This window comes from Rhodococcus sp. 06-221-2 (assembly GCF_002258365.1).
GTDB classification, from domain to species: Bacteria; Actinomycetota; Actinomycetes; order Mycobacteriales; family Mycobacteriaceae; genus Rhodococcoides; species Rhodococcoides fascians.
Genome location: NZ_NOYJ01000004.1, coordinates 55,970 through 112,908, shown reverse-complemented (window position 1 = coordinate 112,908; position 56,939 = coordinate 55,970). Strand labels below are relative to the sequence as shown.

Annotated in this window: 58 protein-coding genes (2 of these 58 running past the window's edge); 13 read left to right on the top strand and 45 right to left on the bottom strand. The window is 65.2% G+C overall.

Translation table 11 applies throughout. The features are described 5' to 3' along the window. From hemC to CH281_RS01590, 4 genes are all read right to left on the bottom strand, one after another. Positions 1–350: the 5' end (the start) of a hydroxymethylbilane synthase gene (hemC, locus tag CH281_RS01605; protein ID WP_027498348.1), read on the bottom strand. The gene continues 610 nt to the left of window position 1, outside the view; the window shows 350 of its 960 coding nt (coding positions 1–350); its start codon is at positions 348–350; its stop codon lies off the left edge, out of view. After that, on the bottom strand, positions 347–1,744 hold the full coding sequence (locus CH281_RS01600) for a glutamyl-tRNA reductase (RefSeq protein ID WP_032365215.1): 1,398 nt from the start codon (positions 1,742–1,744) through the stop codon (positions 347–349). The genes hemC and CH281_RS01600 overlap by 4 nt, the downstream gene beginning before the upstream one ends. Next, positions 1,741–2,553: a redox-sensing transcriptional repressor Rex gene (locus CH281_RS01595; RefSeq protein WP_027498350.1), complete on the bottom strand. Its 813-nt coding sequence runs from the start codon at positions 2,551–2,553 to the stop codon at positions 1,741–1,743. Before CH281_RS01595 ends, CH281_RS01600 begins: the two co-directional genes overlap by 4 nt. A gap of 155 nt (positions 2,554–2,708) precedes the next feature. Next, on the bottom strand, positions 2,709–2,990 hold the full coding sequence (locus CH281_RS01590) for a glutaredoxin family protein (RefSeq protein WP_094692664.1): 282 nt from the start codon (positions 2,988–2,990) through the stop codon (positions 2,709–2,711). 204 nt (positions 2,991–3,194) lie between these two features. On the opposite strand from CH281_RS01590, the gene CH281_RS01585 reads away from it, so the two are divergent. Next, positions 3,195–4,130 (top strand): HAD family hydrolase, encoded by a 936-nt coding sequence (locus tag CH281_RS01585; RefSeq protein ID WP_045840673.1) that lies wholly within the window; start codon positions 3,195–3,197, stop codon positions 4,128–4,130. A gap of 18 nt (positions 4,131–4,148) precedes the next feature. Here the strand turns inward: CH281_RS01585 and CH281_RS01580 are convergent, their stop codons facing one another. The 10 genes from CH281_RS01580 to CH281_RS01535 all read right to left on the bottom strand — a co-directional run bounded on the left by CH281_RS01580 (position 4,149) and on the right by CH281_RS01535 (position 12,442). Beyond that, positions 4,149–4,637 carry a GNAT family N-acetyltransferase gene (locus CH281_RS01580; RefSeq protein WP_032365213.1) on the bottom strand — a complete coding sequence of 163 codons (489 nt, stop codon included), beginning with the start codon at positions 4,635–4,637 and terminating at the stop codon, positions 4,149–4,151. A 19-nt stretch (positions 4,638–4,656) separates the two neighbouring features. Then, positions 4,657–5,706, bottom strand: a complete 1,050-nt coding sequence (locus CH281_RS01575; RefSeq protein ID WP_027498354.1) for a lysophospholipid acyltransferase family protein — start codon at positions 5,704–5,706, stop codon at positions 4,657–4,659. Next, positions 5,703–6,830, bottom strand: a complete 1,128-nt coding sequence (locus CH281_RS01570; protein WP_256983312.1) for an NAD-dependent epimerase/dehydratase family protein — start codon at positions 6,828–6,830, stop codon at positions 5,703–5,705. The genes CH281_RS01575 and CH281_RS01570 overlap by 4 nt, the downstream gene beginning before the upstream one ends. Before the next feature lie 183 nt (positions 6,831–7,013). Beyond that, positions 7,014–7,115 (bottom strand): 30S ribosomal protein bS22, encoded by a 102-nt coding sequence (locus tag CH281_RS01565; protein WP_003402602.1) that lies wholly within the window; start codon positions 7,113–7,115, stop codon positions 7,014–7,016. A 231-nt stretch (positions 7,116–7,346) separates the two neighbouring features. Beyond that, positions 7,347–7,583, bottom strand: a complete 237-nt coding sequence (locus CH281_RS01560) for a helix-turn-helix domain-containing protein (protein WP_008713658.1) — start codon at positions 7,581–7,583, stop codon at positions 7,347–7,349. A 127-nt stretch (positions 7,584–7,710) separates the two neighbouring features. Further along, positions 7,711–8,526, bottom strand: a complete 816-nt coding sequence (gene proC, locus CH281_RS01555) for a pyrroline-5-carboxylate reductase (RefSeq protein WP_027498355.1) — start codon at positions 8,524–8,526, stop codon at positions 7,711–7,713. Positions 8,527–8,544: 18 nt separating this feature from the next. Continuing rightward, entirely contained in the window at positions 8,545–9,402 is an 858-nt protein-coding gene (locus CH281_RS01550) for a thioesterase family protein (protein WP_032369773.1), read from the bottom strand. 20 nt (positions 9,403–9,422) lie between these two features. After that, positions 9,423–10,265, bottom strand: a complete 843-nt coding sequence (locus tag CH281_RS01545; protein ID WP_094692662.1) for a sugar phosphate isomerase/epimerase family protein — start codon at positions 10,263–10,265, stop codon at positions 9,423–9,425. Positions 10,266–10,277: 12 nt separating this feature from the next. After that, the gene (locus tag CH281_RS01540; RefSeq protein WP_094692660.1) at positions 10,278–11,492 is read right to left on the bottom strand and encodes a hypothetical protein; all 1,215 of its coding nucleotides are present in this window, start codon (positions 11,490–11,492) and stop codon (positions 10,278–10,280) included. Beyond that, positions 11,489–12,442: a Ppx/GppA phosphatase family protein gene (locus tag CH281_RS01535; protein WP_032365208.1), complete on the bottom strand. Its 954-nt coding sequence runs from the start codon at positions 12,440–12,442 to the stop codon at positions 11,489–11,491. The genes CH281_RS01540 and CH281_RS01535 overlap by 4 nt, the downstream gene beginning before the upstream one ends. Before the next feature lie 33 nt (positions 12,443–12,475). Here CH281_RS01535 and CH281_RS01530 point away from each other — a divergent pair, with 33 nt between their 5' ends. Next, positions 12,476–13,273 carry a hypothetical protein gene (locus CH281_RS01530; RefSeq protein ID WP_032365207.1) on the top strand — a complete coding sequence of 266 codons (798 nt, stop codon included), beginning with the start codon at positions 12,476–12,478 and terminating at the stop codon, positions 13,271–13,273. Between the two features lie 69 nt (positions 13,274–13,342). On the opposite strand, the gene CH281_RS01525 is transcribed toward CH281_RS01530, so the two are convergent. The 11 genes from CH281_RS01525 to CH281_RS01475 form a co-directional block, all read right to left on the bottom strand. Continuing rightward, entirely contained in the window at positions 13,343–14,032 is a 690-nt protein-coding gene (locus tag CH281_RS01525) for a response regulator transcription factor (RefSeq protein ID WP_027498361.1), read from the bottom strand. Then, positions 14,029–15,201, bottom strand: coding sequence for a sensor histidine kinase (locus tag CH281_RS01520; RefSeq protein ID WP_027498362.1), 1,173 nt, complete (start codon positions 15,199–15,201; stop codon positions 14,029–14,031). Before CH281_RS01520 ends, CH281_RS01525 begins: the two co-directional genes overlap by 4 nt. Positions 15,202–15,338: 137 nt before the next feature. Continuing rightward, complete coding sequence (locus CH281_RS01515; RefSeq protein WP_032365206.1) at positions 15,339–16,094, bottom strand: phosphoglyceromutase; 756 nt, start codon at positions 16,092–16,094, stop codon at positions 15,339–15,341. Between the two features lie 12 nt (positions 16,095–16,106). Further along, positions 16,107–17,270, bottom strand: coding sequence for a low temperature requirement protein A (locus CH281_RS01510; RefSeq protein ID WP_051365418.1), 1,164 nt, complete (start codon positions 17,268–17,270; stop codon positions 16,107–16,109). 227 nt (positions 17,271–17,497) lie between these two features. Continuing rightward, positions 17,498–17,899 (bottom strand): hypothetical protein, encoded by a 402-nt coding sequence (locus CH281_RS01505; protein WP_094692658.1) that lies wholly within the window; start codon positions 17,897–17,899, stop codon positions 17,498–17,500. Between the two features lie 21 nt (positions 17,900–17,920). Continuing rightward, a complete protein-coding gene (locus tag CH281_RS01500) occupies positions 17,921–18,460 on the bottom strand; it encodes a DUF3558 domain-containing protein (RefSeq protein WP_094692656.1) in 540 nt (179 codons plus the stop codon). A 158-nt stretch (positions 18,461–18,618) separates the two neighbouring features. Next, positions 18,619–19,818: a lipase family protein gene (locus CH281_RS01495; protein WP_371828524.1), complete on the bottom strand. Its 1,200-nt coding sequence runs from the start codon at positions 19,816–19,818 to the stop codon at positions 18,619–18,621. Between the two features lie 34 nt (positions 19,819–19,852). Continuing rightward, positions 19,853–21,604 carry a CocE/NonD family hydrolase gene (locus CH281_RS01490; protein ID WP_094692654.1) on the bottom strand — a complete coding sequence of 584 codons (1,752 nt, stop codon included), beginning with the start codon at positions 21,602–21,604 and terminating at the stop codon, positions 19,853–19,855. Continuing rightward, entirely contained in the window at positions 21,601–22,809 is a 1,209-nt protein-coding gene (locus CH281_RS01485; protein WP_027498368.1) for a lipase family protein, read from the bottom strand. Before CH281_RS01485 ends, CH281_RS01490 begins: the two co-directional genes overlap by 4 nt. 91 nt (positions 22,810–22,900) lie before the next feature. Continuing rightward, a complete protein-coding gene (locus CH281_RS01480) occupies positions 22,901–24,343 on the bottom strand; it encodes an MFS transporter (RefSeq protein ID WP_051365275.1) in 1,443 nt (480 codons plus the stop codon). Next, the gene (locus tag CH281_RS01475; protein WP_094692652.1) at positions 24,340–25,794 is read right to left on the bottom strand and encodes a condensation domain-containing protein; all 1,455 of its coding nucleotides are present in this window, start codon (positions 25,792–25,794) and stop codon (positions 24,340–24,342) included. The genes CH281_RS01480 and CH281_RS01475 overlap by 4 nt, the downstream gene beginning before the upstream one ends. Positions 25,795–26,054: 260 nt before the next feature. Here CH281_RS01475 and CH281_RS01470 point away from each other — a divergent pair, with 260 nt between their 5' ends. Continuing rightward, complete coding sequence (locus CH281_RS01470; protein ID WP_027498369.1) at positions 26,055–27,077, top strand: alpha/beta hydrolase; 1,023 nt, start codon at positions 26,055–26,057, stop codon at positions 27,075–27,077. A 36-nt stretch (positions 27,078–27,113) separates the two neighbouring features. Next, on the top strand, positions 27,114–28,079 hold the full coding sequence (locus tag CH281_RS01465; RefSeq protein ID WP_094692650.1) for a glucosyl-3-phosphoglycerate synthase: 966 nt from the start codon (positions 27,114–27,116) through the stop codon (positions 28,077–28,079). Positions 28,080–28,255: 176 nt separating this feature from the next. Here CH281_RS01465 and CH281_RS01460 read toward each other — a convergent pair whose 3' ends face one another. The 10 genes from CH281_RS01460 to CH281_RS01415 form a co-directional block, all read right to left on the bottom strand. After that, complete coding sequence (locus CH281_RS01460) at positions 28,256–29,845, bottom strand: AMP-binding protein (protein WP_094692648.1); 1,590 nt, start codon at positions 29,843–29,845, stop codon at positions 28,256–28,258. A 100-nt stretch (positions 29,846–29,945) separates the two neighbouring features. Beyond that, positions 29,946–31,214 (bottom strand): ABC transporter permease, encoded by a 1,269-nt coding sequence (locus CH281_RS01455; protein ID WP_094692646.1) that lies wholly within the window; start codon positions 31,212–31,214, stop codon positions 29,946–29,948. Continuing rightward, entirely contained in the window at positions 31,211–32,431 is a 1,221-nt protein-coding gene (locus tag CH281_RS01450; RefSeq protein WP_032365197.1) for an ABC transporter permease, read from the bottom strand. Before CH281_RS01450 ends, CH281_RS01455 begins: the two co-directional genes overlap by 4 nt. Then, a complete protein-coding gene (locus tag CH281_RS01445) occupies positions 32,424–33,926 on the bottom strand; it encodes an ABC transporter ATP-binding protein (RefSeq protein ID WP_032390616.1) in 1,503 nt (500 codons plus the stop codon). Before CH281_RS01445 ends, CH281_RS01450 begins: the two co-directional genes overlap by 8 nt. A gap of 18 nt (positions 33,927–33,944) precedes the next feature. Then, entirely contained in the window at positions 33,945–35,036 is a 1,092-nt protein-coding gene (locus CH281_RS01440) for a BMP family lipoprotein (protein ID WP_228139285.1), read from the bottom strand. Positions 35,037–35,113: 77 nt separating this feature from the next. Then, positions 35,114–36,544, bottom strand: a complete 1,431-nt coding sequence (locus tag CH281_RS01435) for a nucleobase:cation symporter-2 family protein (RefSeq protein WP_052053128.1) — start codon at positions 36,542–36,544, stop codon at positions 35,114–35,116. A 57-nt stretch (positions 36,545–36,601) separates the two neighbouring features. Then, entirely contained in the window at positions 36,602–37,108 is a 507-nt protein-coding gene (locus CH281_RS01430) for a YbjN domain-containing protein (protein ID WP_032365194.1), read from the bottom strand. Beyond that, positions 37,105–38,433: a D-inositol-3-phosphate glycosyltransferase gene (gene mshA / locus CH281_RS01425; RefSeq protein WP_032369922.1), complete on the bottom strand. Its 1,329-nt coding sequence runs from the start codon at positions 38,431–38,433 to the stop codon at positions 37,105–37,107. The genes CH281_RS01430 and mshA overlap by 4 nt, the downstream gene beginning before the upstream one ends. Before the next feature lie 67 nt (positions 38,434–38,500). Then, positions 38,501–39,349: an alpha/beta fold hydrolase gene (locus CH281_RS01420; protein WP_032369783.1), complete on the bottom strand. Its 849-nt coding sequence runs from the start codon at positions 39,347–39,349 to the stop codon at positions 38,501–38,503. A gap of 11 nt (positions 39,350–39,360) precedes the next feature. Beyond that, positions 39,361–40,662 carry an ROK family transcriptional regulator gene (locus tag CH281_RS01415; RefSeq protein WP_094692644.1) on the bottom strand — a complete coding sequence of 434 codons (1,302 nt, stop codon included), beginning with the start codon at positions 40,660–40,662 and terminating at the stop codon, positions 39,361–39,363. 333 nt (positions 40,663–40,995) lie between these two features. Here CH281_RS01415 and CH281_RS01410 point away from each other — a divergent pair, with 333 nt between their 5' ends. Then, a complete protein-coding gene (locus tag CH281_RS01410; protein WP_094692642.1) occupies positions 40,996–41,751 on the top strand; it encodes an SDR family NAD(P)-dependent oxidoreductase in 756 nt (251 codons plus the stop codon). A gap of 59 nt (positions 41,752–41,810) precedes the next feature. Here CH281_RS01410 and CH281_RS01405 read toward each other — a convergent pair whose 3' ends face one another. The 3 genes from CH281_RS01405 to CH281_RS01395 form a co-directional block, all read right to left on the bottom strand. Beyond that, positions 41,811–43,049, bottom strand: coding sequence for a L,D-transpeptidase (locus tag CH281_RS01405; RefSeq protein ID WP_179274076.1), 1,239 nt, complete (start codon positions 43,047–43,049; stop codon positions 41,811–41,813). A 122-nt stretch (positions 43,050–43,171) separates the two neighbouring features. Next, positions 43,172–44,722 (bottom strand): MBL fold metallo-hydrolase, encoded by a 1,551-nt coding sequence (locus tag CH281_RS01400; RefSeq protein ID WP_094692638.1) that lies wholly within the window; start codon positions 44,720–44,722, stop codon positions 43,172–43,174. 61 nt (positions 44,723–44,783) lie between these two features. Beyond that, positions 44,784–45,800, bottom strand: coding sequence for a UDP-N-acetylmuramate dehydrogenase (locus CH281_RS01395; RefSeq protein ID WP_032369786.1), 1,017 nt, complete (start codon positions 45,798–45,800; stop codon positions 44,784–44,786). 58 nt (positions 45,801–45,858) lie between these two features. Here CH281_RS01395 and CH281_RS01390 point away from each other — a divergent pair, with 58 nt between their 5' ends. From CH281_RS01390 to CH281_RS01375, 4 genes are all read left to right on the top strand, one after another. After that, positions 45,859–46,368, top strand: a complete 510-nt coding sequence (locus CH281_RS01390; protein WP_032365188.1) for a DUF2505 domain-containing protein — start codon at positions 45,859–45,861, stop codon at positions 46,366–46,368. A 45-nt stretch (positions 46,369–46,413) separates the two neighbouring features. Next, positions 46,414–46,917, top strand: coding sequence for a DUF2505 domain-containing protein (locus tag CH281_RS01385; protein WP_032381240.1), 504 nt, complete (start codon positions 46,414–46,416; stop codon positions 46,915–46,917). A gap of 77 nt (positions 46,918–46,994) precedes the next feature. Continuing rightward, positions 46,995–47,690 carry a methylase gene (locus CH281_RS01380; protein ID WP_032386176.1) on the top strand — a complete coding sequence of 232 codons (696 nt, stop codon included), beginning with the start codon at positions 46,995–46,997 and terminating at the stop codon, positions 47,688–47,690. A gap of 26 nt (positions 47,691–47,716) precedes the next feature. Further along, positions 47,717–48,658, top strand: coding sequence for a GNAT family N-acetyltransferase (locus tag CH281_RS01375; protein WP_179274075.1), 942 nt, complete (start codon positions 47,717–47,719; stop codon positions 48,656–48,658). A 3-nt stretch (positions 48,659–48,661) separates the two neighbouring features. On the opposite strand, the gene CH281_RS01370 is transcribed toward CH281_RS01375, so the two are convergent. Then, complete coding sequence (locus CH281_RS01370; protein WP_032365186.1) at positions 48,662–49,249, bottom strand: type IV toxin-antitoxin system AbiEi family antitoxin domain-containing protein; 588 nt, start codon at positions 49,247–49,249, stop codon at positions 48,662–48,664. Positions 49,250–49,359: 110 nt separating this feature from the next. Between CH281_RS01370 and CH281_RS01365 the strand changes: the two genes are divergently transcribed. Then, the gene (locus CH281_RS01365; protein WP_027498387.1) at positions 49,360–50,106 is read left to right on the top strand and encodes an LmeA family phospholipid-binding protein; all 747 of its coding nucleotides are present in this window, start codon (positions 49,360–49,362) and stop codon (positions 50,104–50,106) included. A gap of 61 nt (positions 50,107–50,167) precedes the next feature. On the opposite strand, the gene deoC is transcribed toward CH281_RS01365, so the two are convergent. After that, complete coding sequence (gene deoC, locus CH281_RS01360) at positions 50,168–50,818, bottom strand: deoxyribose-phosphate aldolase (protein ID WP_027498388.1); 651 nt, start codon at positions 50,816–50,818, stop codon at positions 50,168–50,170. 58 nt (positions 50,819–50,876) lie between these two features. On the opposite strand from deoC, the gene CH281_RS01355 reads away from it, so the two are divergent. Both CH281_RS01355 and purU read left to right on the top strand, forming a co-directional pair. Further along, a complete protein-coding gene (locus CH281_RS01355) occupies positions 50,877–51,719 on the top strand; it encodes a class I SAM-dependent methyltransferase (protein WP_094692634.1) in 843 nt (280 codons plus the stop codon). A gap of 13 nt (positions 51,720–51,732) precedes the next feature. Next, a complete protein-coding gene (gene purU / locus CH281_RS01350; protein WP_094692632.1) occupies positions 51,733–52,617 on the top strand; it encodes a formyltetrahydrofolate deformylase in 885 nt (294 codons plus the stop codon). Between the two features lie 10 nt (positions 52,618–52,627). On the opposite strand, the gene CH281_RS01345 is transcribed toward purU, so the two are convergent. The 5 genes from CH281_RS01345 to CH281_RS01325 all read right to left on the bottom strand — a co-directional run bounded on the left by CH281_RS01345 (position 52,628) and on the right by CH281_RS01325 (position 56,694). Continuing rightward, complete coding sequence (locus CH281_RS01345) at positions 52,628–53,659, bottom strand: alpha/beta fold hydrolase (RefSeq protein ID WP_032365182.1); 1,032 nt, start codon at positions 53,657–53,659, stop codon at positions 52,628–52,630. A gap of 74 nt (positions 53,660–53,733) precedes the next feature. Continuing rightward, the gene (locus tag CH281_RS01340) at positions 53,734–54,024 is read right to left on the bottom strand and encodes a DUF2516 family protein (RefSeq protein ID WP_027498392.1); all 291 of its coding nucleotides are present in this window, start codon (positions 54,022–54,024) and stop codon (positions 53,734–53,736) included. A 67-nt stretch (positions 54,025–54,091) separates the two neighbouring features. Continuing rightward, positions 54,092–54,886, bottom strand: a complete 795-nt coding sequence (locus tag CH281_RS01335) for a heparin-binding hemagglutinin (RefSeq protein WP_094692630.1) — start codon at positions 54,884–54,886, stop codon at positions 54,092–54,094. Further along, complete coding sequence (locus CH281_RS01330; RefSeq protein ID WP_027498394.1) at positions 54,879–55,346, bottom strand: helix-turn-helix domain-containing protein; 468 nt, start codon at positions 55,344–55,346, stop codon at positions 54,879–54,881. Before CH281_RS01330 ends, CH281_RS01335 begins: the two co-directional genes overlap by 8 nt. A 73-nt stretch (positions 55,347–55,419) precedes the next feature. Further along, entirely contained in the window at positions 55,420–56,694 is a 1,275-nt protein-coding gene (locus tag CH281_RS01325; protein ID WP_027498395.1) for a DUF445 domain-containing protein, read from the bottom strand. 140 nt (positions 56,695–56,834) lie between these two features. Here CH281_RS01325 and CH281_RS01320 point away from each other — a divergent pair, with 140 nt between their 5' ends. After that, positions 56,835–56,939, top strand: partial view of a TetR/AcrR family transcriptional regulator gene (locus CH281_RS01320; RefSeq protein ID WP_228139367.1) — the start only. It continues 573 nt past the right edge of the window; 105 of the gene's 678 nt are visible here — the first part of the coding sequence; its start codon is at positions 56,835–56,837; its stop codon lies off the right edge, out of view.

Genomic DNA, 56,939 nt, shown 5'->3' with positions numbered 1-56,939 from the left:
TCGGCGGGCAGCTCACCGAGCACGAGCCCGTCGCGGGCCACCAGTGCATCGCGGGGATCTTCACGCGCCGGAATGGCAGCGATGGTGAAGCGCTCGTCGGCGGCGGTCGGCAGATCCTTGTACGAGTGCACGGCGATGTCGACGGTGCCGTCGGCCAGGGCCTCACGCAACGCCGCGGTGAACACCCCGACGCCGATGGTCTGCACCGGTGCTGCCGACAGGTCGCCCGCGGTCTTGACGATCACCAGTTCGGCTTCGACTCCCGCCGCTGCGAGAGCCACCCGAACCGTATCGGCCTGAGTGGTCGCGAGAAGGCTTCCGCGAGTACCGATCTTGACGACGCCGGTCATTCCTGATCCCCCTCGGCGGTGGTTCCGGGGCGAAGATCGGTACGGCTCGCCGTGAAGTCGTCGACCAACTCCAGGGAACCGATTTCCATCGGAGTCGCCACGGCCTCGACCGAACCGGGGCTGAGCTCGAACAATTCGCGCAACGCCGCAGCATAGGAATCTCCGCCGGGAGTGCTGGCGAGCTGCTTGACGCGCACCGTCGGTGAATGCAGCAACTTGTCGACGACGCGGCGCACGGTGCGGGCCACTTCGTCACGCTGCGGGGAGTCGAGCCCGGGCAGCCGCGACTCGAGCCGCAGCAGTTCCCCCTCGACCACCTCGGCGGCGCGCTGGCGCAGCGCTGTGACGGTGGGGGTGACCTCGGCAAGTCGTTGTCCCGCAAGGTAACCCGAGAGCTCGTTGGAAACGATCTCGCGTGCGGCCGACGCGTCGTTCGCGGCAGCTCCGGCAGCGGGGTCGCGCTGCAGGGATTCCATGTCGAAGACGGTGATGCCCGGCAGGCCGGAGACGGCCGGGTCGACGTCGCGCGGTAGCCCCAGGTCGCAGATCACGAGCGGCCGGTCTGCGTCGCGGCGGGCGAGTGCGAGGTGGGCGTCGGCGATGGAGACGACGGCCCCCACCGCACCGGTACAGGTGACGAGGATGTCGGCGGCGGCCACTGCGTCGGCCAGGTTCTCGAGCGCGACCGAGGAGGCGGTGATTCCGTTCGAGACGGCGTTCTCGGCCAGGTGGTCGGCTCGTTCGCGGGTGCGGTTGACGACGGTCAGCGAGTCGATTCCGGCGCGGCCCAGGTGTGCGACGGCGAGTCCGCCCATCGCTCCTGCGCCGAGGACCACCGCGGTGCGGCCGCGGAGCGAGCCGCCGAACACGTCTGCGGCGCGGTCGAGAGCGACGGACACCACCGAGGCTCCGGCGGCGTCGATGCCGGTTTCGCTGTGCACGCGCTTGCCGACTCGCAGAGCCTGCTGCGCGAGTTCGTGCATGACGCGGCCCGATGCCTGCTGACCGTCCGAGGCGGCGTAGGCCGATCGAATCTGGCCGAGGATCTGCTGTTCTCCGATGACCATCGAGTCCAGGCCACTGGCCACGGCGAACAGGTGCTCGACGGCGGCCTCGCTGTACCGAACGTAGGCGTGCTTGGTCAGGTCGGCGATTTCGAGGCCGGAGTGCTCACCGAGAACTTCGCCGACGGCGGTCAGTGCGCCGTGGAACGCGTCGACGACCGCGTAGATCTCGACGCGGTTGCACGTGGAGACCACCATGACCTCGGAGATGTTTCCGCTGGCCATCAGTTTGTCGGTCAGTTTCGGGCGATCGGTGTCCGTGATGGCGACACGCTCGAGGACTGCGACGGGAGCGCTACGGTGCGATATCCCGACGAGAAGGACACTCACGGTGCAATCACCGATCCGTTTCTTGTCGAACTGTTGACTGGGCTTGGATTACCGGCGATGCGCGGGCCGTGACTGCGGCCCAGACGCGAGGTGGAAGGCAGTGGCGACGCCGACACGGGCGTCGGCACCGGGGCCGTCACGATCGTCGGCCCGGACACGTTGCGGGAGCTGTTGAAGGACAGAACCTGCATCTCGACGGCCAGGTCGACTCGGCGTACCTCGACGTGGTCGGGGACGTCGAGAACCATCGGCGAGAAGCTCAGGATGCACTCGACTCCGCCCGAAACGAACCGGCCCGCCACCTGGTGGACGGCCTCGTCGGGAGTGGCGATGACGCCGATGGTCGCCTCGAGTTCGCGGCAGGCGTCTTCGAGCTCGTCGATATGCCGAACGGTGAGTCCCTCGACCTCGGTGCCGACTCGCGCGGGGTCGTTGTCGAACAGGCCGACCATGGTGAATCCGCGACGTGCGAAGCCGCCGTATCCGGCGAGGGCCTGACCGAGGTTGCCCACTCCGGCCAGTACGACGCGGTGGCCACGGTCGAGTCCGAGAGCACTGTCGATCTTGGCGCGCAGGCGCGCGACGTCGTAACCGACTCCGCGCACACCGTTGGGTCCGAGGAACGAGAGATCTTTGCGCAATTTCGCTGATCCGACGCCTGCTGCGGTGGCAAGCTCTTCACTCGAGACGATGAGAACACCTTCGTCTGCAAGGATCGAGAGGACCCGCAGGTATGTCGCCAGACGAGTGACCGTAGCCTGAGGGATGACCCGCTCTACGCCGCTGGGCGACGGGCGCTCTTCGGTCACGTCTGGGGCTCCTCGTCCGAACGGCGTCGATGCCGGTCTTCACGCTGATCCTGCGTTCGTGTCTATTTCACGAATGCTGTTCACACCACGGTAACTGCTTGTGAACGAATGAACAAAGTTGCGCATACCGGCCCTCACCTGCACACGGAGAGCAATCACACGTTCTTAGGGTGCCCTGCCCGGCCCAGATCGGCCCGCAATCGGGGCACGTCGACCTCCCAGTAACTGTGCTCGACACCGTCGAGTAGCACCACGGGCACTCGGTCGCCGTACTCCGCGCGCAGGTCAGGCGATTCGGCCGCGGCCTCGTCCACGTCGATGACTGTCACGGAGACGCCGAATTCGGCGCACACCTCGTGCAGCACCGCGGACGCGTGGGTGCAGGAATGGCAGCCTGCGCGGGTGAGAAGTGCCACGCCGGACGGAGTCGTTTCCATCCGTCCACTCTGACATGCCGGCAACAGAGACGAAGGTCACAGCTGCGCGGTGCGTCGGGAACTGTTCATCGTCGGTAGGTGCCGTCGTGCGACGCTCGTGTCGGACGCACGCATTAGGCTGCGAGTGACGTACTGGCGAGGGAGGTGGACGTGGTGACTGACGGGGGCACAGACCTGCCGATCGAGGACACGCCCGATGTCGACATGGTCGACACGAACGATCCGGACGGGGACAAGCAGCGCAAGCGGCGTATTCGCCGGATTCGCAATCCGTTCGGCCCGTCCGATGCGGAGGTCCGCGCCAACGTCGCGGGTGAAGCGAGCGCCGATGCCGCTCTCGCCCTGCAGGTCGAGTCCGAGGGAGCGGTTCCCCGCGATCTGACCGCAGCCGCCTTCTTCGACGTGGACAACACCATGGTGCAGGGCGCATCGATCATCCATTTCGCGCGCGGACTCGCCGCCCGAAAGTACTTCACCACGGGCGACGTCGCCCAATTCGCTTGGCAGCAAGTCAAATTCAGGGTCAGCGGCAAGGAGAACAGCGAGGACGTGGCCAGTGGCCGCGAGAAGGCGCTTTCGTTCATAACTGGTCGCCCCACTGCCGAGCTGAGCCGGCTCGGCGAGGAAATCTACGACGAGATGATCGCCGACAAGATCTGGGCGGGCACCCGTGCCCTCGCCCAGATGCACCTCGACGCAGGTCAGCAGGTGTGGTTGGTCACCGCCACTCCCCTCGAACTGGCGCAGATCATCGCGAAGCGGCTGGGCCTGACGGGCGCGCTGGGAACTGTCGCCGAGAGTAAGGACGGCGTCTTCACCGGCCGTCTCGTCGGCGACATCCTGCACGGCATCGGCAAAGCTCATGCGGTGCGGTCGTTGGCCGTACGAGAAGGCCTCAACCTCAAGCGGTGCACCGCGTATTCGGACAGCCACAACGACGTGCCGATGCTCTCGCTCGTCGGTACCGCGGTCGCGATCAACCCCGATCCGGACCTGCGTGAGCTGGCGAAGAACCGCGGCTGGGAAATTCGCGACTATCGCACCGGACGCAAGGCCGCCAAGATCGGCGTTCCCACTGCGCTGGCCCTGGGCGCGGTGGGCGGCGGTCTCGCTGCGGTGATCGGTCGCCGCAAGGCCTGACCTCGTCCGTCCGTCGGGTCAGAGCGTCAGTTGCATCAGGGTCAGGTCCAGCCAGCGCCCGAACTTGACCCCCACCTCCGGCATCTGTCCGACGCGCACGAATCCGAACTTCTCGTGCAGTGCGATGGACGTGGTGTTCTCGGATTCGATGAACCCCACCAACACGTGGATGTCGCCGCCTCGGGCCCGGTCGATCAATTCGCTCAGCAGGGCACTGGCCAGGCCGCGGCGATAGAAGTCGCGGTGGATGTACACCGAATGTTCCACCGAGTGCCGATAGCCGCTCTTGACTCGCCACTGTCCGTACGACGCGTAGCCGGCGACCCGGCCGTCGACCTCCGCGGTGAGTACCGGGTACCCGGCAGCGATCCGTCCCTCGAACCACGCTGTGCGATCGGCGAGGTCCACCTGTTCCTCGTCCCAGATGGCGGTGGTGTTGGCGACCGCATCGTTGTGGATGTCGAGAATGTCGGGGAGGTCTTCTACCGTGGTGTCGCGAATATGCACTGGCAGAGGATAACCCGAGCTATCCGAGAAAGACGTTGCGTCTCTTGGCAAGCAGTCGGTACAGCGTGTGCTGAATGGTTTCGCGCACGTGGTCGGTCAGCTCGAAGAGCACCATCGGATCCTCGAACGCGGTGGCGTCGTAGGAGTCGGTGTGGATGGGCTTGCCGAACTCGATGTACCACTTCGACGGCAACGGAATCAGGCCCAGCGGCCCGAGATGCGGGAAGAACGGTGTCACCGGGAAGTACGGCATCCCCATCAGTCGTGCCAGCGGGGCGATGTCGCCGATCTTCGGGTAGATCTCCTCTGACCCGACGATGGAGCACGGAATGATCGGCGCACCCGTTCGCAGCGCAGCCGAGACGAAGCCGCCGCGGCCGAACCGCTGCAACTTGTACCGCTCACTGAACGGTTTGCCGATGCCCTTGAAGCCCTCCGGGAACACGGCGGCAACTTCCCCGGTGCGCAGCAGCCGCTCCGCGTCGGGATTGCACGCCAGCGTATGCCCGGCCTTGCGGGCGATCGTGCCGACGCCGGGCATCTCGAATGCCATGTCGGCAGCCAACATTCGCAACGGCCGGTGGGCAGGGTGATGATCGCGCACGGCAACCGACGTCATCAGCGCATCGACCGGTACGACTCCGGCGTGGTTGGCCACGACGAGCGCACCTCCCTCGGCGGGGATGTTCTCGATGCCCTTGACCTCGACGCGGAACCATTTGTCGAACAGCGGACGCAGCAGCGGCAGCCACACGGCATCGGCGAAGTGCGGGTCGTAGCCGAACTCGTCGACGCTGTAGTCGCCGGCCAGGCGTCGACGCACGAACTCGGCGACCGAGGAGATCTGGTCGACGATCGCGGTCTTGGTGTCGTCGATCATCGACAGCACGGGTGCCGCTTCTGCGGCGATCGTGGCCGCAGAAGCGGCGGGGGTCGGGTCCACCAGCGGCGTCGGCTCACGTGGATCGGCGTAGGCCGATGGGTGCCGCTCGCGTGAACCCTGCGCTGCGCGGGCGGACCGGGCGGACGCGCCGCCGTGCAAGGGAATGACTTTGGCCACGTCGCTCACCTGTCCGCTCCGGATTCTCGCGCCGTGTCGGCACTGCCGAGCGCGGCCAGTACGCGCGCCGCGGACGCCCCCGTGTCGACGGCCCCGAGCAGCCGATTCTCGATCGCGTCGACCCATTCGGTTCGGACGACCGGCCGCAGCGCTGCGCCCCGGACGAAGTCGTCGAACGCCTGGACTGTGGTCCACCGAGGCTCGAACCCGAGGACGGACCGCATCCGTGTGGTGTCCAGCCCGCAACCGAAATGGAAGTAATCGAGTTGCTCGGTGGTGAATTCGCGCATCATTCCGCCCATGAGTGCCCGCCCCACGCTCTTGAACAGTGGAAACGGCACCGGAACCTGCACTCGACCGGCACGTCGAATGGCCTGCGAGAGCATGATGGTGCCGTCGGCACCGATGTTGAACGTGCCTGCAGGCCCGCCGATGGTCGCGCGTTCGAGGGCCGCAAGGGCGTCTTCCTCGTGCAACAGCTGCATGCGCGCGTCGCGTCCGACGATGCTCGGGATCAGCGGTGACGTCATGTACCGCGAGATGGTGCCGTTGAGCCGCGGGCCGATCAGTGGGGCCATACGCAGGATCGATACCGCGATGTCCGGGCGACGACGACCGAGTCCGCGAATGTAGCCCTCGATGTCGATGGTGTCCTTGGCGTACGCGCCGCTCGGTGGGCGTCGGGCACTCATCTCCTCGGTGAATTTCACCGGATCCTTGGCGCTGCATCCGTATACCGAGGACGACGACCGCAGGACCACCTTCTCCACGGTCGGCGACTTCTGACACACCGCGAACAGCTGCATGGCTCCGATGACGTTGAGGTCTTTCATCGTCGCGCGGCCGCCGGATTTCGGAGGCTTGGCGACCGTGGCCGCATGCACGACGGTATCGACGCCGGCGTTACGAATCACCTTGCCGATCAACGGGTTTCGAATATCGGCACGAACGAATTCCGCGCGACCCATACGTCGCAGCAGATCTTTGCTCGGAGATTTCTCGTCGACAGCGATGACACGTTCGATGCGAGGGTTCTGAGCGAGCCGGGTGACGAGGTATCCGCCGAGGAATCGACTGGCACCGGTCACGAGCACCACTCGGGGCGCGGCAACACCACGATCGCTCGGACTCACTGCGCCTCCCCAACTTCGGCTCCCGTGCCGAGCCTACTGGATCGACAGGTTTCCGCGAGGTCTGAAAGGAAAGGAGGTCCGAAAGGAAAGGAGGCCTGGAAGGAAAGATGCAACTCGCCTTCGAACGAGCAGAGCCCGCCACCGATGGTGACGGGCTCGGCCGTGAAGCAGATGACGGCAGGCTTATTTGCCGAGTTTCCTGCGCTGCACGCGGGTACGACGAAGCAGCTTGCGGTGCTTCTTCTTCGACATGCGCTTGCGACGCTTCTTGATCACTGAACCCATGCGGGTGTCCTCACGTTCTTCTCTAGCGTTTTCGCGCACGCCGTTTGCGTACGCCTACCTGACAACCAAGCCCGAAGGCTTCGAGCCAACAACCTTGGTCACCGAGCTGGCGCTGGGGCCACGTACTCGCCCACGGCTGCACACCGGCTGGCTGGCACGACGAACGCCAATCCTACCGGTGTGAGCCGTGACTTACGAAACCGGCCCGGTCTTACGACCTAGCTACGTGCACTAGCCTGCGTCGAAATACGAGGTCTCGAGATAGTCGTGTACCGCCTTGGCGTGCACACGAAAAGATCGACCCACCCGTACTGCGGGCAGCTCTCCGCCGTGCACCAGTCGGTACACGGTCATTTTCGAAACTCTCATCAGAGTCGCCACCTCGGCGACAGTGAGGAACTGTGTTCCGGCCAAAGCCGGTTGACCGTCCGGGGACGAACCCTTGGACGGCTTGTTTATAGACGCCATCAATCCACTTACCTCCGGCACGTCTCATGCGGCAGGCTTCCCCTCCTGCCGAACAGACACGCACGTGCTGCCCCCGAGCCTATAGGGACAGATGGGGTTACTGCGACGGGTGTGGGGAAAAGATTTTTTATTCTGCTGTGATGCCCATCTCAATCGATCGGGCGTTGGCTGCACCGAGAGCATCGAAAAACGCAGCTCGGAGGCCGTTTCGCTCCAATTCGCGTACCGCCGCGGCGGTCGTTCCGCCCGGGGAGGTCACGGCATACCGAAGCTCGCTGGCGGACTCGTCCGAGCGATCCAGCATCGCTCCCGACCCCACCATCGTCTGTGCGACGAGTGCAGACGCGACATCCCGGCTCAATCCCAGGCCCACTCCCGCGTCGATCATGGCCTCGGCGACCAGGAAGAAATAGGCCGGACCGGACCCGGACACGGCCGTCACCGCGTCGAGCTGATGTTCCTTGACGACGACGACCTTGCCGACGGCCGAGAGGATGGAGCGGACGAGCTCGAGGTGCTCGGCGCGGGCGTACTTCCCCGGGGCCAGCACACTGACGCCCTCCCCTACCAGCATGGGGGTGTTGGGCATGACCCGTACGACCGGGAATCCGGCGGGGAGCTTGGGCTCGAACTTGGCGGTGGGCACGCCTGCGGCGAGCGAGACGATGAGTTGTTCGCGGTCACCGTCGAGCTCGATCTTGGTGATCTGATTCAGGGCGCCCTCGACGTCTGCCGGCTTGACCGCCAGCACGATGACGTCGGCTCCCTCGGCCGCGTCGGCGACACTGGCGGTCAGCACTCCGAAGTCCTTCGCGATCTCTTTGGCGCGCGGCTCGGACTTCTCGGCGACCACGAGGTCGCGCACGGCATGACCGGCCTCGAGGAGTCCCGCAATCAATGCCTCGCCGATCCGTCCGCCACCGATCACTGCAATTCTCGTCATACGGCCAAGCCTGCCATGTCAGTTCGAGCGCGGCACCATCGCCAACTGTCGGCTCTGCACCACCACGGCACCGGTCGAGTCGAGTATCAGGTGGTCCTCCTCGAACCAGGTGCTGCCGATGACGGAGCTGGTCGCTGCCACTCGCAGCCACCCCGGAGCCGGGCGGCGACGCAGATATGTCGTCAGCTGGACCGTCGGTGCCCAGCCGAACATTCCGCGGTTCATCGTCACCGGGGCCGAGATGTCGCCTGCCATCAACGCGAAGAGCACCGACGTGTCGGCGTCGGCTTCGTCGCCCGCGAAGGGGCGCACCCACAGTCGAATTTCGGCCTCACCCTGCTGACCGGTGAGAAACGATGCCGACGACGGTTCGATCCGCATCTCGCAGCCCTTGGCGACGTGCACGATCGACGCCATGGGGTGATCGCCTGCCACCGCGAGGGTGTCCGCAGGAGGCTCCGCGGCCATCGACGTCAGCGACAACGGGGTTTCGTGGTTCGGTTCCTCCGAGTCGGGCCGACCGAGGGTGACCACCGCCCGCACTGCGACACGTCCGGCCTGAGTCAGCTCGACGTCGACGTGCGAGACCTGCCTGCCGCGCTTGCGCACGATCGTCGTGAGCGCTACTTCGCCGGGATCGGGCGCGGCCAGATAACTGACGCTGACGGCCAACGGCTGGATCTCGACCTGGGCCGGGTCGATCAGCACGATCTGCTGACGCGCCGCGGCCGCGCAGATGGCGAGCATCGCCCCGCCGTGCACTTTGGGGCCGATGGTCCAGGTGGAATCGATCGCACCGGCGAAGGACGCGGTGTCTGCGGAGACGTCGAGCGGGACCAGTGTGGTTGCTGCCCGGAACGGGCTGGTGGAACTCATTCCGGACAACTTACCGGCAGTCAGGACAGGTGTGCGCGGGCGAACTGCAGCGCCTGGTCCAGCATCGACGAACGCTCGGGCACCGTGCGCGCATTCTGAGTGTTGATCTCGATGACGGCTTGACCGTCGAATCCACGCCGCACCAGTTCGGTGCAGACCTGGGCGCAGGGCTGGCTGCCGTGCCCCGGGATCAGGTGCTCGTCCACGGACGCGCCGCGGCCGTCGGCCAGATGCAGGTGCGCTATCCCGTCGCCCATCCGGTCGAGCATCTCGAGTGCATCGGAGCCCGCGGTCGCGGTGTGTGAGAGGTCGAGTGTGTAGTGGCCGTGACCGACGTCGGTCGGGTCGTACGACGGCGAGAACGCCGACAGCGCCGCTCCCGGGCCTCCGCGTCGTTCCAGCCGTTGGGCGGATTTCTCCTTGCGCCCGAAGAATCTGTCGGCACGCATCGGGAACATGTTCTCCACTGCGACCACGACGTGGGAGTTCGATTCCAGTTCCGCCACCTGATCGGCGAATCCATCGCTGTACTTGCGCTGCCAGCGGAACGGCGGATGCACGACGACGGTCGCCGAACCGAGCTTCTCGGCCACTTCGACCGACCGGGCCAGTTTGACGATCGGATCCGATCCCCACACCCGCTGTGAGATCAGCAGACACGGCGCATGGATGGCCTGTACCGGCATCGAGTACTCACGTGACAGCGCAGCCACCGCATCGACGTTCTGACTGATCGATTCGGCCCACACCATCAGTTCGACGCCGTCGTAACCCAGATCGGCGGCATAGCGAAACGCCGCCTCGGTGTTCTGCGGATACACCGAGGCCGTGGACAATCCGACTTTGATTCGCTTCGCCGCCATCGTTGTCGAAACTCAGCCGGTACTGAGCTGGAAGGCCAACGGACCGAGTGTGACGAACACACCGACGGCTATGGCAATGACGATCGAGACCAGATCATCGGTACGCCGGAGAATCCTCACCACCGCGACGAGACCGACGATGACCAGCACCGACAGCACGAGCGCCACCCATGGCAGCACGTCCCACAGCTGCTCGAAGCCCTTGAACAGCAGCGCACCGACGACGATCGACACAACGGCCTGCCCGATGAGCACCAGCCACTGCCGAACCGCGCCGCCCTTGCCCTTGACCGGGGACTTGTCCTTGCTTCCCGTGTCCTTGCTCGCCTTGTCCTTGCTCGCCTTGTCCTTACTCGCCGACTTGCGTCGATCGGCACGCGAGCCGGTACTCGGGGTGTCGGCGGTCTTCGGGTCGGCAGGGTCGTCGTCGGTGGTCGGCTTCGTGAGGTCGACTACCTCGGGTATGACCTGAGTGCCGGCCTCGTCGGCCGATTCATCATTGGTCTTCTCGTCAGCGATCTTCTTGTCAGCGGTCTTCTCGTCGTCGACCTCGATGCCGCGCGTGATGCGCGGGGTGACCGCGGTCTTCGCCAGGTCGTCCACCTCGACGAGAGCGGCATGTGGGCTCTCCACGAGCGGCGCACGCGAGGTGACGTCGGTCTTGGGTTCGGCGGATTCGGTCGAACGCGGCGGCTGGAATCCCGCCGATCGACGGGCCCGTCCCTGCTCGGCCTGAGTCGCCCCGTACGGGCGTCGCTCCGATCCCTGCGCGGCAGGAGCAGCGGGCCGCAACCCGCGCGCGGTGTCGTCGTGCGATCGATTGAGCAGGTCTCCGGCGACGGTCGTGGAGCCCGACAGCAGTTCCGGTTCGGGCTGCTGCTTGTCGCGCTTGCCTGCCGGTTGGTACGGGGTCGGGCGGGTGCTCTGGGGCCGGGCCGGTTGCGGCTTGGACGACGTGGTCGTGTTGCCGTCGGATGCACTGCTCGTGGGCTCGTTCGCAGCGGTATCGGGAGCTTCGTCCTGCGGCTCGTCGACGACGGGTGCGCTGCGGTCGCCGGGTTCGTCACGAACGACGGGAATCTCCCCGGTCAGTTCGGCCACGGAGATGCCGCCCTTGACGCCTCGCCGGCGTCGCCCTCCTGCCGTCAGGTTGGTCTTCTGGCCGTTTCTGGCCAACAGCTCGGCGACCGAGATCTGCCCGGTGTCTTCCGGGTTGGCGTCGCTCATCTCGAACTCCCCACCAGATCGCCGTCGGCTTCGGTGTCCAGCTTCCTCAAAATCAAACCTTCCCTCAGCGCCCACGGACAGATCTCGAGTGATTCCACCGACAGTGCCCGCATGCTCGCCTCCGCTACCAGCGCCCCGGCCACCAGTTGTGGTGACCTGTCGGCACTGATGCCTTCCAATTCTGCACGGTCGGCGGCCGTCATCCGCGATATGAACGCGATGAGTTGCCTCAGACCGCTCGCCGTCAGCGTTCTCGTCACTCGCGGACCGGCTGCGGAAGGCGCAGCACCGGTCAAGCGAGCCAACGAACGAAATGTCTTCGACGTTCCCACCGCGCGGTCTGCATCGCCCGCAGCCAACAGTTCCTTGGCCGGTGTCGCGAGTTCGGCATCCAACCAGTCACGAAGCACGGCGATACGACGCTTTCCCGGAGGATCCTCGTCGAGCCAGTCCCGAGTGAGGCGGCCGGCACCGAGCTGCAGGGAGAACGCCACGTCGGGATTCTCGTCGCTGCCGCTGGTCAGTTCCAGCGATCCGCCGCCGATGTCGAGTCCGAGGATGCGCCCGGCGCTCCAGCCGTACCAGCGGCGCACGGCCAGGAACGTCAATCTGGCCTCGTCCACGCCCGACAGGGTTTCCAGGGCCACTCCGGTCTCGGCGAGAACACGCGCGAGAACGTCGTCGGAGTTGTAGGCGTCGCGCACCGCAGAGGTGGCGAACGCCATCAGTTCACTGCAACCCGACCGGGCGGCGATGGCGGCGAACTCACGCACCTCGTCGACGAGCCGATCGGCACCTGCAGGAGTGATGTTGCCGAACGCGTCGGTGTTCTCCGACAGGCGCAACGTCGCCTTGCTCGAGCTCATCGGCGTCGGGTGTGCGCCACGGTGTGCGTCCACTACGAGCAGATGCACCGTGTTGCTACCGACGTCGAGCACCCCTAATCGCACAACCCCACGGTACTGGGTCTACCGTCGTCGTTTGTGACAGCAGGTCGTGAGCAGCAGTCGTTCGCTGCAGAGGTCGAGTTGGATTTCCCGCGAGAATGGGTCGAGTTTCCCGACCCCGACAACTCCGAACATGTCATTGCCGCCGATCTGACGTGGCTGTTGTCCAACTGGACCTGCGTGTTCGGTACCCCCGCCTGCCAGGGCACCGTCGAGGGTCGCCCCGACGACGGATGCTGTTCGCACGGCGCGTTCCTGTCCGACGAGGACGACAAACGCAAGCTCGATGAGTCGGTGAAGTTGCTCACGCCGCAGGACTGGCAGCTGATGGACAAGGGTCTGGGCAAGAAGGGATACGTCGAATACGACGATCTCGACGACGAGCAATCTCTGCGCACGCGGCGGTACAAGGGTGCGTGCATCTTCCAGAACCGACCCGGGTTCGAGGGTGGCATCGGGTGCGCATTGCATTCGATGGCGCTGCGCAAAGGCATCGAGCCGCTCGAGGTCAAGCCCGACGTGTGTTGGCAGTTGCCCATCAGGCGCACCCAGGATTGGGTGACGCGTCCCGACGGCTCCGAGATTCTCAAGACCACCATCGGCGAGTACGACCGACGCGGTTGGGGCGAAGGCGGACTCGATCTGCACTGGTACTGCTCCGGCTCACCCGACGCGCACGTCGGAGCCAAGCAGGTGTTCGAGTCGTACAAGCCGGAATTGACCGAGCTGCTCGGCAAAGCCGCGTACGAGGAGTTGGCGTCCCTGTGCAAGCGTCGTCGTGGCCTCGGTCTGATTGCCGTACATCCGGCTACTCGTGAGGCCCAGCGCCGATAGTGCGGCTGGCGCCGCACGTGAGTGGAAACTCGTAGCCCACTACGCGTTTCCACTCACATGCCGCAGGCTCTACCCCTCGAGCTTGTAACCCAGACCGCGCACGGTGACGAGATGCTCCGGCTTGGCCGGGTCGGTCTCGATTTTCGACCGCAGTCGTTTGACGTGCACGTCGAGAGTCTTCGTGTCGCCCACGTAGTCCGCACCCCAGACTCGGTCGATCAACTGGCCCCTGGTCAGGACCCGGCCGGAGTTGCGCAGCAGGTATTCGAGCAGGTCGAACTCCTTGAGCGGCAACGTGATCTGATCGGATCCGACCATCACCACGTGGCGTTCGACGTCCATCCGCACCGGCCCGGCTTCGAGCACTCCGGTGTCGGTGCCGCCGTCGACCTCGGCGTCACTGCCGCGGCGCAGTACGGCGCGGATACGAGCGATCAGTTCGCGGGCCGAGTACGGCTTGGTGACGTAGTCGTCGGCACCGAGTTCGAGCCCGACGACCTTGTCGATCTCACTGTCACGCGCGGTCACCATGATCACGGGAACGCCTGAGCGCGAACGCAATTGCTTGCACACGTCGGTGCCGCTCATTCCGGGAAGCATCAGGTCGAGCAGCACGATGTCCGCGCCGGCACGATCGAATTCGGCCAGAGCCGACGGTCCGTCGCCGACGACGGTGGCCTCGAACCCCTCTTTGCGGAGCAGGAAGGCCAGTGGATCGGCCAACGACTCTTCGTCTTCCACGATCAGAACGTTGGTCACTGATTCTCTCTTTCTGTAACCGCGGCGTCGTCTTCTTCTTCGAAGTACGCGGGGATCTGGAGGGTGAAGGTGGATCCGGTGCCCAGCTTGCTCCACAGCGAGATGCTGCCGTTGTGGTTGGCTGCGACGTGTTTGGCGATGGCAAGGCCCAGGCCTGTGCCGCCGGTGGCCCGCGACCGAGCTTTGTCGACGCGGAAGAATCTCTCGAAGACGCGTTCCTGGTCCGCCTTGGCGATACCGATTCCGCGGTCGGTGACGGCGAACGCGACATTCGAGCCGCGCAGTGCCCTACTGACCGAAACGGGTGAACCGTCGGAGGAGTACGCGATCGCGTTCTGGATGAGATTTGCGAGCGCCGTCACCAGTAGCGCCTGGTCGCCGAGTACTTCGAGCCCGCTCGGGTGGTCGGTGGTGACGGAGATGCCCGCGTTCTCGGCAGCGAGTTTGGACCGGTCCATCGCCTCGTTGACGACGGTGTCCACGTCCACCACTTCCAGGTCGGGCAGTTTCTCGGCCCCCTGCAGACGCGACAGCGCGATCAGCTCGGTCACCATGTTCCCCAGCCGTTTGGATTCGGCGACGACCTTGCCGCCGAAGTGCCGGACGGAATCGGGATCGTCGGCGGATTCGAGCAGCGCCTCGGCCAGCAGGCTCATCGCACCGACCGGTGTCTTGAGTTCGTGACTGACGTTGGCCACGAAGTCGCGACGCGTGGCCTCCATCCGTACCTGCTCGGAATCGTCGTCGGCGAAGAGAACGACGAACCGTCGGTCCTCTTTGCTGAGAAGTCTCGCGACGCACCGTACGGCGATCTTGTCGCGGCCGGGCCGGGGGGCCTTGGCACTGAGATCGACTTCGACGGGATTGCCGTCGGACAGCACTTTCGTCGCCGCGGCCCACGCCCGCTCGTCGATGGAACGGTTACGCACCAGGCCGAGCTCCTCGGCCCGAGGATTCGACAACACGACGTCGTGAAATTGATCGACGACGGCGATACCGCTCTCCGACGCCAGCACGATGAGGTCCAGTACCTGCGACATCGTCAGTCCGGAGGTGGCGCGGCGGCGCTCCGAGTGTCGAGTGTTGAGGTACGGGATCAGAACACCGCCGACGAGGTATCCCACGAAGGCCGCGGCAATTGCCAGTAGTACGGCCGATGCAACACTCACACCGGAATCGTACGTTCGATGGACGGCTCACATACGCAGGGTGCAGGCATTTCCCTGGTCGTCATAGCCCTCGTCGGCAGTGTTCTTCGTTCGTTCACCTGCAGTTTCGACAAACTGCCGGTTTGTGCGTGGCGGAGTTACTTACCGCCCTGGTTTGCCACGGCAGCCGCACCCGCAGCCGCTGCTTCCGGATCCAGGTAGGTGCCACCCGGATTGGTCGGCTTCAGCTTGCCGTCGACCTCGGTGAGGTCGTACTGCAGTGGGATGCCGGTGGGGATGTTCAATTCGGCGATGTCCGCGTCGGAGATCTCGTCGAGGTACTTCACGAGTGCACGCAGCGAGTTGCCGTGTGCGGCGACGAGCACATTCTTGCCGGCCTTCAGATCGGCGACGATCGTCTCCTCGAAGTACGGGATGAGCCGTTCGACGACGTCGGCGAGGCATTCGGTCAGCGGAACGCTGTCCAGGTCGGCGTAGCGGGGATCGGCATCCTGGCTGAATTCGCTGCCGACCTCGATGGCGGGTGGCGGGGTGTCGTAGCTACGACGCCACAGCATGAACTGCTCGTTGCCGTACTTGTCCTTGGTCTCGGCCTTGTTCAAGCCCTGCAGTGCGCCGTAGTGCCGCTCGTTCAGACGCCAATCGCGCACGACGGGGATCCAATGCCGCTCGGCCGCGTCGAGCGCGAGGTTCGCGGTGCTGATCGCGCGGCGCAGCAGCGAGGTGTACAGCAGGTCGGGCAGTACGCCCGCCTCGGCGAGGAGCTGGCCGGCGCGCTTGCCCTCGGCCTCGCCCTTCTCGGTCAGTCGCACGTCGACCCAGCCGGTGAACTGGTTGGACGCGTTCCATTCGCTCTCGCCGTGACGAAGCAGAATCAGGGTTCCGATACTCATGTGGTCAGTTTCTCATGCGGGACGCTGGGGAGTGGAGCCTGCGGAACGACCTAACGCTGGGGGTCGTGGCCCGCGTGCGACGAGCACGCCGACGACGACGATCATGACGACCGCGGTGAGGGTGATCGGGATGGGAATGATCGGGTCGAACAAGACGAGCACGGCACCGACCGGAACCGCGATGTTGACGACGCGATCCGCGTGGGCGCGGATGGCGATCAGCCAGACGCCGAGGACGAATATCGCAATCGGCACCGTGACGGTGAACGACGCGGCGACGTCCCCGAGCTTGCTGTGTTCGGTGAGCACATCGATCTCGACCTCGATGCCGGCCGAGAACGCGCCCGCCGCGGCGAAGATGAAGTAGTGCGTGTAGCCGTAGATCAGCGAGTTGCCGAACTTTCCGATGGCCCGGTGATGCGGCGGCCAGAAGTAGATCCACCACAGACTCGCGGTGACGACGAGGGTGAGGACGGAAATCGAGATCAAGGGTGCCAGCGCCGTCTCGTCGTGCAGCGCTTCGATGATGGCGTTGGCCGATGCGAGCAGACTCTCGCCGAGCAGTATCAGCGTGAACAGCCCGTAGCGTTCGGTGATGTGATGCGGGTGCCATGGCGTCGACCCGCTGCGTTCGGCGATCAGTGGAACCGCCATTTCCGCGGCTGCCAACACGAAGAACAAGACGACGGCGGCTGTGCCGTCGAACAGCACCAGCCAGAGAATCCACAGAACTTGAACGCCCGCAATGCCTGTCGCGTATGTCAGTGCGGTCTTCTTGTAGTCACCGGTCCGAGACGCTCGAACCCATTGCGTCACCATCGCCACGCGCATCACGACGTAGCCGAGCACGACGACCGCAAAGTCCTTGTCCACGAACGCTGATTCGACTCCGGCGGCGAGCACCAGCACGCCGGCCATCTGTACGACGGTCAGCGTTCGATAGAGCCAGTCGTCGGTATCGAAGGAGGTGGCGAACCACGTGAAGTTCATCCACGCCCACCAGATCGCGAAGAACACAAGCGCGTAACTGAGCAGGCCGTCGGCGACATGGTTCTCGGTGAGCGCGTGATGGAGTTGCACCGCCGCGATACTGACGGCCACGACGAACACGAGGTCGAAGAACAATTCGAGTGGACTCGCCGCGCGATGCGGTTCGTTCGGATCGCGCGGACGCATCTGTACCAGCCGGGCCGTGGAAAGATTCACGAAGGCAGAGTAAGGCATCCGATTCGCGAATGTTGTCGTGATTGCGTTGCCGTAGTTGCCTTTACGGACATTTCGGGCAGGTCGACGGTATGGCGTTGGCAATGCACGGAACCTCCCACCCTTTTGGGCGACCGCGCGCCGGGGTTGCGCGCATAGCGGGGGTGAGAGGTCCGGAGAAAGGGTGTGAGGTCGCGGGACTACTCCCCCAGCGCCGCCCCGATCTCGCCGACCCGAGTGCCCACGCTCCGATCTACCTCTTCGGTGTCGACGAAATAGCGCCGAAACACCGAGCGCATCAATTCGATGACCTCGATGTGTTGCCTGATCGCAACAGCCGCCGACCGTTCCTCACCATCGGCCAGTCGCTTGAATTTGCGACCCAGCTGTCGAGCTGAAGGAAGCGTGCCGAATGCGTCGAGATCGACGAGATAAGCGGTCTTGGTCAACATGTCATCCAGGTGGTCCAAGTAACTTGCGCACACCGTGTCGCAACGAGACGCGACTTCGTCGGGTATTTCAAGGACTCCTGCCTCCGCCTGATCGGACAGCTCACGCCACCTCTCCACGGCATTCCACAGGTGGTCGGAGCCAGTAGCCACAGTGAATCTCCTGAATTCGGTCTAGTTCGTGCGGGGTGGCAGAAACTCGTGAAGCGCGTTGGCGACTCGGTCGAGTTCGATGCACGGGTCGCCCAGCGGGGCCCGAGAACCGCGTCCGTCAAGAATGAAGTACACGATTCCTCCGTCGACCTCATTCGCAATGCCACAATTGACCTCGACCGCCTGGCCGGCCCTCCGGAACTCCACTCCACCGTCGACCTCGTCGCCGAATTCCTGAAAGCGTTCGTTCTGCTTCAAATACCCGAGATCGTGAAATGAAGAGAACACCCCGACGTAGAACCAAGATCCGGGGTCAGGGTTCTTCCAACTGCACACCTTCCACTCGGATGTCGCGGAGTTTCCTCCACGGAGGGCCGGTTCCTTACTTTCCACATCCAATCCCGCGGCCTCGACGGCATTGTCCGGGATGGTGCATGGATCCCAGGGCTCGGTGGCGATCGGCGCAACGCTGGTCGACGTCGGCAACGCAGCATTCGGTGCACTCGGCGTCGACTCACCACATCCGGCGACCAGCATCATCAGTCCGACCACACCCGTCACCCAGCGCCCTGTTGCTCTCACAACTGGTTGGACGCGGCGAGCCCCGACTCGGTTCCCCGGCAACCTCACACACTTACTACCGACTGCGCGCCCCCACTCTCTGAGGAGCAAGGGCGCGCAGTCGACAAATGCGGTGTGAGGTCACTACCGAGCGGACATCAGCCGCAGTTCGACGGTGCCGGCTCTCCTCGGAATCGTGCGTCCACGTACGCGTAGGCCTCGGGCAGTCCGACGATCGATCCGCTGAAGTGCTCGGCGAGTGGATACGCCCGGAACTGCACGGTTGCCCCGGCTGCGCAGTAGCGGTCGACCGTCTCCTTCACCGGCGCGTAGGGGGTGATGAAGTCGTTGATGCCGTGCCAGATGTACACCGGGGCCGTGGGGACGCCGTCGTAGTCGACGAGACTGTTCTTCTTCAGTACCGCCTGCGCAGAGGGCAGGGACGCGATGTCGACGTTCGACAGATCTCTTGCGCTCTTGAACGCTCCGCCGATGATGATGGGGCGCCTGCATTCGTTGCTCACGCGATCTCGCAGGGCCAGGCCCGCTGCATTCAGGTTCTCCGAGACGGGGAATTCGGTCGGGTATTCACGTTCGAGTCCCAGTGATGCCGCGAGTGCCATTCCGAAGGCGGGGTGCGGAATCGCGCTGTAACCCAGGTTCTGTGCGATCAATCCCAGGTCGGCCGGGGTTCCACCGTGCACGCTGGCCACGATGTTCAGCTCCGGCGCGTAGGTGGGTGCCATGGCACCGGCCCACGAGGTCGCCAGTGCACCTCCCGAGTAACCCAGCAAAGCAACGGGACTGTCCTTCAGCGGCAACTGCTCGAAGTTCTGCACGGCCCGCACACCGTCGAGCGTCAAACGACCTTCGTACTCCGCGGCTCCGTAGGCTCCGGTCGGGCCGAGGTAATCCGGCACCGCAACCGCCCACCCGCGGGCGACCATACCGACGTACAGGCTCGGCGCTTCACCGATCTCGTACGTGAAAAGACCATGCGACGGTGCACATTTGACGCCCAGAGCATTGATGACGGCTTGATAGGACACCAGTGGGGTTCCCGCGCCTTTGCCTCGCGGCATCAGCACGGTCGTCACCGCGGCGACGGGTGCACCTGCGGAGTTGGTGGACCGATACTTGAGTTGCCAGATGTCGGTGTTGGGGTACATCCAGGCGTCGGCCCGTCGGCTGGCCAGGATGTCACCTGGCGCGTGATCGGCGATGTCGGCCGGTGCCGCGTAGAAGACGTCCGGATCCGGGGCCGTCGGCGCGGGAGCCGCCGAAGCTGTTGTGCCCACTGCGAACAGGGACGCGCAGAGCGCCACCAGGATGGACCCCAGGGTAAAGAATTTTCGGATCACAGCGAGCCTTTCGGGTGAGCAAAGTCGAAGATCACGGGACTACGGGAAGAGAGAACTGGTTGATCGGATCCGTCGAGGACACGGTGACGTCCGCTGGGCCCGGCCCACCTGCGAAGGACGGATCCGTCGCGGTGATCTCGACGGCGACGCGATGACCGCGGTCGAATCGATGGACGATGCTGGGCAGCGAGATGGTCACCGGTTCACCGGATCCGGTGAGTACGGCGGGTGCAAGGAGTCCGTGAATCGGGCTTCGCGCACCGTCGGGTGCTACGTCGAGCACGGTGACGAAGACGGTCGCGGGACCGGACACCGTGGGACCGATCGACAGTTCCGGTGCGCCGACGACGTCGATGGGTTCGGTCAGTGGCGGCGTCGTCCAGTTCGCGGCAGAGCCGGGTAGCGAGACCCGCGGCACGGGCAACTCGGCCGCGAGATTCGGCAGTCCGAGCGTGGTGGGCATCGACGCACCTGCACCCCGAATCGTCTGCGTCCACACTTCGTTCGACGAATCCCCCTCCGCCAGTGATTCATTCGACAAACGGAACGTGCGGCGAGCACCGACGGGAAATGTCTCGGATTCGACGTAGGCCGGCGACGCGACGCCGGTGTAGGGCACCCAGTCCCGGAAGTAGGTGAAAGCCGGTCCTGGGTCGACGTCACGATCCTTGAGGTGTCGGTCGAGCCAATTGCCCACCAGTGCCGCTTCGTGCTGAGTGAACGGGTCGGGGGCCTTGATGTCGAACTCACCCGGATAACCCTTGCGATCGTTGTGTCCCCACGAGTGCCAGACCATGGACGTTTCCACTCCCCGCGCCCGCAGGGCCTCGAATGTAGCTGCGGCCTCGTCGAGACTGAACAGCGAATCTTTCTGCCCCTGCGTGAGCAACACCGGCACATCGACTCGATCGAGATAGTCCACCGGTGAGACATGACGCATCGCCGCCAGAGTTCCCGGGTCGGGTTCGCGATTGGCCGTGAAGGCGGACGCGGCGTCGCACACCCACTGGGCGTAGTTCGGGCACCCCTGTGCCCGTGCCGGATCCACGGCGTATCCGCCCGGTCCGGTCAGAACGGCACCGGCGGCCAGAAATGCCGAACCGAACACGCTCTTGACCGGCCCGACGGATCTGCGGCCGGCCCCGTCCGGTGCCAACGACCGCGCCAGATCGTTCCAGGTGATCATCGACGCGACGGTGTCCAATCGTCGATCGACCGACGCCGTCGCCAATCCCGTTGCGCCGGCATAGGAACCGCCGAGGTAGCCGACGCGCGGGTCACCCGGAGCGTCGAGCCGAACCACGTCGAGTGCCGGGGCGGCAACCGTCCGTGCGGGATCGGTGAACACCCCGCCGCTCTCACCGGCGAGATAGCCGATCAGAGCCGATGCGGCCATGCCGTCGTAATCGGGATCGGCGAAGTAGATCTTGCACGTCGAGCCGCCGAAACCCAGAGCCGAGTACGTCAGAACCACGTAGCCGTGAGTGGCGAATCTGGCAGCGGCACCGGCCTGGTCGTCCTTGGATCCGCCGAAACCGTTGCTGGTCAGAATGGCTGGGGCTCGATGGTCCGGTCCTAGCCCGACAGGAACGTACACATCCCCGACGACGGTGCAGTGCTGGTCGTGTTCGGGCCCCACTGCGACGTCGAAGTACCGAGTCTGCACCGAGAAGTCGCCGAGCGTCTGCGGTGCCAGGACCGGAAGCTCCGCTGCATATCCGGGCGCGGAAGCCGCGACCAGAGTCGTCGTCACAGCAGCGATGACGGCTGCCAGTCTTCTCATCGGATGCAGTTCGTCGGCGGCGCGACACCCCGAAACCTGTTGTCCAGGAATGTCAGTGCCGCGGGAAGACCCTCGAACGCCGCCTGGATGTGCTGCGGTGCATGGACGACGTCGAACTGCAAGGTGGCACCACTCGCGCAGTACCGAGCAGCAGTGTCACGCAACGCACCGATCGGAATGAGCGGATCGTTGTCGCTTCCCCACAGAAGCGTGGGTGCCGTCGGCACACCGGCGTACTTGACCAGACTGTTCTCGTCGATGATCTGCTGCGCCTCGGGGCTGTCCACCAACGACGTAGTGGTCGAGACCGCCAGCGCACTCTTGAAGGCTCCGGTCGCAAGGATCACCGGCGTGCACGCATTCGACACCTGATCCTTCAACGCCAGACCGGTGGGATTGAGCTGCGCGGTGATCGGCAGGCGATCCGGGTATTCGCGTTCGAGTCCGAGGGCGGCCGCGAACGCGAGACCGAATGCCTGATGGGGCTGAAAACCCAACGCGCGAGCGATGTTGTCCAGATCCGCAGGCACACCTCCGGCTGCGGCGCCCACGATGTTCAGCTCGGGTGCATAGCTGGGAGCGAGCGCCGCGGCCCACGCCGTCGCCATACCGCCGCCGGAGTAACCGGCCATACCTACCGGGCTCGCTGCCAAACCGAGTTCCGGCACGCGCTGTGCGGCGCGGACGCCGTCGAGCGTGATCTGTCCGCCCAACTTGGCTGCGCCGTAGGCACTTTTGGGCCCGAGGTGGTCCGGTACCGCCACGGTCCATCCACGCATCAGCGCGAGGTTGAGAAATTCACGTTCCTGCACACCGGTCGTCGGGTCGGCACCGAACAGGGACTCCGACGGTGCGCACTGCAATCCGAGCGCATTGACGAACGGCTGATACGACAGTAGAGGCCCACCGGGTGCGCGGTTCGTCGGTGCCAGAACGGTTGTCACTGCGGCGATGGCGTCGCCTCGGGAATCGGACGACCGGTACTGGAGCTGCCAGATGTCGGCACCGGGATACAGGGGGCTCGAAAACCGCCGACTGGCAACGACATCGCCGTTGTTCTTCCCGTTCAGGTCCGCAGCCGCCGCATACAACGTGCCGGGTACCGGGGCCGGATCACCGGGCGCGGCCGACGCATGGGGAGCAGCTACGAACAACAGCGACATCAGCCCGACGACGAGTGTCGAGGTCACGAGGGTGCGAAGCATGGTGTAACTCTTCTCGATTTCGATCGGCCCGAACTCCTGGTCCGGGTGAGATATTGACGGATACTGTTGCGGGACAATCACTTAGAAATATTCACGGCACACCCTGGGAAACCATCGACGAGCTGCGTTCGATGACGCCGCGGGGCAGCGCGGCCGCGACTGCGGTGGCCACCACCATGGTCGCGGCCAGCCCGAACAACACCGTCCGCTGAGACGCCAGATAGTCCGCGGCAACCGGCTCCGCAGGAAGCAGACCGAAGTACAGGGCCCCGGTCACCGCGGTTCCCACAGCCGATCCCACTTGTTGGACGGTCGGCAGAATTCCCGAGGCCGAGCCGATGGCGTGCGGGGCCACCCCCGCGACGATGGTGCTCTGCAACGGCGCGATCACCGACCCGAGACCCGCGCCGAGTACCCCGAGCGGCACGACCGCCCACCAGGGAAAGCCGGCACGGTCCAGGTATTCTGTGGTGACGCCGAGAACGAGCAGAGCCAGTCCCATAGCGGCCGCGCCGGCCGCAACGACGCGAGAATCCCAGTGGTGGAACGAGATCGGCGCGGCCACGGAAGCGAGCACCGCCCCGAGCGCGAAGGGAACAGTGATCGCTCCCACCGTCGACGCGCTCTCACCCAATCCGGATTGCAGTGTCACCGACATCGTCAGAACGAACCCGGTGAAGGTCCCGTACACGAGAGCCGATACGGCGCATCCCACGGAGAATCCTCGCTCACCGAAGACGCCGATGTTCACCATGACGTGTGCTCCTGCAGCACGTCGACGACGCTCCCACATCGCGAACCCGGCCAGTGTCGTCAGACCGAGCGCAACCGCGGGCAACGCTGCGGCGACACTCGAGCTGATCATGACGGGACAGACGATCAGCAGGGCCCCGATCGACCATAGGACGGCACCGACCGGGTCGAACCGCCCGCCGTGTCCGGCCGGGACCTGCTCGGTACCCGATGCCACGAACCTGCGGCCGAGAACGATCGCCGCTGCCGCGATCGGGACGTTGATCAGAAACAGTGCCCGCCAACCGGTTCCGAGGATATCGAGGTGCAGCAGCGCTGCGCCGATGGACGGCCCGGCGAGTCCGGCCAGCCCCGCGGTGCCACCGTACAGCGCGAACGCGGTGGTGCGCCGCGTGCCGGAGTAGGCCGCTGTCACGATCGCCACCGTCTGCGCCGACATCGCCGCTCCCGCGAGCCCCTGCAGCACGCGGGCGAGGACGAGCAGTTCGACGGTGGGCGCGTAGGCGCAGAGCACCGACGTCACGGCGAACAGTGCAGTGCCGGTGACGAATACCGTTCTGCGCCCGAACACCTCACCTGCGCGCGCCATCGTGAGCAGCGCGCAGGCGAAGGCGAGCAGATATGCCGTCGGGATCCAGACCTGCTGGGTGCCCGACGCGTCGAGGTCACGCGCGATCGTCGGCAACGCCACGGTGACGGCGGTGACGTCGATCATCTGCATCGTGACGGCCAGCAGGCAGGCACCCAGCGTCAGCCACGACCCGCGGCGAGGGAGCGTCATACCCTGCTGACGTCCGGAAGCTCGTGGGCCAACACGTGAGCCTCGGGTGGCTCTGGGATGTAGTCGCCCTTGTCGACCACGGCGGCGTAGATTTCGGAGATCTTGGAGAAGTACAGGTCGATCGAACGATCGGCCTCGTCGGTGCCCGGGTACAGGAACTCGACGCCGGTGTGGTCCTCGAAGCGGTTGATCCACATGAAGACTTCCTCGGAACTGCCGCGGTTGCCGTACAGACCCGCTCCCGCCGCATCCAATTCGGCTTCGCCCGGCAACTTGCGAACGTCGACGTACGAGATCATCGGCGCGGTCCATCCCGGCTGCGTCGTGATTCCGTGTTCCGGCAAGGCCAGCTCGAGCACCCGGTGGTACGAGGTGTTCGCCAGCAACTTTCCGGAGTCGAATGCTGCCTGTGCGAGCACTGCGAGGGTACGGAACGTCGGCTGCTCACCGAGGTCGAATTGCACCGGAATCAGGCTCGAATACCACCCGATCGACGCGAATTCGCCGGGGGTCGCCCGCGTGCTCTTGGGCGTCAGACCGAGGTAGCTGCCCCGGCCGGCGAGCTCGTACTCCGCCAGCGCTGCGGCGGCGAAGATTCCGCCGATGAACTTGACTCCCACGGCTGCACACGCCTCGTCGACTGCCTGCGCGGTGGCACCGTCGAACAACGGGAACGAGCTGTGCGAGGTCCGCGTGTAGTCGATGCTGCTGCGTCCCAACGGAAGTGGGAACGTCGGCAGATCGCCCCCGTTGTCGGTGACCAAGTCGATCCAGGTCCGAACCGCAGGGCTCTCGAGAGTTGTCGCGTCGCTCTCGAGGCGTTCGCGCTGGCAGTACTCGAGGTAGCTGCCCGGGGTGAACAGGCCGTCGGACTCCCCCGTCACCGCGTTGCGATAGAGCTGGCGCAGGTCGTAGTAGGTCAGGGCCTGCGAGATGCCGTCGGTGTCGAGGTGATCGACCGCCGCGTACACCACGAAGTGATCGTCGTGTTCGATCGTTCCGAACGAGAAGCAGTCCCAGCTCTCGGGACCGGGCGTGCTGTCCTGCACGTGACGCCGAATGGCCTCGGAGTCCGCAGGCGTTCCGAAATCGGTCGCTTCGAGCGCGATGTCGGCGACGTCGACGAGGTGGCGCGTCGAACCCTCGGCCGTCGTCGAGAACCAGCTACGGAACGAATCGTGTCGGGTGACGAACGTGTTGAATGCTCGTCCCATCGCGGTGCGGTCCAGCGTGCCTTCGATCTTGAACGTCACCAGGCACAGCCGGGAGAATCGGAACGACGATCCCCGGTTGCGGTAGGCGGCTTCGAGATACGCCTGCTGGATGTGCGAGGGCGGTGCCGGGTGAACGGGCGCAGCCGCGGCAGCAGCTCGTGAGGCGACGGTGGGTGACCACGTGGTGAGCGGTCCTGGAGCGGGCTTCCACTCGTCGATGAGTCCGAATGCGACCACGACACAACCTTTCGAAGGAGACAGAGCGATTCGACGCGGCGAGGTGCGTCGGAGGGGCCAGTGCATCACCCGGGCAGAGGCCGAGAAACCCCGTCGACGAGCATTTTGGAAAATTGACAACGATTCGCGGGATATCTGTGTCAGAACTGAAGGATCGTCAACATTGTTGTCGGCACCAGTGATTCGCATTACCGTCCAAAGGCACATCGCGCTCGCCGGAGGTTAGTCGTGCGTGGCTCCCACAATGTCAGGAACCGTTGATGCCCAGTCGATTTCGCCTCGGTCAGGCGACCTTGTCGGCGCTGAGTGTGCTCGCTACCGTCGTCGTTCTCCTATCGACTACGGCGGGGTCGGCTTCCGCCGACACCGTCTCGTCGGTGGTCGGCGTCGAGGGAGTTGCCGACCGACGAGACATCGTATGGGTGCATTCGGCAGCCATGGACCGCGATATCCAGCTCGACGTATTTCGGTCGGCGCAGCCCGGTTCACCCACGCTCTATCTACTTAACGGAGCGGCGGGCGGTGACGGGGGAAGCAGCTGGTTCGATCAGACCGACATCGCCGGCTTCTTCGGAGACAAGAACGTCAACGTGGTGGTTCCGCGGGGCGGCGCTGCGAGCTATTACACCGACTGGTTGCACGACGATCCGGTACTGGGCCGAAACATGTGGTCCACCTTTCTCGGTCGCGAACTTCCTCCGGTGATGGATGCTCTGCTCGACGGCAACGGGGCCAATGCGGTCGCCGGTATATCGATGGCAGGCACGTCCGTTCTGCAGTTGGCCATCGCCCATCCCTCGGTGTATCGATCCGTCGCCGCGTTCAGTGGATGCGCACGCACCAGCGACCCGGTGGGTGCCATGTACGTCAGGTCCGTCGTCGAGGCCCGCGGCGGTGGGTCGACCGCCAACATGTGGGGACCACAGGGCAGCGCCGACTGGATTGCCAACGACCCCTACGTCAATGCCGAGGGGCTGCGCGGCATGGCCGTCTACATCTCGTCCGGAACGGGAGCGCCCGGTGCGTTCGACGTGCCGGGCGGCCCCGGTATCGGCAGCGATTACGGCAAGCTCGCCCAACAACTCGCCGTCGGCGCAGTGATCGAAGCGACGACCGATGTGTGCTCGCAACAGATGCAGAAACGGTTGCAGGAGTTGAACATCGAGGCCACCTACAACTTCCGACCCAACGGGACCCATTCCTGGGCCTACTGGCAACAGGATCTGCACGATTCGTGGTCGGTGATCGCACCGTCGTTGGGGCTGCCGACCGGCCCGTCCTGAGCCGTGCACTCCTCGAGCGATGACGAAGGAAAAGCGATGAACCGAACCGACGTTGCGGGCACTCCGGCTCTGGCTGCCACCTGGGCCCGCTCACCGTGGCCGCTGGCAGACATCATCCGGGCCAAACGTGGCCGGACCGTCTCGGTCGTACTGCCCGCTCTCGACGAGGAAGACACCGTCGCCGGCGTCATCGCCTCGATGACTCCCCATCTGGGCAGCCTGATCGACGAGCTGGTGGTGCTGGATTCGGGATCGACCGACCGCACCGCGGCGCGGGCCCGCTGCGCCGGTGCCACCGTCGTCTCCAGGGAGGACGCACTACCCGGCACACCCGTGGTTCGCGGCAAGGGTGAAGCGCTGTGGCGTGGAGTGGCCGCCACCTCGGGCGACCTCGTGGTGTTCGTCGACTCCGATCTGGTCGATCCCGGTTCGCACTTCGTTCCCTCCCTCGTCGGTCCACTGGTCATGTCCGACGACGTCGAGTTGGTCAAAGGCTTCTACCGTCGACCGCTGACGATCGGTGACACCACCGACGAGGACGGCGGCGGCCGCGTCACGCAGCTGACGGTACGTCCTCTGCTGACGGCGCTTCGGCCCGAACTCGCCGGCGTCTTCCAACCGTTGGGCGGGGAATACGCCGCGACTCGTCGCCTCCTGGAGGCACTTCCGTTCGCCCCCGGCTACGGAGTCGAGATCGGTGTACTGCTCGATACGTGCGACCGGTTGGGTATCGGCGCGATCGGCCAGGTCGGACTGGGAACCCGACGGCATCGAAATCGGCCGACGTCGGAGTTGGCTGTCATGAGTCGGCAGATCATCGCCACGATGTTCTCGCGCCTGGGCCTGAGCGATTCCGGAGCTGGGTTCACCACGTTCTCCACCACCGGAACTCAGCTCTCGATGAGCGTGGCACCGTTGTCTCTCGTCGACCGTCCCCCACTGACCACCCTGGACGAATACAACAGCCTCACCCGATGCCCGGCGATGAGTGCACCCGGCTGATTCGAGCGCGGTTCCACGACAACCTCACACCCCTGCTACCGACTGAGCGCCCATGTCTGCGCCCGAGGAGGGTCGCGCGGTCGAAAAAATGGGTGTGCACTATCGAAACGTCTGCGCCACAACACAACACCCCGCCCCACTGAGTGTGAGACGGGGTGTTGTCGTGGAACGGAGTTTTACTTTCCAGCCTCCGCGGCCCGCAGATCCTTACGAAGAATCTTGCCGGCCGCAGACTTCGGCACGATGTCGATGAACTCGACGCGTCGAACCTTCTTGTGTGGGGAGACGCGCTCGGCGACGAACGCGATGATGCCCTCTTCGTCGATCGTGGCACCCTGCTGGCGGACGACGAACGCCTTGGGGATTTCCTCGCCCTCGTCGTCGAGAACACCGATGACGGCCGCGTCGGCGATTTCCTCGTGCGTGAGCAGCAGCGCCTCGAGCTCCGCCGGGGGCACCTGGTAGCCCTTGTACTTGATCAGTTCCTTGAGGCGGTCGACGATGTAGACGACGCCCTCGTGGTCGGCGACGGCGATGTCGCCGGTGTGCAGGTAACCGTCGGAGTCGAGGGTCTCCGCGGTGGCGGAGGGATTGTTCAGGTATCCCGCCATCACGTTCGGTCCCTTGACCCACAGCTCGCCCGGCTTGCTCAATCCCTCTGTGGGCAGGTCGATTTCCTCGAGCGTGCCCGGGTCGACGAGCTTGTTCTCGGTGTTGGCCAGTGGCTGGCCCACCGAGCTGAGCGGCATGTCGTCGCGATCGAACGGGATGGCGTGGCTGACCGGGCTGAGCTCGCTCATGCCGTAGCCCTGACGCACCCGCGTGTTCAGGCGCTTGGCGACGGCCTTGCCGAGCTCCTCGTCCAACGGGGCCGCGCCGGAGAAGATGGTGTGCACGCTGGAGAGGTCGTACTGATCGATCATCGGGTGCTTGGCGAGCGCGACGGCCACCGGCGGGGCGATGAACAGGTAGGTCAGCTTCTGGTCCTGGATGATGCGCAGGAACTCGACGAGGTCGAACTTCGGCATCGTCACCAGGTGCGCGCGCAGCTTGAGGGCGATGTTGAGCAGCACCGTCAGGCCGTAGATGTGGAAGAACGGCAGCAGCGCCAGGATCGCGTCGTTGCTGTCGATGCCCACGCGCGGTTCCATCTGGGCCACGTTGGCGACGAGGTTGCGGTGCGTGAGGATGACGCCCTTGGGCACACCCGTCGTGCCGGACGAGTACGGCAGCACGGCAACGTGCGTCGCCGGATCGAACGAGACCTCGGGAGCAGGCGCGCCCTGGGTGAGCAGGTCCCGCAGACTCGGGTGGCCCTCGGCGCCGTCGAGCACGATGACGTGATCGGCGTCGATACCCACCTTGTCCGCGGCGGCCTTGGCCTGCGGGTACAGCGGGGAGACAGTGAACAGGAACTTCGCGCCCGAGCCGGTGAGCTGCTTGGCGATGTCCTCGGCGGTGTACAGCGCGTTGATCGTCGTCGCAGTTCCGCCGGCACGCAGAATGCCGTGCAGCACCGATGCGAATGCGGGGACGTTCGGCGAATGCAGTCCGACGACGTCGCCGACCTCGAGCCCACGGGCAGCGAGCGCCCCGGCGATCGCGTCGACCTGGCCGATCAGGCTCTTGTAGGTGGTGACGTCACCCGACGTGCCGTCGATGAGCGCAGGCTTGTCCAGATCGGACTCGGCGATGGACCCGAACAGGAAGTCGTAGACGCTCAGATTCGGGATCTCGACGTCGGGAAAGGGACTGCGGAAGCTCATGGCTCTCCTTCGAAAAACTGCGGCAACAATGATCGAACCTTACAGTGAAAGCGGTCACATCGGACTTACGACCCTACCGCTGAGTCAGATGGCGAAACCGTCAACTCCTGGACGCGTACGGTTTGCCCGCTGCGGCCGGTCCTCGCACGTGGCCCACCAGGCCGGCGACGGCGAAAATGGTGACCACGTACGGCAGCATCAGCATGAACTCGCTCGGCACCGGGGACCCGATGATGCCCAGTACGTTCTGCAGATTCGACGCGAATCCGAACAGCAATGCGGCCAGGGTGGTACGCACCGGATCCCATCGGCCGAAGATGACCGCGGCGAGTGCGATGTAGCCGGCACCTGCGGTCATCTCCTTGCCGAAGGCTCCGACAGACCCGAGCGTGAAATACGCACCGCCGAGCCCGGCGATGGCACCGGCGAGGCAGACGTTCCAGAACCGCGTTCGGGCCACGTTGATTCCGACAGTGTCGGCGGCTTGCGGATGCTCACCGACGGCACGTAGTCGCAGACCCCACTTGGTATGGAACAGACCGAAGAACACCAGGGCCACGGCGATGTACATCAAATAGACGATCAGTGTCTGTCGAAACAGCACCGGACCGAGGATCGGAATCTGCGAGAGCACCGGAATGTCGATGCGCGCGAAGCGCGGTGGCGAATTCAGCGTCTCGGCGTTCTTGGTGAGCACCACCGAGTACAGGAAGCTCGTCAGTCCGACGACAAGCACGTTCAGCACCACACCGACGATGACTTGATTGACGAAGTAGCGAATCGAGAACACCGCCAGCAGCGACGCGGTCAGTGCGCCGGCGACCAGAGCGGCGAGCAGCGCCACGTAGGTCGAACCGGTGATCGACGCGACGACGGCGCTGACGAAAGCCCCTGCCAGCAGCTGCCCCTCGATGGCGATGTTGATGACGCCGACACGCTCGGAGATCACTCCGCCCATCGCACCGAAGATCAGCGGTGTGCTCAAAGCGACTGCGCCGATGAGCAATCCGGGTACGGGGATCGTCTCCCCGTCCGCGGCCCACGCGAGAAATCCGAATACGAACAGCACTGTGAACACGGCGAGCAGCCACAGCGGCGTCGACCGGTAACGCGACGCCAACAGGGCCGCGTAGCCGGTGATGACGGCCAGCAATACGACCACGACCAGGCCGGCACCGTACGACGGTACGCCGACGGCGGGCAGTGCGAAGAAGTCGTCTTCCGAGGCCAGCGCGAATGTACTGGTTCCTGAGCCTTTTCGGACCACGAACAGCACCAACGCCAGCAGTGTCACGACCCCGAGGATCGTGGGCACCTTCCAACTACGACCGAGGACCGTCTCTGCGGGTGAGTCGACGGAGGTGGTCACAGTGCACCCACCTTCGCGGTCTCGGCTTTGGCGAGTTTCTCTTCACCGGGTTTGGGCAATCGGAACACCGCTCGCACCAACGGCGGTGCGGCGATGAACAGCACGATCACCGACTGCACGACGAGCACGATGTCGATGGGTACGCCCTCGGCCGCCTGCATGGCGAACCCGCCGGCCTTGAACGCGCCGAACAGGATTCCCGCGAAGAAGACGCCCCACGGTTTGGATCGCCCGAGCAGGGCCACGGTGATGGCGTCGAATCCGATACCGGCGTCGATGTCGGCACTGAAGCCGGTGGTGACCGTACCGAGCACCTGAGCTACACCGGCCAGGCCGACGAGAGCTCCGGACAGGATCATCGCGTAGAGGTAGATACGGTTGACGTTCATTCCGGCGACGCGTGACGCGTGCGGGTTCTCACCGACGGCACGGAACCGGAATCCGAGGCTCGATCGTTCGAGCAGCCACCACACCGCCACCGTCACGAGGATGACCAGCACGAACCCGAGATGCAGGTTGTACTTGTCGCCGAACAGCTTCGGGAACACGGCCGTCGATTCGATGGGGGCCGTCTTCGGATTGTTCGATCCCGGCGCCTGCAGCGCACCGGGAGTACGCAGCAGGTACGAGATGAGATAGAACGCAACGTAATTGAGCATGATCGTGACGATCACCTCGTGGGCACCGGTGCGGGCCTTGAGAAATCCGGCGATGCCGCCCCAGACCGCGCCGCCGACAACGCCTGCGACAACGGCCACCAGCAGATGAATGCCGGCAGGCAGGCTCACCCCGAAACCGACCCAGCCCGCACACGCGGCGGCGATGAGCATCTGGCCACGACCACCGATATTGAACATACCGACCCGAAAGGCAAGGGCCACACCGAGTCCGGCGACGATGAGCGGTGTCGCGAACGTCAACGTCTCGGTCAACGGCCGGATGCCGTTCTCGAACCCCGGACGACGGAAGTTGTACACCGACCCCTGGAACAGCGACGAATACGCGCCGGACACCGAATCCCAAATCGCCGTCAGCATGTCCGATGGACGGGAGAAGAAGTAGCCTGCCGATTCCTGGACGCCGGAGTTGGTCGCGGCAATGAGGACGGCACCGACGATGAGCGCAAGCAACACCGCGAGAACCGAGATGATCGCACTGCCGGTGAAGATCTGCCGAAGTACGACATGAGCTTTCGACGGCTGCTCGGTCTCACTCACCGCGCTCGCCGCCCATCATCAATCCGAGTGTTTCGCGGGACGTATCCCCGGGGACGATTCCCACGATTGCTCCTCTATACATGACGGCTATGCGGTCGGCCAGTGCGGCGACCTCGTCCAGTTCGCTCGACACCACGATGACCGGGATCCCCGAATCCCGGGTGGCGACGATGCGCTTGTGTACGAATTCGATGGATCCCACGTCGATTCCGCGAGTGGGCTGCGCGGCGACGAACAGTCGCAGATCGCGGCTCAGTTCGCGTGCGAGCACCACCTTCTGCTGGTTACCACCGGACAGGCGTCCGACGGCGGTTCCAATTCCCGGTGCCCGCACGTCGAATTCGCTCAGTTTCTCCGACGCGAACGTGTCGAGATACTCCCGCTGTACCGCTCCGCGCCGCACGAACGGCTCGCTGATGGAGCGGTCGAGCATCAGGTTCTCGGCAATCGAGAACTCCCCCACCAGGCCGTCGACGGTCCGGTCCTCGGGCACGAACCCCACGCCGGCGTCGAGCACCTGCTGAACTGTCGCCCCGACGAGAGAGCGGCCGTCGAGGGCGATCTTTCCGGATACGTTCTCCTGCAAGCCGAGTAGCGCCTCGACGAATTCGGTCTGCCCGTTGCCCTGCACGCCGGCAATGGCGAGGATTTCTCCCGCGGCGACCTCGAGACTGATGTCGTCGACGGTCTTGTTGCCCTGGGCGTCGAACACCGACAGGTTCTCGACGACCAATGCTGCAGCACCCGGCTCGGCCGGTTCCTTCGAAACGGTCAGCTGCACATCACGTCCCACCATCAACGCGGCGAGTTCGGTGTTGCCTGCCGTCGGCTTCGCTTCGCCGACGACCTTGCCGAGCCGGATGACGGTGATCTTGTCTGCTACTTCGCGTACTTCACGGAGCTTGTGGGTGATGAACACGATGGTGGTGCCCGACGCCGCAAGTTCCCGCATGATCCGCATCAGATCGTCGGTTTCCTGCGGCGTCAGCACGGCCGTGGGCTCGTCGAACACGAGCACCTTGGCTTCTCGAGAGAGCGCCTTGACGATCTCGACCCGCTGCTGCACGCCGACGGGGAGATCGTCGACGAGAGCATCGGGGTCGAGGTCGAAGCCGAACCTCGCGGATATTTCTCGTACCAGCTTTCGTGCTGCCACGAGGTCGAGTCGTCCACCGAGCGAGGTGGTTTCGTTGCCGAGCACGATGTTCTCGGCCACGGTGAACACCGGAATCAGCATGAAGTGCTGATGCACCATGCCGATTCCTGCAGTCATCGCCTCGCCCGGTCCGGCGAAGTTCTGCTCGACGTCGTCGAGCAGGATCTGGCCCTCCTCGGCGCGGTACAGGCCGCTGAGCACGTTCATCAACGTGGACTTGCCTGCGCCGTTCTCACCGAGGAGGCAGTGGATCTCGCCGGATTCGACCGTCAGATCGATGTGATCGTTGGCGATCAACGAGCCGAATCGTTTGGTTATACCGCGAAGTTCGAGCTTCATATCCCTTTACGACCGAGGCTACTTGGGTGCCGACGGCGATTCGACGGTGATGGACCCGTCGACGATGCCGGCCTTGATCGTGTCCAGTTCGCCCTGCAGCGCGGGGTCGACCTGGGACTCGAAGTCGTGGAACGGCGCGATGCCGACGCCGTCGTTCTCGAGCGTGCCCACGTACGGGCTGTTGTCGAACTTGTCTGCACCGGAGTTGGCCACTACCTCGTCGACACTGGTCTTGAGGCCCTTGGTCACCGAGGTGAGCAGCAGGTCGCCGACCGACGGGTCCGACTCGAAGACGTCGGCGTCCGCACCGATCAGTGCGACCGGACGAGAGGAGTCCCGAATGGCCTGCGCCGCACTCTGATAGATGGGTCCACCGACCGGGAAGATGACGTCGGCGTTCTGGTCGATCAGGCCCTGGGCGGTGTTCTTGGCGACCTCGTTGGCGGTGAATCCACCGGTGAACGAGCCGTTCTGGGAAGGCACATCCCAGCCGATGACGCGGACTGCCTTGCCCTTCTGCTCGTTGAAGTAGTTCACACCGTCGGCGAAACCGTCCATGAAGATGGTGACGGTCGGCAGCTGCGAGCCGCCGAAGGTGCCGACGACTCCGGTCTTGCTGTAGCTGGCGGCGGCGTAACCGGCCAGGAATGCCGACTGCGACGCGTCGTAGGTCAGCGGCTTGACGTTCGGCAGATCGATCGAGGAGTCGTCGATGATCGCGAAATCGATGTCGGTGTTGGCCTCGGCCGCGACCTTGGTGGCGTCGGCCAGGTCGAATCCGACGGTGACGATCAGGTTGCAGCCCTGATCGACGAGGTTGTTGATGTTGGGGGCGTAGTCGGTGGGCGACGTGGACTCGACGGTGCGCGGCTCGACGCCGAGCTCGCCTGCAGCCTCGGTGAGTCCCTCGAATCCGAGCTGGTTGAACGACTTGTCGTCGAATCCGCCACTGTCGGAGACCATGCAGGGCAGGAAGTCACTCGAGCCGCCCCCGCCCGATCCTTCGTTCTCGGGTGCGGATCCACAGCCTGCGATCAGGGCGATGGCACCGAGCGACGCGACGCCGCCGAGTGCTGCCTTCCGCGTACTCGTGCGGGTAACGAATGACAAGATGTCCTCCAATATCGATGTGTGTTTCGTCTGTTTCGGGACGGTACTCGCGCGAACCTGGGTGCGCAGGATTTCACTCAGGTATCGGACTCGGGCGTGACCTTGCCGGGCAAGGTTCCGCCTTCGCCGAGTACCCGTGCTTCGTCCTCGCGCACCATCACTGCCGGGCCCGCGGCGACCACCGATGGATTCGACGGCGTACCGGGCTTGAATACGTTGAAGAATACGTTGAGCACCACTGCGACAATGCTTGCGGCACTGATTCCGGAATGGAACACCGTGACGAACCAGTCCGGGAACTCGTCCCAGAAGTCGCTCGCAACAACAGGAATGAGACCGAAAGCCAAGGTCACCGCCACGATGACGACGTTGGCGTTGTTGTCGTAGTTCACCTTGCCGAGGGTGCGGATTCCACTGGCGGCGACGGTTCCGAACAGGGCGATTCCGGCACCGCCGAGCACGGGCAGCGGAACCACGCCGACCACCGCCGCGAGAACCGGCGAAAGACCCAGCAGCGCAAGCACGCCGCCGCCCAGGGCGACGACGAAGCGGCTCTTGATGCCGGTCATCGCAACCAGTCCCACGTTCTGTGCGAACGCCGTGGCCGGAAACGTGTTGAAGATGGGGGCGATGGCCGAGGAGACCATGTCTGCGCGCAATCCGTCGCCGACACGTCGGGAGTCGACGTCGGTTCCGACGACCTCTCCCACGGCCAGGATGTCGGCCGTGGTCTCCACCATCACCACCAGGATCACGATCGTCATCGACACGATCGCTCCGACGGCGAAGATCGGCGAGCCGAAGGCGAACGGGGTGGGCACCGCGACCACCGCGGCGTCCCCGACGCCGCCGAAGTCCGTCTTGCCCACGATCAGTGCTGCGATCGTCCCGACGACGAGCCCGAGCAGGATGGACAGGCGCGAGAGCACCTTGATCTTGGTCATCACCAGCACCGCGAGCAGGGTGAACATCGCCAGTCCGATGTTGCCGGGGTCCAGGTACTCGGGGTTCGGCGCACCGCCCACCATCTCCTGGCCGGTGATCCAGCGTGCGGCGACCGGCATCAGCGACAGCCCGATGACGGTGATGATGCTTCCGGTCACCAGGGGTGGGAAGAAGCGGACGATCTTCGAGAAGAACGGGGCGATGGCCAAGCCGATCAGCGCGGCCACCAGGACGGCCCCAAGGACCGTGCGGAGCCCGGTTCTACCGTCCTCCGCGCTGCCGATGATGGTCAGCACCGTCGACACCGATGCAAACGAGATGCCTTGCACCAGCGGCAGTTGCGAGCCGAAGAAGGGAACTCCGACGGTCTGCAGCACGGTCGCGACACCACTGACGAACAGCGCGCACGAGATGAGCAGCGCTTGATCGGCCCCGGACAGGCCCGCTGCTCCGCCCACGATGATCGGGACGGCGATGACACCGCCGAACATGGACAGGATGTGCTGCATGCCGTAGCCGAACATCTGCAGCAGCGGCGGGCGAGTGTCCTCGGGCCTGGTCATGACCTCAGGCTAGGAACCGGACGTTACCGAGGGCAATACCCAGCCGTTTCCGGCGAGTTACGGATGTTCCGGCTCGTCGCTGCTGCCACTGGCCACCAGGTGCTCGAACGCCTTCAGATTCGCGAGCGATTCACCGCGTGACACGCGCCAGGCCCATTCGCGCTTGATCGACTCCGCGAAACCCAGCTCGAGCAGCACGTTGAAGTCGCCGTCGGCGGCCTCGAGGGTCTGACCGAAGATCCGATCGAGTTCGTCACCGTCGACGGCGCGCAACGACATTCGGCCCACCAGGTAGATGTCACCGACCTTGTCGATCGTGTAGTGCACTCCGTACAGCCGACGGTTGCGACGCAGCAGGTATTTGTAGACGCCCTCGAAGTTCTCGTCGGGCTTGCGGCAGACGAACGCCTCGATGCGCACCCCGTGGTGTCCGACGGTCAACATCGTCGTCGTCTTCAGTTTGCGTTCCCCGGGCAGTTCGACGGTGAACACCTCGCCGCGCCGCGTGTAGTCCAGTTCGCGATCCTTCAGGACCCGGTCGATCAGTTCGGCGGTTTCGCTCATGCAGTCACTGCTCCCGATCTGCGCAATTTCGACAATCCTCGGACTCGACGCGGCGAGAATTCACTCGGTGCCTCGCCTCGATCGAAGTGGAATCGGGCCTGCCGGTAGCTCTCGATCAGGCCGTCCGCGGTGTGTTCCCACGAGAAGTTTCGCGCATGGAGCGGTGCGGCAATTGCCATCTCGGACAACGCCGCTCGATCGACGAGCATCGACGCCAATGCGTCGGCCCAGTCCGTGATGCGGTGTCCCTGCACCAGTCGCCCGGTTTCACCGGATCGCACCGCGACACCGAGCCCGCCGACATCTGCCGCGAGAACCGGTGTTCCACAGGCCTGGGCTTCGATCGCCACCAGACCGAACGATTCGTTGTAGCTCGGCACCGCCACGAGATCGGCGGCTCGGTACACCTGCGCCAGGCGAGCGGACGGCTGCGGCGGCATGAACGTCACGTGCGGGGTGATCCCGAGCGTATCGGCCAGATCGATCAGACTGTCGGGTCGGTCCAACCCGCTGCCGGACGGCCCGCCGACGATCAGGATCCGCAGCGGCATGCTCGGATGTCGTTGCAGCACTTCGGCAGCCGCAGCGACCAGAACGTCGGGGGCCTTGAGCGGTTGGATCCGCCCGACGAACGCGACGACGGCCTCGTCCTGCGAGAGTCCGAGTGCGGCACGTGCAGCCCGCTTGTCTCCCGGATTGTATTGCGCCAGATCGGCTCCCGGGGCAACCACGTCGATCGACTCCTGCCGAGCCCCGTAGATCTCGACGAGCGATTTCGCTTCCTCGGTGGTGTTGGCGATCAATCGATCGGCCTCGGCGACCACCTGCTGCTCACCGATCTGACGGGCCGCGGGCTCGGGTGCGTCGCCTTGAGCCAAAGACGCGTTCTTGACGGCGGCGAGGGTGTGAGCCGTGTGCACCAACGGCACTCCCCAGCGATCACGCGCCAACCAACCCACCTGACCCGACAGCCAGTAGTGCGAATGAACCAGGTCGTAGTAGCCGGGCTCGTGCCGAGCTTCCTCGCGGAGCACCCCGGCCGCGAACGCACACAGTTGAGTGGGCAGGTCGTGTTTGTCCAGACCCTCGAACGGCCCCGCGACGATGTTGCGTACCAGCACCCCGGGAGCGGCCTCGACGACCGGCGCGTCGCTCGACGACGTCGCGCGGGTGAATATCTCGACCTCGACGCCGCGTTCGGCCAACTGCTTGGCGCTCTGCAGTACGTAGACGTTCATTCCCCCGGCATCGCCCGTTCCGGGCTGCGCCAGCGGGGAGGTATGCAAGGACAACACAGCGACCCTGTTCAGCCGGCGTCCAGTCACTTCTTCAGCGTGCACGCCTCCACATTACGTCGCCACGTCTGCCGCTTCGCACGGCCTGCGCTTTTGCTCACCCGTCCAGACCGTCGACGAATTCGCTCACCTCGCCGAGAAAGCGCTGCGGATCGGCCACGAACGGGCCGTGGTCGACGCCGTCCCAGTACGACGCGCCGGCTCCGGGAATGAGGTCCGCGGCGTGCCGACCGGCCGAGACATCGACGACGGTGTCGTCGGTTCCGTGCAGCACGAAGGCGGGGATATCGAGGTTGCGCAGCAGCTCGTCGTGGCCGACGGTGCGATCGAACAACGCGGCGCGAACCCGCGGGCGGGTGGACAGGGTCAACCCGAACAGGGCCTGCGCCTCGGTGCCCTTTCCCTCGACGGGGCCTGTCAACGCATTACCGAAACTACCCAGCGCCTTGATCGCGATACGCGGTTCCTCGGCCATCGCCCCGGGAATCGCCGCCCGCATGGCCGTGCCCACCCGTCCGCCTGCCTCTCCCCTGCCGATACTCGTGATCGCGCCGACGAGCACGATGCCCGCGATCGCGTCCGAGCCGTGGGTCGCGAGATAGTCGCAGATCACCAGCCCGCCGTACGACCACCCCAGCAGCACTGCGCCTGCCGTGATGTTCTCGGCGTCCAGCACCGCGGCCACGTCCCCGGCCCAGATCTTCGAATCGTCGTATCCGGCCTCGGGGGCATCGGAGTAACCGTGACCACGGAGGTCGACGGCGACGACGCGATAGCGCGCGGACAGATCGGCCAGCAGCCCGTCGCCCCAGCACGCCGAACTCTGCGCCCACCCGTGCAGCAGAACCAGCGGTCTCGCCGCCGGGTCACCGGTGACGCGATAGACGATGTTCGTTCCGTCGATGCCGGTGGCCTGCCGAACCGGTCCTGCTGCAGGGGTGCTCATGTGGGGTCAACTTACGCGGCTGCTCGGCGCATCGAGGCCAGTGGATCCGAGTACAGGGAACTGAGCGAAACCACCGTTGCGGCGAACTCCTGCACCCTGTCGCCGAATCCGGTGACCCGAATGTCCCTGCGCGGCAACGTCGAATTGGCGGCGAAGGCCTCCCCCACGTGCGGAATCCCGGCGGGGTACGCCGTGAACGCCTGGCCACCGAGTACCACTCGATCCGGATTGAACATGTCGCGTAACAGGGCGACCGTCCGACCCAACGTGACGGCCCGTTCGACGAGCAAGTCCCGGGCCGCCTCCGAGCCGTCGGTCGCGGCTCGGTACACAGCGGAGATAGTCGGCCGGGCTCCGCGGGCTACGCTCGCGAAAATTTTGCGGTCGATCGCCGCGGTCACGATCGCGCGATCGCTGACGGCCGCTTCGAGGCAGCCCCGGTTGCCGCAGCTGCACAGCACCGACGAGCCGGTGGGCAGGTGAGCGATCGACCCGGGTCCGCTGGACGGAGTGTGCACGCGGCCGTCGATCGTCAGCGCCATGCCTGCGCTTTCGCGTGCATAGAAGTAGAGCGAGGTGCCGGTGCTGCTCGGCGGAGCAGCGGCGTCCGATACGCGGGGCGCGAGCAGAAGTTCCGACGCCGCCATCGCTTCGACGTGGCCGGAAACAGAGATCGGTAGCCCCAACCCACCGCCGATGACACCCGCCACCTGGGCGTTCTCCCAGCCCAGACGCGGATGATCGACGGTGCCGGTCGTCGTGTCGACACGGCCGCCGAGGGCAACCCCCACCCACAGCGGGGTGCGCCGATGCCATCTGCCGGCGAAGGCCCCGGCGCTGCGGGTGATCGAGGCGAGCGCCGCATCGGCGGACCCGCTGGGCGTGGGAATCTCCACAGCCCCCAGGATCTTTCCGCGCGGGTCGCTGACGATGATCCCGGTGACGACGGCACCGATATGGATCCCGATGGTCGAGAACGGCTCGTGATTGACCTCGAACGGCACGCGGGGTCGTCCGATCGCACCGGCGGCCGTGAGGTCTGCGCGCTCGCGCAGCAATCCGACGCCGAGCAGAGCAGACACCTGACGATTGACCGTGGCAATGCTCAAACCCGTTGTGCGCGCCGCACTGTCACGCGAGATCGGGCCCTCGACGCATGCGACCCGCAGTACCGACGCCGCGGGACTGTCGGCAATCCGAAGATCGGGCGCGACGAGCTGGACCCGCGATCGCAGCGGGGTGTGGGAGGAGGACCGCGCCGGCGAGCGCAGCGCGGTGGGGCGAGAGTGGTGGTGCAGCGTGGATACGGACATCCGTCGTGTTCCTCAGCAGTGGAAAACTCTCGTCTCGTGTGCAACGTCGACGAAAGAGCGAAGTGATGCAGGTCAAGGGGTGAGGCGGACCGGAGAGGTCCACGTCACGCGAATCGACTGCCCATAGCGCGAGAAGGCTAGAGACAGGTTCCTTGGCCGAGACAACACAATTCCCGAGGAAGCGGGAGGCGAGACCCGAGGGACGCGGTCACATAGGTGACCCGCATCGCGGTGGTCTCGCTGGCGGACATGAACCCAAAATTAGCACTCGAAGCCCGATTGTCCAATCGGGCCCGTCCGGATGCGCTGTTTCTCCCGAACTAGAATTTCTCCATGACCTCGCCCGAACACATCGCACCCGATACCCGCATCGCCGTCGTCACCGGAGCGAGTTCCGGCATCGGCGCGGCCACTGCGCGCCAACTCGCCGCCGACGGATTCCACGTCGTCATCGGCGCACGCAGGCTCGACCGACTCGAAGAACTGGCCTCGGAGATCGGCGGCACCGCCCTGGAACTCGATGTGACGGACGAGGATTCGGTGGCCGCCTTCACCGCCGTCATCCCCCGCGTCGACGTCCTGATCAACAATGCCGGTGGCGCAAAGGGATTGGCCCCGGTGATCGACGCCGACCTCGACGACTGGCGCTGGATGTGGGAGACCAACGTTCTCGGCACACTCCGCGTCACGAAAGCGTTGCTGCCCAAGCTGATCGATTCCGGAGACGGCCTGATCTTCACCATCACCTCCGTCGCGGCATTCGAGGCATACGACAACGGCTCGGGATACACCTCCGCCAAACATGCTCAGGCCGTACTGCATCGGACACTGCGCGGCGAGCTGCTCGGCAAGCCCGTGCGGTTGACCGAGGTCGCACCGGGTGCCGTGGAAACCGAATTCTCACTCGTCCGCTTCGACGGTGACGCGGCCAAGGCCGACGCGGTCTACCAGGGCATCACGCCGTTGGTCGCGAGCGACATCGCGGAGGTGATCGGCTTCGTCGCCTCCCGCCCGTCGCACGTCAATCTCGACCAGATCATCATCAAGCCACGCGATCAGGCCGGTCCGGGGCGCTTCTCCCGCAAGTAACCCATGTGAGTGGAACTTCGTAGTGGGCTACGAGGTTCCACTCACATGCGCGCAGCGCTCTACCCAGCGGGCGCAGGTGCCGTTGTCGTCGCGGGTGCCGTTGTCGCAGGCGTCGTCGTAGCTGGTGCCCCGCCGGCAGGGAGCGCCGACATCGACTCCCACGTCGGCCAGTCGATGGCCCAGTCGTACAGGTCACCGTCCGCTGCGGAGAGGTCGATGCGGGTGCCGGTGACCTCCACCGGGTCGCCGTACATCGCCGTGCCGAAGTACTGCTGCGCGTCCTCGGTCGAGAGGTTGATACATCCGTTCGTGACGTTCGATGCGCCCTGCACGCCGGTGGTCAGTGGGTTGGCGTGGATGAACTCGCCATTGTTGGAGATGCGCACCGCCCAGCGTTCGCGCACGTTCTCGTAGAACGGCGGGTTCGACATCAGGAAGTCCTCGTGCTTCTCGGTGACGACGTGGATGCCGCTGCGGGTGACGTTGCGATCCTCGTTGCCCTCGCCGTAGCTGACGGGAATGTCCATGATCGTCGCGCCGTCGCGCACCACCTGCATGCGGTGGCTGGTGGCGTCGGCGACGACGACCTGGCTGCGTCCGATGCTGAAGTTGAGGGTGACATCGTCGGCCCCGTAGGCACCGTCGCCGTAGTTCACGCCGTAGAGCTTGGCGTTCACCGAGACCGTCGTGCCGGGCGTCCAGTAGTTGGTGGGACGCCAGTGGATGCGCGAGCCGTTGTCGTCGGGGAACCACGCCCAGGCACCGGGCGTCGGCGGGTTGGTGGTGACGGTCAGCGCCTTCTCGACGGCTGCCTTGTCCTCGATCGCCGAGTCGAACTGCAGGATGATCGGCGCTGCAATGCCGACTTCCTGGCCGTCGCCGATGTTGGTGCTCACCGAGGTACGGCTGTCCGGTTCGACGGTGGTGAAGCTGCCCTCGATCGGCACGGTCTTGTTGTCCGCGCCGACGGCGGAACCGGACCACGTGTATTTCACCCCGTACCCGAGTGGCTCGGTGACGGCGTAGGACGCCTTGTCGGGTGCCAGTGCCCCCTGAACGATCTTGCCGTCCGGGTTCGTCAACTCGACCTGGGTGAGGGTTCCGTTCGTCACCGACACCGAGATCGGTGCCACCGGGCTGACGTCGGTGGCACCTTCGGCCGGGTTCTGCGTGATCTGCGCGACGGGCGCTGCCTCGGTTGTCGGTGCCGAAGCACCGGGGCTGTTGTCGCCCGATCCGACGGTGCAGCCGGCTACTAACGCAACCAGTGCGACGAGCACGGTGACCAACCACACCATGCGCGTCCGTTTTGTCTGTTCTACCTGCTCATGCACGTTGTCCAACGTACCTGCGTCTGCGAACTACCCCACATTTCCCACTGTTTTTGGGGGCAGTCTCACAGCGAACCGTCGACGACGAGTCAGAGCTTCTGCGAGCGCAGCTCGTGTCCCTTCGACGTCAGGCAGCGGCCCGAGTCCAGGTTCCAGTCCCAGCCGTGCAGGTTGCAGGTGAGCTTGTTTCCCTCGACGATGCCGAACTTCGTCAGGTCCGCCTTCAGGTGCGGGCAGCGACGCTGTATCTCGTAGCCGCCCATCGTGATGGTGGCCGTGTCGTCGTGCGCCTCGGAGAACCAACCGTCCGCGTAGGCGATGCGTTCGTCGGTGAGGCACTTGAAGAACGTGTACAGGAACTCGTTGTACCCGCCGACGCGTCGGGCCCGGAACCGCGTGGACAGGAAGATCGAGTTGACCCAGTCCGGCTCTTGATCACGCACAGCGGTGCGTACCAGTTCCGGCGGGATGGTGAAGCTGTATCGGAACTTCTCGTTCGAGATCGGTTCTCGGACAATCCTTTTCGGGAAGTCCAGCACAACCGTCTCGTCACCCATCGTGATCCCGACGGGGTAGCCGATGCCGTCGCAGATCAGATCCGTCTGCGCCATGATCGGCTCGAACAGTCCGCGCAGCGGCTCGAGGAGCGGCTCTCCCTCGGCCGGTGCCCAGCCTGCCTTCTCGGCCGCGATCACCGACGCCTGACGCTGGGCGTAGGCCTCGATGTACTCGGCTTTGCCGGTGGTGAAGATGGCTTCGGCGTCGGCCGTGGGGATGGGATGCTCGTGGGACTTCAGATCCGAACCCTCGAACGTGGCCGTCGTGCCCGGAATCATCAGCAGACCCTTGTCGTGCCCGTGCAGGCGCATCTGCTCGAGAAACACCATCTGGTCCGGGAACACGTTGGCCGGGTCGCCGTAGACGTCGTTGAGCGAGCGCAGTTCGTCGTCGAGGAAACACGGCGGTCCCGCGGACGGAATGACCCACGTGGAGCCGACCTGCTCGATGTACTGACGCGCACGATCCATCTGTCGCTGACGCTTCTGGATACCGAAGTTCCGCTTCGCACGCGAGACCATGTCGTAGACCATCGGGTACCAGATCGCGCCCGAATACTGCAGCATGTGGACGTCGACGGGACCGAATTGCTCGGTCATCATGTCCAGGTCCACCGGCCGCGCGTCGTTCATGTTGAACGCGACGGTCTTCCCGTCGGACACCACCAGGCCGGAGTCGCCGATCGGGCCGTCGGCAGGCGCGCGAAGCGCGATGATCATGATGTCGAGATCACCCTTGGGCCCGGTCAACGTGTGCTTGACCGAGTCGGTGGTCTCGTAGAACTTGTGGAAGCCGAGCTTCTCCAGCTCGTGCTTGAGATCGAGCACCGGGTAGTCCGGCAGCAACACCGTCGCGTCCTTGTTGACGTGTTCGGCCAGGTTCTTCGGATCGAAGTGATCCTTGTGCAGGTGCGAGACGTAGAGGTAATCGCAATCACCCAACTCGTCCCAGTCCAGGCCCGAGTTGTCGGGGAAAGGGAACCACGACGCGTAGAAGGACGGGTTCACCCACGGATCGCACAGGATGCTCCCCGCCTCGGTCCGAATATGGAATCCCGCGTGCCCCACGCTGGTGACCTGCACTGACTTACCTCCTACGAGCCGAACTCTCGAATCTCCATCGTATGCGCCGTTTCGAGCGTCCCTAACCCAGAGCGCAGTTGACGAGGTCACACTCGGGGGTCAGCGTGACCCCGAACTTCTCTCGCACACCGTCTCGGACGTGCGCGGCAAGAGCCATGATGTCCGACGCGGTGGCCCCACCCCGGTTGGTGATCGCGAGTACATGTTTGGTCGACAGGGCCGCGGTACCGCGGCCGAACTCGGTGCCGTAGCCCCGCGGGAATCCCGAGTTCTGAATGAGCCAGGCAGCCGGAATCTTCGTGCCGGCCGGGTCGGGAAAGCTCGGCGCGTGGGTTGCCTGCTCCGGCACCTCCGGCAACACCGGGTTGAGGAAGAACGACCCCACGCTCCACGTGTCGTGATCGGCCGCATCCAGCACCATCCCACGCTCACCGCGCAGCGCGAGCACTGCTGCGCGTACGTCGGGCACCGGAACGACGTCGCCGATCTGCACATCGAGCCGCTCCGACAACGCCGCGTAGCGCACCGGCAGCGATTCGGTGGTCTTCTTCAGCGCGAACGTCACGTCCAGAATCACGTAGCGCGACGATCGCTTGAACACCGAAGACCGATGCGTTCCGAATCCGCACTGCTCGGGCGTCCACACCGACGTTTCCTGCGTCTGCCGGTCGTAGACGGTGAGGCTGTGCAGCAATTCCGACGTCGACGCGCCGTAGGCCCCGACGTTCTGAATGGGCGTCGCGCCCGTCGTTCCAGGAATCCCCGACAGCGCTTCCATCCCGGACAGACCCGCATCGATCGTCGCCTGTACGACGGCATCCCACTCGACACCGGCGTCCACGGTCACCCGCTCGCCGTCGATCTCCAACCGCGAGCCGGTCACCCGAACCACCCGGCCGTCGAACCCGTCGTCGCCGACGACCAGGTTGGATCCGCCGCCGATGACCAGCACGTCCGTCCCTGCACGGTCCGCGTCACGCACCAGGGAGACCAACTCGTCAGCGTTCGTCGCGACGGTGAATTCACGGGCTGGGCCGCCCACCCGGATGGTGGTGAGTTCGGAAATTGCAGTAGGCACGGACTCTCACGCTACCGGTCGCGCACGAACGTCCTCAGTCACCCGGTAACCTGCGGGGATGCCTCGCCCTATTGAGCACAGCTCGACTGTGCCCGCCTCCGCCGACAAGGTCCACGCAGCGCTGACGTCCGAGCAGTACTGGAAGGACCGCATCGAGCAGATCGGCGGCCCCGGTGCCAGCTTGAAGAGCGTCACCGTCGGCGACGGCACCATCGACGTCGTCATGACCCAGTCGGTCCCCGAAGAAGAGCTGCCGTCCGCGGTCACCGCCTTCAAGAAGGGCGACCTCATCATCGAACGCACCGAGAGCTGGGGACAGTTCGACGGCACCCACGCCGCGGGCACCTTCGGAGCCACCGTCGAAGGAGCACCCGCGCGCATCACCGGCACCACCACCCTCGACGGCAAGGGCGAGACGACCACCGTCGCTCTGGCCGGCACCACCGAGGTCAAGGTCCCCATCTTCGGCGGGAAGATCGAAGCGATGATCAGCGAGCAGGTCCTCGCCCTCATCGACAACGAGCAGGACTTCACCGGTAACTGGATCGCCGCGCAAGCAAGCAGCTGAGCCTGGTCGTTCCGCAGGCTCCACTCCTGGGTAACCTGGCGCACTATGGCTCGCCGAATGAACTACTCCGCCCGGTTCACCCACTCGACGCAGCAGGTCTATGCAGCGCTGTCCAGTCGCGAGCACTGGGACGCGCGCATCGAGGAGATGCGTAAGTATTCGGAGAACGAGCTGAAGAGCTTCGAGGTGTCCGACGCCGGAATCGACATCGTGATGCACCACGTCATCCCCCGTACCGAACTGCCCGACATCGCACAGACGGTGATGAAGAAAGACATGGTCATCACTCGCAACGTGCATTTCGACGCGTACGGGGAAACCACGGCGGGGCACTACGACGCGTCGATTCCGGCCGGACCCGGCTCGCTGAAGGGCACCACGTCACTGTTCCCCACCAACGGTGGCTCGACGCTGCGCACGTCCTCCGAGGCCAAGGTGTTCCTGCCGTTCATCGGCGGCAAACTCGAGCAACTGATGCTCGTCAACCTCATCGACCTGTGGCGCGGCGAGGGCGAAGTCACCGCCGACTGGCTCGAGAAGAACGCCTAGCCCTGAACAAGCCTGAGGGTGTCATCACCCGCGGCACCACCGGCATCAATCGGTTGCGTCGCAGCGACCGGTGGTTGATGCACGATCCCGATGTCCGACGCGTCCTGCGCGAATCACCGGACCCCCTCGTCGTCGACCTCGGGTACGGGGCGATGCCGAACACGACTCTCGAACTCGCGGGCCGACTTCGCACCGTCAGGCCCGATCTCCGAGTCACCGGTCTGGAAATCGATCCCGCGCGGGTGGTCGAAGGAAGCGGCGGCGTCGAATTCGCCCGTGGCGGTTTCGAGTTGGCCGGACTGCGACCGAATCTGGTGCGGGCCTTCAACGTGCTGCGGCAATATCCCGAGGACGCGGTTCCCGGTGCCTGGCACCGCATTCTGTCCGGCCTGGCACCCGGCGGCTTGTTGGTCGACGGCACGTGCGACGAACTCGGTCGACGCTGCGCGTGGGTGCTGCTCGACGCCGATGGGCCGCGATCTCTGACTCTGGCCTGGGACCCGTTCGATGTCGAGATGCCGTCGGACATCGCGGAGCGGCTTCCGAAAGTGTTGATACACCGCAACATCGAGGGCGAGCTGATCCACGATGTGCTCCGCCGCGCCGACCGCGCGTGGTCGGTCTCGGCACCACTGGCACCGTTCGGACCCCGCCTGCGTTGGCGGGCGGCATTGAAAGTGCTTGCAGAGCAAGGACTCCCGGTCGCACTCCCCCGCCGCCGCATGCGAGACAACGTGCTCACAGTGCCCTGGTCGACGGTCGCCCCGACGTGACCGATCCTGCTGCGAAGGAAATGCGCATGAACACACCTGACGCTCTCACGGTGAGGCCGTGTGTGCGCGACGACCTCGAAATACTCGAGCAGTGGCGCACTGTGGAGCCAGTCGAGTGGGTCGATTCGACTCGCCTCCACGAGGACATGGCGTCGGGCAATTACCGGTTCGAGTGGACATGGCTGGCCGAACGCGCCGGCCGTCCGGTCGGACGCGCGGTGTGGTGGGGCCGTTCCGACGCAACGAGCCCGGTCACCCTCGACTGCTTGTCGGTCGCCCCGGACGAGGAGAGACCGGACGACGTCGGCGCTGCCCTGGTCGGTGCCGCCCGTGCAGCGTTCGATCACAGCATCGCATTGGAGTTCAATGTCGATGTGCCGGTAGGGAACTCGATGGACGATTCCCTGCCGCGGGCGTTGGCGTGGCGCGCATCGGCTGCGTACGGAGGCGGATTCACCCGCACGACCGAACGCGTCTCGTTCGCCCGGACGGCTGACGCCCCGCAGCCCGAGACGTCGACCCGACTGCGCTTCTCGGCGGGCACCGATGCAGAGTTCCTCGAGGTGTTCGAAGCCGTCGCGGCCGGAAGCCTGGACTCCCATACTCGAGAGATGGTCGCCGAGCACGGCGTCGCCGCACTCGCCGCGGACGATCTCGCCTTCTATGGTTCGCTACCGGGGCGGCGGGAGTCCTGGCAGATCGCCGGCCGACTCGACGGCACGACGGTGGGCTTCGTCGTCCCGACCAGAAATGCCTACGACGCGGCGATCAGCTATCTCGGGGTGCTCCCCGAGCATCGTGGTCAGGGCTATGTCGACGATCTACTGTCCGAGATGGTCCGGATACACCACGACGACGGGCAGCACCGCATAGTCGGAACCACCGATGCAGCGAACGCACCCATGCGAGCGGCCTTCGAGCGCGCAGGCTTCGTCGTCACCCGCACCCGGATCGTGCACGCGGGCTAGCGATCACGTACAGGCGGACAGTGCCAGTTCGACGCGTTCGGCCACTCGATCGGTGCTGCTGCCGGCCTCGGAGTACAGCGCCTGCGGGTCGACGCGACCGATGGCCACGGCGTCGCCCACCACCTCGTCGAGGGTGATCTGCGAGATACCGCCTGCGGCGAGGTCGAGGACCGTGCGTACGGGAGTGGTGATGTTGAACGTGCCGGCCGATTCGACGTCACGCGGCTCGAGCCGCAGTCGGTGCACTGCCAGGCGAGTGTCGGTGAGTCTTAGGTCGCCGAACGCGCAGAGATGTACGAACTGCGGGTGCAGGTGTCCGAAACCGTGCAATTCGGCGGCGCTCTGGTGTGAGATCACTGCCTCGCCGCCGAACCACGCGCACCACATGGCGAACACTTCGAGTTCGCTGTGCGGCCACTGCCCGAGCCGAAACAGGTTGCGCTCGACGCGAGTCCACGTGGCCGTCGCCAGGTTGACGCGCACCATCGCAGAATCGAAGCCGAGTTCACCGGCCTGCTCGGCGGTGAAGTAGCCGTCCTGCCGGGTCGCGAGCGAGTGCAGCTCCTGCACACTCGGTCCTATCGTGCTCATGCAGCAAGAGTACGTCAGAATGTGTTACACATCACAAACTTTCGAATCGAATCCCCGGACTCGGCGAGTTTCACAGAGCTTGCTCAGAAACTTCGGGAAGACTGCCGGGAATGACATCCTCAGCCAGGCGCAGCACAGTACCGCTGATCGCAGTCTCCGTTGTTGTCGTCCTCCTCGTCGCCGTCATCGGCGGAGAACTGTTCGTTCGGCAGCAGATCAAATCCTGCCTCGCCGGCCAGCTCGAGTCCGAGCTGGGCAGCCAGGTGGAGGTGGGTCTCGGCTTCAAGCCGGTCTTGCTGTCCTTGGTAGACAAGAAGGTCTCGTCGGTGACCGTCGACAGCGACGATGCTCGATTCGGCCCGGCCGAGGGCATGGTCGTGCACGCCGAGGCGAACGATCTGAACCTGACCCAGAGCGCCGACTCCGGCGGCACCATCGGTAGCTCGAGTGCCGACATCTCGTGGTCGACCGACGGCATCACCCGCACCCTGCAGAGCCAGGGCATCGGTGCCATCGTCTCCGGAGTCACATCCGACGCGTCGGCGGGCACTCTGGAGTTCGCCGTCGGCGCGCTTGCGAAGCTGACCGTCAAGCCGCAGGTCACGGGCGGCAAGGTCGACGTCCAAACCGTCGACGCATCGATTCTGGGCCTGGGAATCCCCACCGATCTGGTCGATTCCGTCGTCGGCGTGCTCACCGACAGCCTGCAGGCGTACCCGCTGGACATGGCTCCGACGTCGCTGACCGTCACCGACTCCGGCATCGAGCTCGCCCTCGAAGGTGGCCAGTACACCATCCCGGCCACCCAGCAGAACCAGAATCAGCAGACGCCCGAGGGTTGCTCCTTGGTCGCGTAACCCACGTGAGCGGAAACTCGTAGCCCACTACGAGTTTCCGTGCACGTGCGACGCAGTCGCTCTAGTTCAGCCCGTCCAGCACCGCACGGGTACCCGATAGCCCCAACCGCGTGGCACCGGCGTCGATCATGGCCAGAGCAGCATCCGTGGTGCGGATGCCGCCGCTGGCTTTGACGCCCAGTCGTCCGCCGACGGTCTCGGCCATCAGCCGCACCGCCTCGACGCTCGCGCCGCCTGCGGGATGGAATCCGGTCGATGTCTTGACGAAGTGCGCTCCGGCCTTCTCCGCGGCGCGGCACACTTCGACGATCGCCTCGTCGGACAGCGCTGCCGATTCGATGATCACCTTGAGTACGGCGTCGCCGATGCCTTCACGGACGGTCACGATGTCGGCCAGAACGGCGTTGTAGTCCCCCGCGATGGCCGCGCCGACGTCGATCACCATGTCGACCTCGTCGGCACCCTGCTGCACGGCCAGTCGCGCCTCGGATCCCTTGATCAACGAATGATGCTTACCCGACGGGAATCCGGCCACCACAGCGGTGAGCATTCCCTCGGCGCGAATCGGCAGCATCGACGGGGAGACGCACACCGCGAGCACTCCCAGCTCGCGGCCTTCCTCGATGAGGGCCTCCACATCGGCGGCCGTGGCCTCCGGCTTGAGCAGGGTGTGATCGACCATTCCGGCGAGGGCGGCGCGGGTGAGTGTCATGAACCCAGCTTTTCACAGCACCGCATGTCGCGGCCCTGTCGGTCTACCATTCTCGGCTATGGACGCAGCCTCGCTCGCCGACACGTTCAACGCCACCAGCAGGGAGTTCGACGCGGTGACGCCGCTGGTCTGGGGCCCGGCCGGGCAGTCGCTGACGTTCGCTCTGGGGCTGCGATCCGGCGACGCCGTACTGGACGTGTGTTCCGGCACGGGGGCGTCGGCGCTTCCCGCCGCGGCAGCTGTCGGCCCGGACGGCCTGGTCCATGCCGTCGACCTCGCCGACGACCTGCTGGAGGTGGGCCGGGCGAAAGCCACCGAGCGCGCCCTACGCAACATCGACTTCGTCGTCGCCGACGCCACTGCCTGGGAACCGCCGTCGACCGTTCCCGACGCCGGATACGACGCCCTGGCGTGTTCGTACGGCATCTTCTTCCTGCCGGATCCCGAGCGGGACTTCTCGCGCCTGGTGTCGCTGGTCCGGCCGGGTGGCGGCGTCGGGGTGACGGTGTGGCGTCAGGGCGCGATCGAGGCGTTCTCCCGTGCGTATTTCGAGTTGATCGCAGCACATTCTCCGTCCACGGAACAGGTGGGCCGCCTCGCGCAGGAGGGGTACGACAAGCACCCGATCCGGCGCATGGAGACGGCCGATCTGCTCGGTACGTGGCTCGCGGCGGCCGGTACGACGGACGTCCGGGTGGTCGAGCTGAGTAATCATGTACCCGCCACGGAGTCGTTCGTGTGGAGCTTCGTGTTGGGCAGTGCTCTGCGCGGTGCCCTCACCCCGTTCGACGACGCAGCCGTCGGGCGGATTCGAGCGGACTTGTTCGCGTCGCTGACCGAGCGCGGCATCGATTCGATCGATCTCGGGACACTGGTGGCAACCGGGTTGCGAGCGCCCTGAGAGAATTGCCCTCATGAGTTCTTCCGTGTCCGAGGATCGCCGCTACGTTCTGTCCCTCGGTTGCCCAGACAAGACGGGCATCGTCGCCCGTATCTCCACGTTCCTCGCCGAGGTCGGCGGCTGGATCGTCGAGGCCGCCTATCACGCCGATCCCGATACTGGTTGGTTCTTCACGCGTCAGGCCGTGCGGGCCTCGTCGGTGAGCATGAGTGTCGAGGATCTGCGGGCCCGCTTCGCCGAGGTGGCTGCCGAGCTCGGCCCGGAGACCGAATGGGCACTGCATGATTCGGGCGCACCCAAGCGAGTCGTACTGCTGGTCAGCAAGGAAGCACATTGCTTGCACGATCTCCTGGGCCGCGCGGCCGGCGGGGAGCTACCCGCACAGATCTCGGCGGTGATCGGCAACCACAGGTCGCTCGAGCCCGTTGCTGCGGCGCACGGAACACCCTTCCATCACGTCGAGTTCGCGAAGGACCCGTCCGAGCGCGGACCGGCCTTCGAGGAAGTTCGGTCGCTCGTCGACTCCTACGACCCGCACGCGGTCGTGTTGGCGCGTTTCATGCAGGTGTTGCCCGAGTCGCTGTGCCAGCACTGGGCCGGTCGCGCCATCAACATCCACCACAGCTTCCTGCCGTCGTTCGTCGGTGCTCGGCCGTACCACCAGGCGTTCGCCCGTGGCGTCAAGCTCATCGGCGCGACGTGCCACTATGTGACGGCCGAGCTCGATGCGGGACCCATCATCGAGCAGGACGTCATCCGCGTCGACCACTCCGACGAGGTGACCGACATGGTGCGTCAGGGCCGCGACATCGAGAAGCTGGTGCTCTCCCGCGGCCTGCGCTGGCACCTCGAGGATCGCGTCCTGGTGCACGGACGCAAGACCGTGGTGTTCAGCTAGACCGTTCGGGTCACAGGTTCCGCAGACGAACGACTTCGGCGTTGAAGTCGTCGATCGCTTCCACCGAGCTCATGTGGCCGATTCCGGGGATGACGATCAGTCGGCTCAGGTGATCGTGGTCGTCGAGTGCTCGGGCGAGCTTGCGCGCGTGCACGGGCGGGGTCAGACGATCCGCAGATCCGACGAGCACGCTGGTGGGCACGGACATGTTCTCGAGCGCCTCGCGGATGTCGAGGTCGCTCAGCGCAGCGCCCCAGATACCCCGGGTACGCGGCGCGCACTCGAGCACGATCTTCTCGCAGAACGCCACCTCGGCGGGCGTGGCACCGGGGGCCATCGAGATGTACTTGATGGCTTGGCGGGTCACCGGGGACGGCCGCAGCGGTAGCGCCGAGCTCAGCACAGCGCGTCCCACCGGCGCCGGCACCCGTGGGAAGCGCTGTGGCAACGGGATGACGGTGGTCTCTCGGACGAGGGAATCCGTCGCCGTGCTGGCGAGCAGCACGGCGCTGACCAGGCGGTCGACCTGATCGGGGTAATTTCCGGCCCACGCCATGATCGACATGCCGCCCATACTGTGCCCCACCAGGACGGTTTTGTTGTCCTCGGTGACGGTGGCCGAGAGAACGGCCGACAGGTCGTCGGCCAGTACGTCGGGGCTCAGCGGACGCGTTCCGACGTCGCTGCGCCCGTGTCCGCGCTGGTCGTAGACGATGACGCGGTAGCGACCTGCGAGCGCATTGATCTGCGGAAACCAGTAATCGGCCGAGCAGGTCCAACCATGACTGAACAGGACGGGTTCGGCATCGGGGTCACCGTAGCTACGCACATGCAGGTGTGCGCCGTCGTCGGTGACGACTTCGGTGACGGTCGGCTCGGCCGTGGGATGTTGCAGCAACTCGTCCGGCTGCACGTCCGTGGTCTTGGTGAACGAATGGAGTCGACGTCGCCGAACGACGAAGGCCCCGATGCTCGCGGCAGCGGCGATGCCTCCGACTCCGAGCAGCGAACGTTCGATTACCTTGCGTGAAACCACTGACATTCCCCTCTACCTGTGACCCCCGAGCGGGTGCGGTAGAGGTTACGCCCAGCGCCGAACGGGTGCTTCAAGCCCCTCTACCAGCGCGGTCCGCGCTGAATGCCGTCGATCTTGGGACGCACGTCCACCAGGTACACCGCGATCGCGACGACTCCGATGATCCAGAACATGATGACGATCGGGCCGATCAGCGTCAGCAGCAGCCCGACGGCCAGAATGCCCAGCCAGGCGTTCTTGGTCAGCTTGCCGGTGGCCGGAAAAGCGTCGGCACGTTGGCGTAGCGCGTGGAAGATTGCGTACGCAGCCCCTGCAATCGAGATGATTTGCAGGATCAGGAAGATCGTCTGGGAGAAGCTGCTCGCAATCACGTCGCCCAGTGTACGAGAAACGACCCCTGCACCGTGCGGTGCAGGGGTCGTTTTCTTTACGAGTGCTTTAGCTGGTGGTCTTCTTGGCCGGAGCCTTCTTGGCAGCCGGTGCCGGTGCGGTCTTCTTGGCGGCCGGTGCCGGTGCGGTCTTCTTGGCCGGTGCCGGAGCAGCCTTCTTGATCGGTGCGTCGGCGGTGCCGCGGGTCTTGGATTCGACCTTGCCTGCCACGCCGCTCACCTTGTCGGACGCCTCGACGGCCTTGTCCTTGGCTTCGTCGCCGGCTTCGTCGATGTTCTCGGCGAGCTCGTCGGCGGCCTCGGAGATCTCGTCGGCACCTTCGCGAACCTTGTCCGACGCGATGCCGGCCAGAGCTGCGGCGCGCTCGCCGACTGCGCGGGTCTGCGATGCGACAGTTCCGAGAGCGTGCTCGGTGAGGTCGACGACGTCGTTGGCGGCGGAGTTGGCGCGTTCGAGGCCTTCTTCGACTGCCGGGGTGCGGCGGATGCGCTCGACGGTCTCTTCGCCGCGCTCGGCGAGCGAGGTGTACAGGTCGGACGCGACCTTGAGGTACGCCTCGGCTACCTTGCGAAGCTCGTCCGGGGTGAAGCGCTCGCGGAGCTCGGCGATCTCGTCGGGCAGCTCTGCGGGCAGGTTCGTCAGGCGCTCGCGGAGCGACTCGACGCCCTCGGTGACCTCTTCGGAGAGGTCTGCGATGCGGGCGTTGACCTCGCTGGTCCGGCTCTCGGCGCGCGAGCGCACCTGTGCCACGACATCTGCGACGGCCTGGACGACTGCGTCGCCGGCACCGACAGCTGCGTAGATCGGAGTCTTGACGTTCTCGAAGTTCTTGGAATCAGACATCTGGTGTCTCCTGTTCGTCGGTTTCGGGCTCTTGCGTCGACTCGTTCTCACGACAGAACGAGTCGTAGATCTCGATCAGCACTTGCTTCTGCCGTTCGGTGATGTGCTCATCGCCGAGCAGAGCTTCGCGCACCGGACCGTGGGGACGCGCTTCCAAGATCCCGGCCCGGACGTACAGCACCTCGGAGGAGACGCGCAGACCCTTGGCTATCTGCGCAAGCACTTCTGCGGACGGATTGCGTAGTCCGCGTTCGATCTGGCTCAGATACGGGTTGCTCACTCCGGCCCTGCTCGCGAGCTGCCGCATGGATACTTGTGCGGCTTCTCGCTGGGACCGGATGTAGCTTCCGATGTCCTGGGCTGCAGTCGTGACGACTGCGGCGACAAGGTCTCCGGCCTCGGCGACCACCTGCGTCGCCTCGGTCGCTTTGGCGACCAGATCCCCCTCGTTCTCGGCCATCTCGGCCTCCTGGTTTCGGTGTCCTACTGGACGGTACCGAAGGGTGCTAACTATTGCAAGCACTCTGCTAGCACTAGTGCCCGAAGATCAGATCGGAGACGGTGTAGATCGCCAGGCCTGCGATGGAACCGACGACGGTGCCGTTGATCCGGATGAACTGCAGGTCTCGTCCGACCTGCAGTTCGATCTTCCTGCTCGCTTCCTCGGCGTCCCAGCGCGCGACGGTGTCGCCGATGATCGTCGTGATCTCGTCTGCGTAGTTGGCAGCGATGTAACGGGCCCCACCCAGCAGCCAACCGTCCGCTTTTCCGCGCAATTCGTCGTCGTCGCGCAGTCGAATGCCGAAGTTGGCCGTGTTCTCCTTGATCTTGTTGCGCAAAGTACTCGTCGGATCGTCCACCGACTCGGTGATCAGACGCTTTGCCACCTTCCACGTCGACGCGGCGAGCCCGGTGATCTCCTCGCGGCCCATGATCTGTGCCTTGAGCTTCTCGGCCTTCTCGATGGTGGCCGGATCGTTCTGCAGATCGTTGGCGTAGTCGACGAGGAACTTGTTCGCCGCCAGGCGCACCTCGTGTTCGGGATTGGAGCGGATCTTCCACGTGAACTCGACGAGTTCCTTGTAGACCTTCTCCCCCAGCAGCGTGTCGACGAACTTCGGCGACCAGTTGGGCGAGTCCCGGGCGACGACACGATCGATCATTTCCTGGCTGCCCAGTGCCCACTGATGAGCGCGCTCGGCCAGCATGTCGATCAGCGGGAGCTGACGATTCTCGCGAAGCAGCTCGTCGAGGATGCGGCCGATCGGCGGACCCCATTGCGGATCGGCCAGTCGGCGCACGATGGTGCTGTCGATGACGGCGGTGATGTCCTCGTCGTTGAGCACGTCGACCACGCCATGCAGCACCGTTGCCGCCTCGGCCGCCACCCGTTCCGCATTGTCGGGTTGGGCGAGCCAGGTGCCGAGTCGCAACGGCACCTGGGCCGACGCGACCTTCTCCGAGACGACCTCGGGCGCGAGGAAGTTGCTACCGACGAACGAGCTCAGGCTGGCACCGAGCTGGTCCTTCTTCTTCTTGATCAGGGCCGTGTGCGGAATCGGAATGCCCAGCGGATGCTTGAACAGGGCCGTCACCGCGAACCAGTCCGCCAGCGCGCCCACCATGCCTGCCTCCGACGCCGCTCGGACGTACCCCACCCATGCCCCGGCCCCGGTGGATTCCTGCCAGCGGCAGAAAAGATAGACGATCGAGGCGAAGACGAGGAATCCCGTCGCGACGGTTTTCATCTTGCGGAGGTCGCGACGCTTGGTCTCGTCGTCGAAGTTCATGAGCTGCACACCCGACATTGTGCCCAGAATCGCAACCGATCAACCGGGCACGGCCCCCTCCTGTGTCGTACCCGACGCATAAGGTGGGTGACGTGGTGAAAAATAGTGCGGCGGCAGCCTCGGAGGACGCCCCCGAGGCGGACGCGGACAAGCCCAAGATCGAGAAGCCGGACGGCCGCAAGCGTCGATGGCGAGAGCACAAGATTGCCCGACGCGAGGAGCTCGTCGACGGTACGTTGGCCGCGATCCGGCTGCGTGGTCGC

What these genes read in the sequence shown, in the direction of transcription:
- proC (WP_027498355.1), bottom strand. Translation starts at nt 8,526, where the DNA reads ATGACGAGAATTGCAGTGATCGGTGGCGGACGGATCGGCGAGGCATTG.
- CH281_RS01590 (WP_094692664.1), bottom strand. Translation starts at nt 2,990, where the DNA reads ATGGAAACGACTCCGTCCGGCGTGGCACTTCTCACCCGCGCAGGCTGC.
- CH281_RS01390 (WP_032365188.1), top strand. Translation starts at nt 45,859, where the DNA reads ATGCCTCGCCCTATTGAGCACAGCTCGACTGTGCCCGCCTCCGCCGAC.
- CH281_RS01560 (WP_008713658.1), bottom strand. Translation starts at nt 7,583, where the DNA reads ATGGCGTCTATAAACAAGCCGTCCAAGGGTTCGTCCCCGGACGGTCAA.
- CH281_RS01465 (WP_094692650.1), top strand. Translation starts at nt 27,114, where the DNA reads ATGAACCGAACCGACGTTGCGGGCACTCCGGCTCTGGCTGCCACCTGG.
- CH281_RS01375 (WP_179274075.1), top strand. Translation starts at nt 47,717, where the DNA reads ATGAACACACCTGACGCTCTCACGGTGAGGCCGTGTGTGCGCGACGAC.
- CH281_RS01550 (WP_032369773.1), bottom strand. Translation starts at nt 9,402, where the DNA reads ATGAGTTCCACCAGCCCGTTCCGGGCAGCAACCACACTGGTCCCGCTC.
- CH281_RS01485 (WP_027498368.1), bottom strand. Translation starts at nt 22,809, where the DNA reads ATGCTTCGCACCCTCGTGACCTCGACACTCGTCGTCGGGCTGATGTCG.
- CH281_RS01345 (WP_032365182.1), bottom strand. Translation starts at nt 53,659, where the DNA reads ATGTCAGTGGTTTCACGCAAGGTAATCGAACGTTCGCTGCTCGGAGTC.
- CH281_RS01430 (WP_032365194.1), bottom strand. Translation starts at nt 37,108, where the DNA reads ATGAGCGAAACCGCCGAACTGATCGACCGGGTCCTGAAGGATCGCGAA.
- CH281_RS01435 (WP_052053128.1), bottom strand. Translation starts at nt 36,544, where the DNA reads ATGACCAGGCCCGAGGACACTCGCCCGCCGCTGCTGCAGATGTTCGGC.
- CH281_RS01460 (WP_094692648.1), bottom strand. Translation starts at nt 29,845, where the DNA reads ATGAGCTTCCGCAGTCCCTTTCCCGACGTCGAGATCCCGAATCTGAGC.
- CH281_RS01405 (WP_179274076.1), bottom strand. Translation starts at nt 43,049, where the DNA reads ATGGTGTGGTTGGTCACCGTGCTCGTCGCACTGGTTGCGTTAGTAGCC.
- CH281_RS01385 (WP_032381240.1), top strand. Translation starts at nt 46,414, where the DNA reads ATGGCTCGCCGAATGAACTACTCCGCCCGGTTCACCCACTCGACGCAG.
- CH281_RS01370 (WP_032365186.1), bottom strand. Translation starts at nt 49,249, where the DNA reads ATGAGCACGATAGGACCGAGTGTGCAGGAGCTGCACTCGCTCGCGACC.
- CH281_RS01585 (WP_045840673.1), top strand. Translation starts at nt 3,195, where the DNA reads ATGGTCGACACGAACGATCCGGACGGGGACAAGCAGCGCAAGCGGCGT.
- CH281_RS01380 (WP_032386176.1), top strand. Translation starts at nt 46,995, where the DNA reads ATGCACGATCCCGATGTCCGACGCGTCCTGCGCGAATCACCGGACCCC.
- CH281_RS01420 (WP_032369783.1), bottom strand. Translation starts at nt 39,349, where the DNA reads ATGAGCACCCCTGCAGCAGGACCGGTTCGGCAGGCCACCGGCATCGAC.
- CH281_RS01490 (WP_094692654.1), bottom strand. Translation starts at nt 21,604, where the DNA reads ATGAGAAGACTGGCAGCCGTCATCGCTGCTGTGACGACGACTCTGGTC.
- CH281_RS01365 (WP_027498387.1), top strand. Translation starts at nt 49,360, where the DNA reads ATGACATCCTCAGCCAGGCGCAGCACAGTACCGCTGATCGCAGTCTCC.
- CH281_RS01565 (WP_003402602.1), bottom strand. Translation starts at nt 7,115, where the DNA reads ATGGGTTCAGTGATCAAGAAGCGTCGCAAGCGCATGTCGAAGAAGAAG.
- CH281_RS01470 (WP_027498369.1), top strand. Translation starts at nt 26,055, where the DNA reads ATGCCCAGTCGATTTCGCCTCGGTCAGGCGACCTTGTCGGCGCTGAGT.
- CH281_RS01415 (WP_094692644.1), bottom strand. Translation starts at nt 40,662, where the DNA reads ATGTCCGTATCCACGCTGCACCACCACTCTCGCCCCACCGCGCTGCGC.
- CH281_RS01445 (WP_032390616.1), bottom strand. Translation starts at nt 33,926, where the DNA reads ATGAAGCTCGAACTTCGCGGTATAACCAAACGATTCGGCTCGTTGATC.
- CH281_RS01335 (WP_094692630.1), bottom strand. Translation starts at nt 54,886, where the DNA reads ATGTCTGATTCCAAGAACTTCGAGAACGTCAAGACTCCGATCTACGCA.
- CH281_RS01355 (WP_094692634.1), top strand. Translation starts at nt 50,877, where the DNA reads ATGGACGCAGCCTCGCTCGCCGACACGTTCAACGCCACCAGCAGGGAG.
- CH281_RS01510 (WP_051365418.1), bottom strand. Translation starts at nt 17,270, where the DNA reads ATGCGTCCGCGCGATCCGAACGAACCGCATCGCGCGGCGAGTCCACTC.
- CH281_RS01545 (WP_094692662.1), bottom strand. Translation starts at nt 10,265, where the DNA reads ATGGCGGCGAAGCGAATCAAAGTCGGATTGTCCACGGCCTCGGTGTAT.
- CH281_RS01330 (WP_027498394.1), bottom strand. Translation starts at nt 55,346, where the DNA reads ATGGCCGAGAACGAGGGGGATCTGGTCGCCAAAGCGACCGAGGCGACG.
- purU (WP_094692632.1), top strand. Translation starts at nt 51,733, where the DNA reads ATGAGTTCTTCCGTGTCCGAGGATCGCCGCTACGTTCTGTCCCTCGGT.
- CH281_RS01410 (WP_094692642.1), top strand. Translation starts at nt 40,996, where the DNA reads ATGACCTCGCCCGAACACATCGCACCCGATACCCGCATCGCCGTCGTC.
- CH281_RS01515 (WP_032365206.1), bottom strand. Translation starts at nt 16,094, where the DNA reads ATGAGTATCGGAACCCTGATTCTGCTTCGTCACGGCGAGAGCGAATGG.
- CH281_RS01325 (WP_027498395.1), bottom strand. Translation starts at nt 56,694, where the DNA reads ATGTCGGGTGTGCAGCTCATGAACTTCGACGACGAGACCAAGCGTCGC.
- CH281_RS01480 (WP_051365275.1), bottom strand. Translation starts at nt 24,343, where the DNA reads ATGACGCTCCCTCGCCGCGGGTCGTGGCTGACGCTGGGTGCCTGCCTG.
- CH281_RS01540 (WP_094692660.1), bottom strand. Translation starts at nt 11,492, where the DNA reads ATGAGCGACGCCAACCCGGAAGACACCGGGCAGATCTCGGTCGCCGAG.
- deoC (WP_027498388.1), bottom strand. Translation starts at nt 50,818, where the DNA reads ATGACACTCACCCGCGCCGCCCTCGCCGGAATGGTCGATCACACCCTG.